Annotated in this window: 54 protein-coding genes (1 of these 54 cut by a window edge); 25 read left to right on the forward strand and 29 right to left on the reverse strand. The window is 73.0% G+C overall.

Annotated elements, in window-relative coordinates; all coding sequences use genetic code 11:
• Positions 1-349: 349 nt before the first annotated feature.
• The 4 genes from ACFWGN_RS17085 (at position 350) to ACFWGN_RS17100 (ending at position 3,193) form a co-directional block, all read left to right on the forward strand.
• A complete protein-coding gene (locus ACFWGN_RS17085; RefSeq protein WP_377618496.1) occupies positions 350-1,684 on the forward strand; it encodes a carbohydrate-binding protein in 1,335 nt (444 codons plus the stop codon).
• Between the two features lie 80 nt (positions 1,685-1,764).
• Positions 1,765-1,995 carry a hypothetical protein gene (locus tag ACFWGN_RS17090; RefSeq protein ID WP_377618498.1) on the forward strand — a complete coding sequence of 77 codons (231 nt, stop codon included), beginning with the start codon at positions 1,765-1,767 and terminating at the stop codon, positions 1,993-1,995.
• The gene (locus ACFWGN_RS17095; protein WP_377618500.1) at positions 1,992-2,408 is read left to right on the forward strand and encodes a type II toxin-antitoxin system VapC family toxin; all 417 of its coding nucleotides are present in this window, start codon (positions 1,992-1,994) and stop codon (positions 2,406-2,408) included. Before ACFWGN_RS17090 ends, ACFWGN_RS17095 begins: the two co-directional genes overlap by 4 nt.
• A 113-nt stretch (positions 2,409-2,521) precedes the next feature.
• Positions 2,522-3,193, forward strand: a complete 672-nt coding sequence (locus ACFWGN_RS17100) for a hypothetical protein (RefSeq protein ID WP_377618501.1) — start codon at positions 2,522-2,524, stop codon at positions 3,191-3,193.
• Here the strand turns inward: ACFWGN_RS17100 and ACFWGN_RS17105 are convergent.
• Positions 3,177-4,526, reverse strand: a complete 1,350-nt coding sequence (locus ACFWGN_RS17105) for an exonuclease domain-containing protein (protein ID WP_377618503.1) — start codon at positions 4,524-4,526, stop codon at positions 3,177-3,179. The genes ACFWGN_RS17100 and ACFWGN_RS17105 overlap by 17 nt on opposite strands.
• A 135-nt stretch (positions 4,527-4,661) precedes the next feature.
• Between ACFWGN_RS17105 and ACFWGN_RS17110 the strand changes: the two genes are divergently transcribed.
• Positions 4,662-4,952, forward strand: coding sequence for a hypothetical protein (locus tag ACFWGN_RS17110; protein WP_377618505.1), 291 nt, complete (start codon positions 4,662-4,664; stop codon positions 4,950-4,952).
• A gap of 127 nt (positions 4,953-5,079) precedes the next feature.
• On the opposite strand, the gene ACFWGN_RS17115 is transcribed toward ACFWGN_RS17110, so the two are convergent.
• From ACFWGN_RS17115 to ACFWGN_RS17130, 4 genes are all read right to left on the reverse strand, one after another.
• Positions 5,080-5,901: a cohesin domain-containing protein gene (locus tag ACFWGN_RS17115; protein WP_377618506.1), complete on the reverse strand. Its 822-nt coding sequence runs from the start codon at positions 5,899-5,901 to the stop codon at positions 5,080-5,082.
• A 48-nt stretch (positions 5,902-5,949) separates the two neighbouring features.
• The gene (locus ACFWGN_RS17120; RefSeq protein ID WP_377618508.1) at positions 5,950-7,758 is read right to left on the reverse strand and encodes an amidase family protein; all 1,809 of its coding nucleotides are present in this window, start codon (positions 7,756-7,758) and stop codon (positions 5,950-5,952) included.
• Positions 7,759-7,956: 198 nt separating this feature from the next.
• Positions 7,957-9,096: a Fic family protein gene (locus ACFWGN_RS17125; protein WP_377618509.1), complete on the reverse strand. Its 1,140-nt coding sequence runs from the start codon at positions 9,094-9,096 to the stop codon at positions 7,957-7,959.
• Positions 9,097-9,184: 88 nt separating this feature from the next.
• The gene (locus tag ACFWGN_RS17130; RefSeq protein WP_377618511.1) at positions 9,185-10,171 is read right to left on the reverse strand and encodes a hypothetical protein; all 987 of its coding nucleotides are present in this window, start codon (positions 10,169-10,171) and stop codon (positions 9,185-9,187) included.
• A 191-nt stretch (positions 10,172-10,362) separates the two neighbouring features.
• Here ACFWGN_RS17130 and ACFWGN_RS17135 point away from each other — a divergent pair, with 191 nt between their 5' ends.
• Entirely contained in the window at positions 10,363-11,298 is a 936-nt protein-coding gene (locus ACFWGN_RS17135; protein ID WP_377618512.1) for a hypothetical protein, read from the forward strand.
• Positions 11,299-11,493: 195 nt separating this feature from the next.
• Complete coding sequence (locus ACFWGN_RS17140) at positions 11,494-12,339, forward strand: SDR family NAD(P)-dependent oxidoreductase (RefSeq protein ID WP_377618514.1); 846 nt, start codon at positions 11,494-11,496, stop codon at positions 12,337-12,339.
• A gap of 295 nt (positions 12,340-12,634) precedes the next feature.
• On the opposite strand, the gene ACFWGN_RS17145 is transcribed toward ACFWGN_RS17140, so the two are convergent.
• From ACFWGN_RS17145 to ACFWGN_RS17170, 6 genes are all read right to left on the reverse strand, one after another.
• Positions 12,635-13,054 carry an Hsp20/alpha crystallin family protein gene (locus tag ACFWGN_RS17145; RefSeq protein WP_191804262.1) on the reverse strand — a complete coding sequence of 140 codons (420 nt, stop codon included), beginning with the start codon at positions 13,052-13,054 and terminating at the stop codon, positions 12,635-12,637.
• Between the two features lie 57 nt (positions 13,055-13,111).
• A complete protein-coding gene (locus ACFWGN_RS17150) occupies positions 13,112-13,330 on the reverse strand; it encodes an excalibur calcium-binding domain-containing protein (RefSeq protein ID WP_377618516.1) in 219 nt (72 codons plus the stop codon).
• Positions 13,261-13,836 (reverse strand): class I SAM-dependent methyltransferase, encoded by a 576-nt coding sequence (locus ACFWGN_RS17155; protein ID WP_377618702.1) that lies wholly within the window; start codon positions 13,834-13,836, stop codon positions 13,261-13,263. Before ACFWGN_RS17155 ends, ACFWGN_RS17150 begins: the two co-directional genes overlap by 70 nt.
• Positions 13,837-14,285: 449 nt before the next feature.
• The gene (locus ACFWGN_RS17160) at positions 14,286-16,334 is read right to left on the reverse strand and encodes a hypothetical protein (RefSeq protein WP_377618517.1); all 2,049 of its coding nucleotides are present in this window, start codon (positions 16,332-16,334) and stop codon (positions 14,286-14,288) included.
• A 126-nt stretch (positions 16,335-16,460) separates the two neighbouring features.
• Positions 16,461-17,099 (reverse strand): SDR family oxidoreductase, encoded by a 639-nt coding sequence (locus ACFWGN_RS17165; RefSeq protein ID WP_191804258.1) that lies wholly within the window; start codon positions 17,097-17,099, stop codon positions 16,461-16,463.
• Positions 17,100-17,180: 81 nt separating this feature from the next.
• On the reverse strand, positions 17,181-17,603 hold the full coding sequence (locus ACFWGN_RS17170; RefSeq protein WP_377618519.1) for an organic hydroperoxide resistance protein: 423 nt from the start codon (positions 17,601-17,603) through the stop codon (positions 17,181-17,183).
• Positions 17,604-17,780: 177 nt separating this feature from the next.
• On the opposite strand from ACFWGN_RS17170, the gene ACFWGN_RS17175 reads away from it, so the two are divergent.
• Positions 17,781-19,265, forward strand: coding sequence for an amino acid permease (locus ACFWGN_RS17175; RefSeq protein WP_377618521.1), 1,485 nt, complete (start codon positions 17,781-17,783; stop codon positions 19,263-19,265).
• Positions 19,266-19,397: 132 nt separating this feature from the next.
• Here ACFWGN_RS17175 and ACFWGN_RS17180 read toward each other — a convergent pair whose 3' ends face one another.
• From ACFWGN_RS17180 to ACFWGN_RS17190, 3 genes are read right to left on the reverse strand one after another with little or no spacing between them, the layout of a single operon-like run.
• Complete coding sequence (locus ACFWGN_RS17180) at positions 19,398-19,709, reverse strand: hypothetical protein (RefSeq protein ID WP_377618523.1); 312 nt, start codon at positions 19,707-19,709, stop codon at positions 19,398-19,400.
• Positions 19,706-19,891 carry a hypothetical protein gene (locus tag ACFWGN_RS17185; RefSeq protein WP_377618525.1) on the reverse strand — a complete coding sequence of 62 codons (186 nt, stop codon included), beginning with the start codon at positions 19,889-19,891 and terminating at the stop codon, positions 19,706-19,708. Before ACFWGN_RS17185 ends, ACFWGN_RS17180 begins: the two co-directional genes overlap by 4 nt.
• Positions 19,892-19,915: 24 nt before the next feature.
• Positions 19,916-22,480: a hypothetical protein gene (locus ACFWGN_RS17190; protein ID WP_377618527.1), complete on the reverse strand. Its 2,565-nt coding sequence runs from the start codon at positions 22,478-22,480 to the stop codon at positions 19,916-19,918.
• A 266-nt stretch (positions 22,481-22,746) separates the two neighbouring features.
• Between ACFWGN_RS17190 and ACFWGN_RS17195 the strand changes: the two genes are divergently transcribed.
• Both ACFWGN_RS17195 and ACFWGN_RS17200 read left to right on the forward strand, forming a co-directional pair.
• Positions 22,747-24,870 (forward strand): MMPL family transporter, encoded by a 2,124-nt coding sequence (locus tag ACFWGN_RS17195; protein ID WP_377618528.1) that lies wholly within the window; start codon positions 22,747-22,749, stop codon positions 24,868-24,870.
• A 127-nt stretch (positions 24,871-24,997) separates the two neighbouring features.
• On the forward strand, positions 24,998-26,221 hold the full coding sequence (locus ACFWGN_RS17200) for a Fic family protein (protein ID WP_377618530.1): 1,224 nt from the start codon (positions 24,998-25,000) through the stop codon (positions 26,219-26,221).
• Positions 26,222-26,294: 73 nt separating this feature from the next.
• On the opposite strand, the gene ACFWGN_RS17205 is transcribed toward ACFWGN_RS17200, so the two are convergent.
• Together ACFWGN_RS17205 and ACFWGN_RS17210 are read right to left on the reverse strand one after the other, a co-directional pair.
• Positions 26,295-27,377, reverse strand: a complete 1,083-nt coding sequence (locus ACFWGN_RS17205; protein ID WP_377618532.1) for a YbhN family protein — start codon at positions 27,375-27,377, stop codon at positions 26,295-26,297.
• Between the two features lie 5 nt (positions 27,378-27,382).
• Positions 27,383-28,735 carry an NAD(P)/FAD-dependent oxidoreductase gene (locus ACFWGN_RS17210; RefSeq protein WP_377618533.1) on the reverse strand — a complete coding sequence of 451 codons (1,353 nt, stop codon included), beginning with the start codon at positions 28,733-28,735 and terminating at the stop codon, positions 27,383-27,385.
• A gap of 300 nt (positions 28,736-29,035) precedes the next feature.
• Between ACFWGN_RS17210 and ACFWGN_RS17215 the strand changes: the two genes are divergently transcribed.
• The 4 genes from ACFWGN_RS17215 to ACFWGN_RS17230 all read left to right on the forward strand — a co-directional run bounded on the left by ACFWGN_RS17215 (position 29,036) and on the right by ACFWGN_RS17230 (position 34,008).
• Positions 29,036-29,989, forward strand: coding sequence for an ATP-binding cassette domain-containing protein (locus ACFWGN_RS17215; RefSeq protein ID WP_377618535.1), 954 nt, complete (start codon positions 29,036-29,038; stop codon positions 29,987-29,989).
• Positions 29,990-30,078: 89 nt separating this feature from the next.
• Positions 30,079-32,409 (forward strand): YhgE/Pip family protein, encoded by a 2,331-nt coding sequence (locus tag ACFWGN_RS17220; RefSeq protein ID WP_377618537.1) that lies wholly within the window; start codon positions 30,079-30,081, stop codon positions 32,407-32,409.
• A gap of 22 nt (positions 32,410-32,431) precedes the next feature.
• Positions 32,432-33,100 carry a TetR/AcrR family transcriptional regulator gene (locus ACFWGN_RS17225; RefSeq protein WP_377618538.1) on the forward strand — a complete coding sequence of 223 codons (669 nt, stop codon included), beginning with the start codon at positions 32,432-32,434 and terminating at the stop codon, positions 33,098-33,100.
• Between the two features lie 536 nt (positions 33,101-33,636).
• Positions 33,637-34,008, forward strand: coding sequence for a hypothetical protein (locus ACFWGN_RS17230; protein WP_377618540.1), 372 nt, complete (start codon positions 33,637-33,639; stop codon positions 34,006-34,008).
• 53 nt (positions 34,009-34,061) lie between these two features.
• On the opposite strand, the gene ACFWGN_RS17235 is transcribed toward ACFWGN_RS17230, so the two are convergent.
• Complete coding sequence (locus ACFWGN_RS17235) at positions 34,062-34,799, reverse strand: MIP/aquaporin family protein (RefSeq protein WP_377618542.1); 738 nt, start codon at positions 34,797-34,799, stop codon at positions 34,062-34,064.
• Between the two features lie 262 nt (positions 34,800-35,061).
• On the opposite strand from ACFWGN_RS17235, the gene ACFWGN_RS17240 reads away from it, so the two are divergent.
• The gene (locus ACFWGN_RS17240) at positions 35,062-36,795 is read left to right on the forward strand and encodes a M20/M25/M40 family metallo-hydrolase (RefSeq protein WP_377618543.1); all 1,734 of its coding nucleotides are present in this window, start codon (positions 35,062-35,064) and stop codon (positions 36,793-36,795) included.
• Positions 36,796-36,870: 75 nt separating this feature from the next.
• Here ACFWGN_RS17240 and ACFWGN_RS17245 read toward each other — a convergent pair whose 3' ends face one another.
• Positions 36,871-38,424 carry an APC family permease gene (locus ACFWGN_RS17245; protein WP_377618545.1) on the reverse strand — a complete coding sequence of 518 codons (1,554 nt, stop codon included), beginning with the start codon at positions 38,422-38,424 and terminating at the stop codon, positions 36,871-36,873.
• A gap of 96 nt (positions 38,425-38,520) precedes the next feature.
• Here ACFWGN_RS17245 and ACFWGN_RS17250 point away from each other — a divergent pair, with 96 nt between their 5' ends.
• Complete coding sequence (locus tag ACFWGN_RS17250; RefSeq protein ID WP_191804233.1) at positions 38,521-39,216, forward strand: MOSC domain-containing protein; 696 nt, start codon at positions 38,521-38,523, stop codon at positions 39,214-39,216.
• Positions 39,217-39,299: 83 nt separating this feature from the next.
• On the opposite strand, the gene ACFWGN_RS17255 is transcribed toward ACFWGN_RS17250, so the two are convergent.
• On the reverse strand, positions 39,300-39,830 hold the full coding sequence (locus ACFWGN_RS17255; protein ID WP_377618547.1) for a PH domain-containing protein: 531 nt from the start codon (positions 39,828-39,830) through the stop codon (positions 39,300-39,302).
• Positions 39,831-39,848: 18 nt separating this feature from the next.
• Positions 39,849-40,469, reverse strand: coding sequence for a histidine phosphatase family protein (locus tag ACFWGN_RS17260; protein WP_377618549.1), 621 nt, complete (start codon positions 40,467-40,469; stop codon positions 39,849-39,851).
• Positions 40,470-40,635: 166 nt separating this feature from the next.
• Between ACFWGN_RS17260 and ACFWGN_RS17265 the strand changes: the two genes are divergently transcribed.
• Positions 40,636-40,830 (forward strand): hypothetical protein, encoded by a 195-nt coding sequence (locus ACFWGN_RS17265; RefSeq protein WP_056652938.1) that lies wholly within the window; start codon positions 40,636-40,638, stop codon positions 40,828-40,830.
• Between the two features lie 279 nt (positions 40,831-41,109).
• Here the strand turns inward: ACFWGN_RS17265 and ACFWGN_RS17270 are convergent, their stop codons facing one another.
• A complete protein-coding gene (locus ACFWGN_RS17270; protein WP_377618551.1) occupies positions 41,110-42,966 on the reverse strand; it encodes an FAD-dependent oxidoreductase in 1,857 nt (618 codons plus the stop codon).
• A 74-nt stretch (positions 42,967-43,040) separates the two neighbouring features.
• On the opposite strand from ACFWGN_RS17270, the gene ACFWGN_RS17275 reads away from it, so the two are divergent.
• The 3 genes from ACFWGN_RS17275 to ACFWGN_RS17285 are packed head-to-tail and all read left to right on the forward strand — an operon-like array spanning position 43,041 to position 43,962.
• Positions 43,041-43,226, forward strand: a complete 186-nt coding sequence (locus ACFWGN_RS17275) for a hypothetical protein (protein WP_191804225.1) — start codon at positions 43,041-43,043, stop codon at positions 43,224-43,226.
• Positions 43,223-43,690, forward strand: a complete 468-nt coding sequence (locus ACFWGN_RS17280) for a hypothetical protein (protein ID WP_191804223.1) — start codon at positions 43,223-43,225, stop codon at positions 43,688-43,690. Before ACFWGN_RS17275 ends, ACFWGN_RS17280 begins: the two co-directional genes overlap by 4 nt.
• Before the next feature lie 11 nt (positions 43,691-43,701).
• Positions 43,702-43,962, forward strand: a complete 261-nt coding sequence (locus tag ACFWGN_RS17285) for a metal-sensitive transcriptional regulator (RefSeq protein WP_056652920.1) — start codon at positions 43,702-43,704, stop codon at positions 43,960-43,962.
• On the opposite strand, the gene ACFWGN_RS17290 is transcribed toward ACFWGN_RS17285, so the two are convergent.
• Both ACFWGN_RS17290 and bla read right to left on the reverse strand, forming a co-directional pair.
• Complete coding sequence (locus ACFWGN_RS17290) at positions 43,959-44,537, reverse strand: DUF6993 domain-containing protein (RefSeq protein ID WP_377618553.1); 579 nt, start codon at positions 44,535-44,537, stop codon at positions 43,959-43,961. The two genes, ACFWGN_RS17285 and ACFWGN_RS17290, sit on opposite strands and share 4 nt — an antisense overlap.
• Complete coding sequence (bla, locus tag ACFWGN_RS17295) at positions 44,534-45,466, reverse strand: class A beta-lactamase (protein WP_377618554.1); 933 nt, start codon at positions 45,464-45,466, stop codon at positions 44,534-44,536. Before bla ends, ACFWGN_RS17290 begins: the two co-directional genes overlap by 4 nt.
• 72 nt (positions 45,467-45,538) lie before the next feature.
• Between bla and ACFWGN_RS17300 the strand changes: the two genes are divergently transcribed.
• From ACFWGN_RS17300 to ACFWGN_RS17320, 5 genes are all read left to right on the forward strand, one after another.
• On the forward strand, positions 45,539-46,474 hold the full coding sequence (locus tag ACFWGN_RS17300; RefSeq protein ID WP_377618556.1) for a LysR family transcriptional regulator: 936 nt from the start codon (positions 45,539-45,541) through the stop codon (positions 46,472-46,474).
• Positions 46,467-47,369 (forward strand): serine hydrolase, encoded by a 903-nt coding sequence (locus ACFWGN_RS17305; RefSeq protein WP_377618559.1) that lies wholly within the window; start codon positions 46,467-46,469, stop codon positions 47,367-47,369. The genes ACFWGN_RS17300 and ACFWGN_RS17305 overlap by 8 nt, the downstream gene beginning before the upstream one ends.
• 122 nt (positions 47,370-47,491) lie before the next feature.
• Positions 47,492-48,100, forward strand: a complete 609-nt coding sequence (locus ACFWGN_RS17310) for a DinB family protein (RefSeq protein ID WP_225220413.1) — start codon at positions 47,492-47,494, stop codon at positions 48,098-48,100.
• A gap of 139 nt (positions 48,101-48,239) precedes the next feature.
• Positions 48,240-48,911: a DsbA family protein gene (locus tag ACFWGN_RS17315; protein ID WP_377618561.1), complete on the forward strand. Its 672-nt coding sequence runs from the start codon at positions 48,240-48,242 to the stop codon at positions 48,909-48,911.
• 215 nt (positions 48,912-49,126) lie between these two features.
• On the forward strand, positions 49,127-49,288 hold the full coding sequence (locus ACFWGN_RS17320) for a hypothetical protein (protein WP_377618563.1): 162 nt from the start codon (positions 49,127-49,129) through the stop codon (positions 49,286-49,288).
• 134 nt (positions 49,289-49,422) lie between these two features.
• Here ACFWGN_RS17320 and ACFWGN_RS17325 read toward each other — a convergent pair whose 3' ends face one another.
• The 6 genes from ACFWGN_RS17325 to ACFWGN_RS17350 all read right to left on the reverse strand — a co-directional run.
• Positions 49,423-50,298 (reverse strand): ABC transporter ATP-binding protein, encoded by an 876-nt coding sequence (locus ACFWGN_RS17325; RefSeq protein ID WP_377618565.1) that lies wholly within the window; start codon positions 50,296-50,298, stop codon positions 49,423-49,425.
• Positions 50,299-50,300: 2 nt separating this feature from the next.
• Positions 50,301-51,380 carry a FecCD family ABC transporter permease gene (locus ACFWGN_RS17330; RefSeq protein WP_377618567.1) on the reverse strand — a complete coding sequence of 360 codons (1,080 nt, stop codon included), beginning with the start codon at positions 51,378-51,380 and terminating at the stop codon, positions 50,301-50,303.
• Positions 51,377-52,435, reverse strand: a complete 1,059-nt coding sequence (locus tag ACFWGN_RS17335) for a FecCD family ABC transporter permease (protein ID WP_377618569.1) — start codon at positions 52,433-52,435, stop codon at positions 51,377-51,379. The genes ACFWGN_RS17330 and ACFWGN_RS17335 overlap by 4 nt, the downstream gene beginning before the upstream one ends.
• Before the next feature lie 13 nt (positions 52,436-52,448).
• Positions 52,449-53,507, reverse strand: coding sequence for an iron-siderophore ABC transporter substrate-binding protein (locus ACFWGN_RS17340; RefSeq protein WP_377618570.1), 1,059 nt, complete (start codon positions 53,505-53,507; stop codon positions 52,449-52,451).
• Between the two features lie 271 nt (positions 53,508-53,778).
• A complete protein-coding gene (locus ACFWGN_RS17345; protein ID WP_377618572.1) occupies positions 53,779-54,759 on the reverse strand; it encodes a DNA-3-methyladenine glycosylase family protein in 981 nt (326 codons plus the stop codon).
• Between the two features lie 178 nt (positions 54,760-54,937).
• A protein-coding gene (locus ACFWGN_RS17350; RefSeq protein WP_377618573.1) for a ribonuclease H crosses the window boundary here: on the reverse strand, positions 54,938-55,177 show its end. It continues 351 nt past the right edge of the window; 240 of the gene's 591 nt are visible here — the last part of the coding sequence; its start codon lies beyond the right edge, outside the window; it ends in the stop codon at positions 54,938-54,940.

Raw genomic sequence — 55,177 nt, forward strand, 5'->3', positions numbered from 1 at the left:
TGGGCGGTGTCAGAACTCCCATCATCGGAAGACCTCGACCTCTATCCCCGGATCGACGCGCCGACCCGCTCTACACCCTCAACTGCGAAGAGCCCGTTAGTTCCCATGCCTTTGCCTCTAGGAATGCACATGTGACGTTGCGTTCGATAGCAACTCGAAGAGACCTTGTGCAAGAGCGAGGGCCTCGGGGTCGCGAGCAGGGGGTCGTCTAGGTTCCCGACCCGCGGAGATGTCGACGGGCAGACCGACGCGTTCTTGGACTGAGCGAGTGACCGTGCTTGTACGTAGTTCCCACACTCTTCGCTGCAACCCGTTGACCACCCGCACCCAGTGCGAGCATCCTCCACGCATGACGACACCGACCGCGTGGCAACGGCGCCGCGCTCCGCTCGCGGCCCGCCGCGCCACGCTCACGACCCGCCGTGCCCCGCTCACCGCGCCCACCACCCACACGGCCGCCCAGCGTAGGCGCCTCCTCGCCGCAGCTACCACCGCAGCGACCCTCGCCCTCCTCGCGGTCGCCACCACCTCACCCGAACCGGCGGCCGCCGCCGAAACCGTCTCCGTCTCGACCGCGGCCCAGCTCAAGTCGGCCCTCGCGGCGGCCGCCCCGGGCCAGACCATCCACCTCGCCGATGGCGTCTACACGGGCAACTTCAAGGTCGCGGGCCGCCCGGCCACGGCGTCGGCCCCGATCACCCTCGAAGGGTCCGCGAACGCCGTCCTGCGCACCTCGAGCGGCGGTGGCAACGTCCTCCAGCTCACCGACGCCGATCACTGGACGGTCCGCGGCATCACGGTCCAGAACGCCCAGAAGGGCATCATGGTCGACTCGTCCGACCACGTCACGATCGACGGCGTCACGGTCCACGACCTCACCATGGAGGGCGTGCACTTCCGCACGTCGAGCAGCTACGGCGTCCTGCGGAACTCGCGCATCTTCGACACCGGGCAGGACGGGCGCGGCATGGGCGAGGGCGTCTACGTCGGGTCCGCCAACACCTACAGCGACACGTCCGACCACGTCCAGATCCTCGACAACGTCATCGGCCCGCTGGTGCGCGGCGAGAACGTCGACATCAAGGAGGGCACGCGGGGCGGTCGCATCGCAGGCAACACGTTCTACGGCGACGGGCTGACGGGCGCCAACTACGACGACTCGTGGGTCGACATCAAGGGCAACGACTACGTCGTCGAGGACAACGTCGGCGTCGGGACCACCAAGTCAGGCTTCCAGACGCACCAGCAGTCGCCCGGCTGGGGCTGCGGCACGACGTTTCGGAACAACTCCTCGGACCTGAGCCGCGCCGTCGGGCCCGGGCGGTACGCGATCGAGGTGACCGTCTACGACGCGGCGACCTGTCCGGTGACGGTCACGAGCGACAACACGGTCGTCGGGGGAGACGGCCTGGTCAACCCGGGCATCCCCGTCTCGCCGGTGGGCGGCGGGCCGAGCCCAGAACCCAGCCCGACGCCGGAGCCCACCCCGAGCCCGACGCCCTCACCGTCGCCGAGCCCCACCACGCCCGCGTGCACCGCTCCGGCCTGGAGCGCGGGCGCCGTCTACACGGGCGGAGCCACGGTCTCGCACGCCGGCAGCACCTACACGGCCAGGTGGTGGACCCAGGGCGAGACGCCCGGGACGTCGCAGTGGGGAGCGTGGGCGGTCGTCGGGACCTGCTGATCGGCTTCCAGCATCCGGTGTGTCTCACCCGGACGTCCCGCGTGCTGCGAGATCAGCAGCATCAGCAGTAGAGTGCAGGCATGGTCTCGATCACGATCCGCGACGTCCCGCAGGAGGTGCGCGACGAGCTCGCCTCGCGTGCGGCCGCCTCAGGGCGATCGCTGCAGGAGTACCTCGCCCAGGCCCTCGACGACCTGGCGGCCAAGCCGTCGCTCGAGGGCGTCCTCGTCGACATCCGTCGCAACGCCCGGGGCTTCCCTGCGCTCGAGATGGACTCGTTGACCACGGACCTCGCCGCCGACCGCCGGTGAGTCAGCACCGTCAGGGCGGTCTCGTCGTGCCGGATGCGTCGGCGGTCGTCGTGCTGCTCATCGACCCGTCGACGCGGGGCGATACGGTTGCCCAGCTGCTCCGTGGCGCCACGTTGTTCGCTCCGTCGCTCCTTCCGTACGAGGTCGCGAACGTGCTGCGCCGTCGTCGCGCAGCAGGACTGCTGTCGGACGGTGAGGCGCGCATCGCGTTCGACGCTCTGCGTCGCCTGCCCGTCGAGCTCTGGCCCTTCGAGGTGCTGGCCGCCCGAGCCTGGGAGCTCGGCCCCGACCTGAGCACGTACGACGCCGCCGACGTCGCGCTCGCGGAACATCTCGACGCCACCCTCGTCACGACGGATGCGCGGCTCGCGCGCGCGCCCGGCCCCCGCTGCACGATCGAACTCGTCGCGTAGGACGGGCCATCGGCCCCTGTGGACAACCCTGGCGCCACCCCTCGACGCCGCCACGATGGTCCCGTCGATGCAGCGCGCACTCGGCGCGGTGCGATCGAGCAGGGGGAGCCAGCATGGGCAAGGGCGTCACATGGGTGTGGGGCGTCGCGAGCGCGGTCCTCACGGGACTGGTCGTCGCAGGCGCCTGCACGGTCCTGGTGTCGTGGATCGTGGGTGTGGGGCGCGGTGACGAGGACCTCGCGTATCACGGGGCGGTCAACGCGATGGCGCTCGCGGTCTACCTGCCGTGGTTCTTCACGCACTACTGGGTGCGACCGACCCTCACCGGACTGTTGCTGCCGTTCGTCGGTGTGCTGCTCGCTCCATACCTCCTCGTGCTCCTGTTGTTGTTCACGATGGAGACGCCCGGGATCACGGAGCGCCTGCGGACGATCACTTTCGGCACCATGGTCGCCGCCACGATCGCCGGGCCGGTGTGGTTCGTGGCACGGTGCCGCCGCCGGTGGGCACGCATGGTCGCGCTGGCCGCGACGGTCCAGGGTGGCCGGGTCGTCGAGGTCGTCGAGTCCGTCCACCACGGGCAGTGGAGCGCGGCCCGCCTCGTCGACGTACAGACCGGTGAGCGGGAGCAGACACCGCTGTGGGGGCACTACAGCCGACGTGACGTGTGCGTGGTCGACGGCTCGCTCGCCGTCCTGGACCATGCCGCCGCGATCGTCCGGGGGTTCGGCGCGCCACGCGTCCAGATCCGCCCGACGACGCACGACGTCATCGCACCCCCGTGACCTCGACCCGCCCCAGCAGCTCCTCGAGCACGCTCTCGCTCACGACGGGGATCCCGTACCGCCGCGCGGTCCGGGCCTTCCCGGACAGCGAGTCCGGGTCGGCCGCGATCACGACGCGTGTGCGCTTGGTGACGTTCGGCCAGGGTGACAGTCCGGCCGCCCGCGCCTCGCGCTCCCAGTCCTCGCGGGGCCGCGTCATGGCCCCGGTCAGCACGATCTCGTCGCCCCGAGCCAGCGCGAACCGAGGCCGCGCGGCCACGGTCGCGACGGCCCCACCCGGCACACCGGCGCCGTCAACACCGTCGTCCCCACCCGTCCCGACGGCGTCGCTCGCCTCCGAGCGCGGGTGCGCTCCGCCGTCGGGCAGGGTGGCGAGCACCGGACCGGACGCCGCGCGCTCGACCGCCGCCGCGACGTCGTCCGCGTCCATCCCGAGCTGGCCGGCGACCTCGTGGAGGTCTGCGACCTCGGCGTCCGAGAGCACGCCGTCCTCGAGCGCGACCCGCGCGAGCGCGTCGAGATACCCGCGGTGCAGCGACTCGACCTGCGCACGGCCGAGCCCCGCCTCCTCGGCCGCGGCGAGCAGGGCGCCGCGCTCGGTGAAGGACACGTACCGGTCCAGCAGGGCGAGGTCGAGAAGCGCGAGGTAGTCGTCGGCCTCGACGGGGAAGGGCACGCGGTCGAGGCGGTCGGACAGGCCCGAGAGCCAGTGGCCCGTGGGCCGGCTCGCGCCGCGCAGCACGGGGGAGAAGGCGCCCGAGGCTGCAAGGCCGGGCCACGAGTGCGTGGCAGACGCCTCGTGGGCCTGGGCCCAGAGCGGGTCGGCGTCGTCGAGCCCCAGGTAGTGCTCGAGGAGCCCTGCGGTGGCGCGGGCGTCGCCGAGAGCCGAGTGCGCGCCGTCGTGCACCACGCCCGCGAGCTCGCAGCAGATCGCGAGACCGCGCGGCGCGGACGGCAGGAACGTCCCGGCCAGGCGCATGGTGCACAGGCACGCGAGCGGGTCGATCCCCACGGGCAGGCCCACGCGCCCGAACTCGGCGCGCAGGAAGCGCGTGTCGAAGCTCGCGTTGTGCGCGACGATCACGCGCCCCTCGAGGAGCCGCGCGAGGTGCGGCGCGACGACCGCGAACGTTGGCGCGAGGCTCACGTCGGCCGCGCTGATGCCGTGCACGTGCTGCGGGCCCAGGTCACGCTCGGGGTTCACGAGCGTGCACCACTCGTCCTGGACGCGGCCGGCGGCGTCGGTGAGGACGACGGCGACCTCGGCGATGCGGTCGTGCTGGCGTGGCGAGAACCCAGTGGTCTCGAGGTCGATCACGGCGAATCCGGGCACGGAGACCAGGGTGCCAGGTGGGGCGCGCGACGACGAAGTCGTCCACAAGGTTCGCGGGTGCACAGGCCTTCGACGCGCGAGTCCGTCGAATCGTTTCTAACCTGGACAGGCATACCAACTCAGGGGAGATCTGCTGTGCGTACTGCTGCCATCACGGCCAGCGTCCTGGTGTCCGTCGGACTGCTCGCGGGGTGCAAGGGAGGCGCGGGCTCGGGTCCCGCGTCACCCTCGCCGACCGCGACCGACCCGTCACCGACCGACCCGTCCACCGAGCCCACGAGCCCGCCGCCGGTCGATCCGACCGACGGGCCGTCGCCCGAACCGACCGACACGGCCACGACGGCACCGTCCGAGTCTCCGGACCCCGGCGACGTCTCGATCGAGGTGTACATACCGGAGCGCACGGCCCCGCCGTCGAGCGACTGAGCCCCGGAGCAGCACGACGCACGACGGGCCGGACCTCGTCTCCGAGGCCCGGCCCGTCGCTCCGTCGAGCACGCCCCCCACGGGCGCGCTCCGCGCTCCCGCCCCTGTGCCGGGGGCAGGAGCGGCGCTACTCCGCGCCGCCCTCCGCCTGGCGGGCGCGGTGGCGTCGGGCTGCGACGACGAGCCCGACGCCGACCAGCAGAGCGAGGAACGCCGCGCCGGCCGCGAGGCCGACGGTCGCACCGGTCGAGGCGAGCGAGCCCGAGCCCGTGCCTCCGGTCGACCAGGGGTCCGACCCGCCGTCGGAGTCGACGAGCGTCGCGTCGTCGGTGGGCTCGTCGGTGCCAGGACCGCCCGTCCCCGGCTCGTCGGTGGGCGGGTCGGTCGGTTCGACCGCCACGGCCGTCACGGTGATCGGCGCGGTCCCGAGACCCGTGACCTCGGTCGCCTGGGTCGCGGCGTCGACGAGCGTGGCCCGCTCTGCGGTCACGTCGCCGTCCCCCGCGCCCACGGCCACGAAGTCGAGGGTCGCGAGGGTCAGGTCTCCCTCGGCGGTCGGCGAGGTGCCGAGCTTGGTCTGCGTGAGCACGACCGAGGACCCGTCGGGACCGAGCGCCGCCTCGTGGAACCCGGAGATGTCGGTGGTCCCGCTGCCGTCGACGTACTCGAGCACCTCGGGGTCGAAGCCCACCGTGAGCTCGTACGCGAACAGGTCGGTGACCCCGGAGGCGGCCACGGTCACCGAGACGGTATCGCCGACCTCGACCGCGGGGGTCGAGGCCGTGACCGTGTACGAGCCGACGGTCGTCGCGGCGCTCGCCGCTCCGGCGCCGCCGAGGAGCGTCGCCCCCGCGAGCGTCAGCGTCGCCGCACCGGCGACGACCCGCCGGGCGGCCAGCCGTCCTGCGGCGCCCCGCTGCGGTGCCCGTGATCCAACGGCTCGGTCCATGGTGGTCGTCCTCTCGAACAGTGAAGCAGGTGTCGTCGTCCGCACGGCTCAGCCCTCCAGCTCGGGGAACAGCGCGGGTGCGTGGCGGTTGAGCGAGCCCTGTTCGTACCCGTAGGCCAGGCCGAGCAGCGTCCCCTCGTCGTAGGCGCGGCCGATGAACTCGAGGCCGATCGGTGCGCCGTCGCTCGTCGAGCCGTCGAGCTCGGCGGACGCGAAGCCCATGGGCACGGTCACGGCGGGCAGGGCCGAGAACGGGCTGAGGCGGTTGTTGGAGCCGCTCGAGTAGCCGGTCGGTCCCGAGGTCGAGGGGTAGATGATCGCGTCGACGTCGTTCGCGTCCATGGTTCCCTCGATGGCCCGGCGGCCGAACGCGATCTCGCCGTCGTGCTGGGTCCTCCACGCGTCGTACGTCTCCTGGGTCACGAGCGAGCGGGTGCGCAGGGTGCCCGCCAGTGCAGGGAGGTAGTCGCCGCCCGACGCCACGATGTCCTGGAGGGACCGGTACGGCACGGCCGGGGCGGCGAACTTCGTCAGGTACGCGTTGAGGTCGTGGCCGAACTCGTTGGTGCTGCCCGACGACCACGTCTGGATGGTCGCCATGTCCGTGATGGCCAGCGGCACGACCTCGGTCCCGCGGGCCTCGAGGTCCGCGACGGCGTCAGCGAACAGGCGCTTGGCGGTCGCGTTGGTGCCGATCGTCGTCGGGTCGTAGCCGATGCGGGCTCCGTCGAGGCTGTCGGCGTCGAGGAACGAGGTGTAGGAGGCGGGTCGCCGGGAGTCGGTGAGCGCGGTCGCGGCGTCCTCGGGGTCGGAGCCCGCGACGGCGTCGAGCGCGATGGCCGCGTCGGTCACGGTGCGTGTCATGGGTCCGCCCGTGTCCTGGGACAGCGCGAGCGGGACGATCCCGTCACGGCTCGTGAGCCCGACGGTCGAACGCACGCCCACGAGCGCGTTCCACGACGAGGGGATGCGGATCGAGCCGCCCGTGTCGGTGCCGAGCCCGATCACCGCGAAGTTGGCGGCGATCGACGCCCCGGACCCGCCGCTCGACCCGCCCGACGTCTTGCCGGGCGCGTAGGGGTTGGTCGTGGTGCCGCCCAGCGAGCTGTCGGTCGTGGTGCTGACCGCGAACTCGTAGAGGTTGGCCTTGGCGAGGATGACGGCGCCGTCGGCCCGCAGGTTCTCGATCATCTGGGCGTCCGACGACGTCTGGTTCGCCCGGAGGCACGTGCACCCGGCTGTGGTCGGCATGTCGACGGTGTTGTAGTTGTCCTTCGCGATCACGGGGATGCCGTGCAGCATGCTGCGCGGGCCGCCCGCGGCGCGCTCCTTGTCGAGCTCGGCCGCGATCTCGAGGGCGTGCGGGTTGACCGTGATGATCGAGTTGATCTGGTCGTCGTACGCCTCGATCCGGTCGAGGTACATCTGCGTGAGCTCGACCGCGGTCAGCTCGCCCGAGGCCATGGCCTTCTGGATGTCCACGGTGCTCGCCTCGAGCAGCGTGAAGGCGCCGTCGTCGTAGAGCATGCGCTGGGACAGGGCGGCGACGTCGGTCACGTCGATCACGCCGCTGCCGTCGAGGTCGGCGGCCGCGACGTCGGCCCAGCCGGCGTCGGTGCTCGTGGTCCCGACCGCCGCGACGAGCAGCGACAGGTCGTCGGTGTCGACCGTGCCGTCGCCCGTCAGGTCGGCCTCGGTGTAGAAGGGCGCCCCGAACGCGAGCCCGGCCGAGGCCTGGTCGGCGGGAGCGCCGACGGCCGTGGTCGCGGTCAGACCCAGGGCGATCGGCGCGGCGATCGCGGCGAGGGCGACCGGAGCGGCGGCGAGGAGGCGCCGTCGTCGTACGTGTGTGGTCACGGAGATGTCCCTTCCGAGTGCGCCGAGGGCAGGGCGAAGCACGCCGACGGCGGCGGTTGATCTGGGGAGGGCGCGCACCCCCGTGCGCCCACAGCGAGGCTGCCACCCGCGTGTTTCGGCGCGGTGTCGCGGCAGTTTCGACCGCTACGCGGTCACTCGGAACCGTGTCTCGTCTGCTGCTCGACCGTGGACGGCGTCCTACGAGTAGAGGCTCGCGCGGAATCCGGGGTAGGGATCCACGGTCTCGGCAGCAGACCTGCGGACGGCGACCACGGCGTCGAGTGCCGGCCCGGCGACGTAGTGCCGCCCCTTGGTGCTACCGACGGCGCGCAGCAGTGCGACGTCGGTCAGCAGCTTGAGGTCACGGCTCGCCGTGCGCTCGTCGATCTGGGCTTCACGCACGTACGGCCCTCTCCGGACCCGCATGCCGAGCGCGGCCGAGTAGAGGACGTCGAGCGATCGATCGGGGAGCCGCTTGCTCGCCCCGAGATCGTCGAGCATGCTCCAGACCCTCGAGGCGCGCGATACGCGGTCGAGGACGGCCTGTGCCTGGAGATGGTGCGCGCGCAACGAGAACGTCACCCAGGTGGAGGCATCGTGGCCCGGGCTCCAGGTGCCGTCACTGGATCGCGCCAGGACACGGTAGTAGTCCTCGGTGTTTGCCCCGAGCCATTCCTCGATGCTCGACAGCTCGGGAGCGCTCAGGCCTGCTCGGGTCAGTACCAGCGTCTGCAGAGCGCGAGCCATGCGGCCGTTGCCGTCGCGGAAGGGATGGATCATGACCAGGTTGAGATGCGCCATCGCACCGCTGACAAACGGATCGAGGTCCGGATGGTCGGAGGTCCACCGCATGAGCTCGTCGACGAGTTCTGCAACGAGGCCGGCGTCAGGCCCGGCGTAGAGGTGACGGCCGGTCGCCTCGTCCGAGACAAAGATCTCCCCGCGGCGGTACTGACCGGGGCTCTTGTCGAGAGCGTGGGACAGGAGCATGTAGTGCATGGAACGGAGGATCGACGCGTCGAGCGTGAAGTTCTCGTCGCCGGCGGTCGCCAGGATGAACCCGAGCGCCTGGCGATAGCCCGCGATCTCACGGAACGTCTGGACGTCAGCGCTGATCGGTTCGTCGCCCTCGATCGCGGCGTCGGCGTCGTCGAGGGCGACGTTGTACCCCTCGATGCTGTTCGACCCTTGGATCGCCCGTGCGACGGCCGTCTTACGAAGCCTCCCTACCCACCGTCGGGGCGTGCGGATCTGATCGGCGAGTGCACTACGCATCGTCGAGAGCTCACCGAGGACGCGCTCGTCGTCGGCAGTCAGCACGGGGAGGGTGTAGAGCATGACCCAATGTCCTTAATCTAGAGACACACAGTCTCACGCAACATGGCGTGTCGCAAGAATCGAGACATCAGGACAGGGGACAACCAGCTCAGCCCTTCGCGCGCGCCGCCCGACGGCGTCGCCTCGCCTCCTCGGCGCGACCCTCCGCGGCCGCGAGCTCGGCGTCCACGCCGGCCAGCTCCTCCTCGGCCGCGGCGAGCGCCGCACGGGCCTCGTCGAGCGCGCGGTGCGCGTCGTCGCGCTCGGCGGTCAGCCGGGCGATCTCCTCGTCGAGCGCGGCCAGGCGTGCGTCCAACGGCCCGACGGCGTCGCTCGCCTCGCGCACGGCGTCGGCGGCCTGGTCGCGGCGACCCTCGAGCCGGTCGATGTCCGCGGCCGCCTCCGCGACCTCGCGCTCGGCGGACTCGAGGGCGGTATCCGATCCAGAGTGTTCGGCCGCGACCGGCTCGTCGGCGGGCGCCTCGACGTGAGGCTCCCCAGCGCGTCCCGACGGCTCCGCAGCCGCAGCGCGCCGCGCACCAGCACCTCGCCGGGCCTCGCGCTCGGCGCTCAACGACACGACGTCGGCCGTCTCACCGCTCTCGTCGACGATCCCGAACCCGACGTACTGGAGCGCCTGCGTGAGCCGCCCTGCTCGGACGAGCGCCCCGGCGTCGCGGTCCATGACCGCCGCGGTGAGGGTCTCACCCAGCCGCCGCAGCGCCTCGCCCGACACCGCCCTGCCGCCCACGCCCGCCGACGACACCTCGGCGACCAGGGCGTCGACCTGCCGTCGGCGCTCGCGGTCGAGCTCGGTGAGCCGCGCGCGGTCGCGGGCCTCTGTCGCAGCCCGGAGCTCGTCGCCGAGAGCCACGAGGTCGTCGATCGCGTGCCCGTGCGTGCGGGCGACCTGGTTGACGACCCACCCGGCGACCGTCGGCTTGACCAGCGCGCGCAGCCGGGCTGCGCCCACGGCGTCGCCCGCTGCTTTCGCCTGCTTGACCGCAACGTTCCGGGCCGCGACGAACTCGTCGAGCGGCAGGGCGAACAGGCCGTCGACCGCCTGGCCGCCGCCCGCGCCGGGATCCTCGCTCATCGCCCCAGCGTCGCACCGTTCACCCTGCGGTGCCGAGCATGCGGTCGTCGTCGAGAATCGGGCCGGACCGGACGACGGCCGCATGCTCGTGGAACGACAACCACATGCTCGGCACCTCCGATAGTCTCCGGAGTCGACCGCACCGGGCGCACGGCCCGGGAGCGCGGACCGCCGCCGACCCAGGGGAGCCCGTGGACAAGGACCTATCGCTCGGCTCGACCGCGGCCCCGGCACCGGACGTCGCAGCCGACCCGGCCCCCACCGACACCGACGTCACGCCCGACCCAGCCACCACCCCCGCCGCACCCGCCGACCCGACCGGAGCGCCGCCGTCGGGCCTCGCGGACACCCCCGCGAAGCCCGGGCTCGACGACCTCGTCGCAGGCTGGGTGGGCCGGGCCCTGGACGTCTACCCGCGCCCCGACCTGCCGCTCACCACGCACTGGGACGCCTCGGCCGCAGGCCTCGTGCGCCAGGTCCCGTACGTGCCGCGCTTCGCGACCAAGCCGCTCGAGCTGCTCGACCGGTTCGGGGCCGTGCACGTCGGCCCGCAGGAGATCGGGTTCGACGGCGACGCGGTCGACTGGGACCGCGTGATCGAGCTGCGCACGCACCCCGCGTGGTCGAGCCTGTCGGCCGACGCGCTCGAGGCGAACTTCGCGCAGTACCTGCGCGTGATCCCGCGCCTGCCCGGCCGCGGCTGGGTCCTGGGCAAGGTCTCGGAGCTGCTCGTGTCGCTGTACCTGGCGGTCGTGCCCCTGCCCGACGACGTCGCTCGCCTCCTCGAGGTCGGCGGCACCGCAGGCGACGACGCGCCCGACGAGGGGCCCGAGGCGGTCGCGGAGCGCGACCTGTTCACCCGGCGGACCGTGACCGAGATCGTCTACAAGCGCCGCTTCGGCGAGGGCGAGCGGCAGGCGTGCACGACGTCGGTCCTGCTGCAGCTCGCGTTCCCCGAGTCGACCGACGCCATGCTGGCGCTCGCGGCCGAGCGGGGGGTGCGCGTCGTGCACGTGCCGGTCGACGAGGGCGAGATGGGCGCGACGATCAAGAGGGCCGCGTCGTGGCGGTCGGCAGCGCTGGGCCTGCGGGAACGCTTCGCACGCGCAGAGGGCCCGACGGCGTAGCCCGCCCGGGCGGTCGTCGTCGTCCGTGCGGTGGTCCGGGGGAGCGGCGGCGTGTGCCGCCCAGGGGCCGGTCGTGCGGCTGCCCCCGTGCTCGGTCTACGCTCCGAGGGGACCGGGTGGCGGGCGAGGGGCCGGCCGCACGGCGAGGGCGCGCCGGGACGAGCGCCGGCGGCACGACACGAGGTAAGGCGGCACATGGCACGCAGGACCATCGTCATCACCGGGGCGAGCGACGGGATCGGCGCCGCCGCGGCCCGGCAGCTCGCGGCGGACGGGCACCGGGTCGTGGTCGTCGGGCGCTCGCCCGAGAAGACCGCCGCGGTGGCCGGGGAGGTCGGGGCCGACTTCTTCGTGGCCGACTTCGCGCGCCTGGCCGAGGTGCGGGCGCTCGCAGCCGACCTGCTCGACCGCTACGAGCGGATCGACGTCCTCGCGAACAACGCGGGCGGCATCATGGCCGACCGTCAGGTCTCCGAGGACGGCCACGAGCTGACGTTCCAGGTGAACTACCTGGCGCCGTTCCTCCTGACCACGCTGCTGCTCGACCGCTTGGAGGAGAGCCACGCGAGCGTCGTCAGCACGAGCAGCGCCGCGCACCGGCTGTTCAGCGACTTCCACCTCGACGACCTCGAGGCCGAGCGGTCGTACGCGCCCAACGCGGCGTACGGGAACGCGAAGCTCGCGGTCAACCTGTTCACGCGTGAGCTCGACCGCCGGTATCGCGCGTCGGGGATCTCGGCCGCGTCCTTCCACCCGGGCGTCGTCGCGACGAACTTCGCGGCGACGTCGACGAGCAGCATGCGCGTCATGTACCAGACGGTGCTGAGCCGCTTCCTCACGTCGTCGGCCAAGGGGGCCGACACCCTGGTCTGGCTCGCGACCACGACGCCCGGCGTCGACTGGGAGCCGGGGAACTACTACATCAAGCGGAAGATCGCGACGACCCACCCGCTCGTGAGCGACGCGCGGCTCGCGGCCGAGCTGTGGGACCGGAGCGTCGCGATGGTGAGCGCGGCCGACGAGCCGGGGACTGCCGCCTGACGGCTGCTCGGCGTCTGGGCCCTGGGGCACATGGGGGTTCGGTGGTTCGGGGTCTCGGGTGGTGGCCTCGCCAACTCGGGTCTTGCCCCTTCGGTGCCGACCATGCGGTTGTCGTCGGTTTCGTCCTCGAGACGAACGCCAACCGCATGCTCGGGCGACGCCAACCGCATGCTCGTGAGTGCCGCGCGTCCCCGGACAGCACGACGGGCCCGGTGCTCTCGCAACCGGGCCCGTCGATCTCACCACGCCGCAGGCCGAAGGGGGGTGACCTGCGACGGGGAGGCTGGGAAGACCGTCAGGACGCGGAGGTCGTGACCTCGATGCGCTGCGGCGTCGTCCCGGCGTAGACGCCGGAGACGGTGACGGTCAGGACACCTGCGTCGTAGCGGGCGCTGATCGCGCTCGCGTCAGCGGCCTTGGGGAGCGTCACGACGCGGTGGAACGCGCCGTAGCGGACCTCACGGACGCGGCGGCCGTCGGTCTCCTCGGCCCGCTCGTCCTTGCGCTCGCCGCGCACGACGAGCTTGCGGCCCTCGACCTCGACCGTGACGTCCTGCGCGGGGTCGATGCCCGGCAGGTCGAAGCGGGCGACGAGGTCGTCGCCGTCCTGGAAGACGTCGGCGTGAGCCGGGACGCCTGCTACGGGACGAGCAGTGAGGAGGTCGCGCAGAGCGCGGTCGAAAGCGGGAGCGGGGGTGGTCAGGGTGGTCGTCATGGTGACTCCTTCAGTCGTGATGGAACCTCTGACGGGTACAACTTGAGTCACCCACGCTCAATTCCAGATCTGCGTTCGCCCTGGACGAACGACCGCGTCCGTGGGGCGGGACCTGGCCTCCTCGCAGCCCACCCCGTCACCGTCGCGGTCCAGCTTCTTGCTGTAGCCGGGCTCGCCGACGCGGATCGGTGCCTCGCCCGCCGGGCTCAGGCCTCGGGCGCTCCCAGGACCGCGACCAGGAAGTCGCCGCCCTCGGTGAACGGTCGCAGGTCCCACGTCGACAGCTTGAGCTGGACCTCGAGCCCGGCCTCGGCGGCGTCGGCGAAGAAGGCGTCGAACGCGTAGCCGCGCCCTGCGCCGAACCCGACGACGGCCCGCCCGCCTGGTGCCAGGTGGGCCCGGAAGCGGCGCAGCACCTCGACCTCGGTGCCGGGCGCGAGGAACGTCACGACGTTCCCGGCGCACACGATCAGGTCGAACAGTTCGGCGACCCCCATGGCGGGCAGGTCGAGCTCGGCGATGTCCGCGACGAGCCACGTCGAGCCGGGGTGGTCGGTCTCGGCGGCCTCGATGAGGACGGGATCGACGTCGACCCCCACGACGGTGTGCCCGCGCGCCGCGAGCTCGGCACCCACGCGCCCCGGGCCGCAGCCGGCGTCGAGGATCCGCGCCCCGCGCGGGAGCATGGCGTCGACGAGCCGCGCCTCGCCCGCGAGGTCCGCGCCCTGAGCCGCCATCGCGCGGAAGCGCTCGACGTACCAGGTCGAGTGCGCGGGGTTCATGGCGGTCTTCTGCTCCCAGCGCGTGGGGTTGGCCTTGCTCACCGGTGCTCCTCGGGGTCGGTCGGGGTGTGATGGGTCGGACGGGCCGTGCGGGTGGAGAGGTCGGGCGGGTCTGGCGGTTCGGTCGGGTCGGCGGGCGTGTCCACGGCCGGCGGGACGGTCCGATGGACCGGCGGACCGGCTGGCTGACTGACCGGCTGACTAACTGGCTGGCCGACCTGGCGCGAGCCTCGACCGTACCTCTGCCGCAACCTCTGCCGATCGCCGTCCAGGTCCGGGGCGAGGGGGTCTCAGCGGCCGGGACCCGGGGCCCGCCGACCACGAGGTTCCGTGCGGTCGACCACGAGGTTGAGAGCGGAATCCGCACCATAACGACCGCAACCTCGTGCTCGGCACACTCCAGGGGGCGCCCGCACCACCGCGCCCCGGCGCCACCAGTTGATCGACCCCTACGGCTCCACGTCGTCGTGCAGCACCACGCGCGACAGCTCGATGTGCTCCCCGCGCTTCCAGTAGTGCAGCCGCCGCGCCGACGCACGCTTGCTCTGGAGCGACGCCCGCCAGCACGTCGCGCCGTCCTCACGCACGAGCGCGGGACTGCTGCCGCCCTCGTTGACGCGCAGCGGGTGCAGCTCGCGGCCCGCGATGTGCTCGGCGTCCCCGGTCAGCACCTCGACCACGACGTCGACGACCTTGGCCCGCGAGACGCCCTCGATCGCCGTGAGCGACGGCAGGAACCTGTCCCCGAGCGTGTACGGCGCGAGCGGCTTGCTCGCCTTCTCGGCGGCCGGGACGCGTCGGACCCACGCCAGCCGGACCTCGAACCGGAACTGCTCGACGGGGTCGAGGAACACGGCACCGTCGTCGGGTGCGGCGCCCGCGTGGCTCGCGGCCTTCTCGGCCTTCTTGAGCTGCTGCCGGCTGAGGTCGGCCTTGCGGTACCGGGTGCGGAAGTTCTCGGCCCGGGTCAGGGCCTCGGCCAGGTCCCGGTCGAGCTCGGCCGCCCGGAGCCGCAGCCCGCCGAGCTCGACCGCGGTCGCCTGCGCGGCTGCGCGCAGCAGCCCGACCTCGGCGGTCGCCGCGGCGAGGTACGCCTCGAGCGTGCGGGCGCGCGTGCGGCTCGCCTCGAGCGCGAGGCTCATGTCGCGCAGCGCCCCGCGGGTGGGCGCAGCGGGGGTGTCGCGTCGCGGCGCGTTGGCGATCAGGTCCAGCGGGGTCCGACGGCGCAGCCCGCCCTCGGCGCTCGAGCCAGGCTCGGCGAGGCCCGGCTCAGGTGCGGACGTCTCGCCGGTGAGCACCTCGGCGGGCGCCTCCGCGAGCCTCTCCGTGGGAGCCTCCTCGGCCGGTCCCGCGTCGGGGGACAGCCCGGGCAGGCGCAGCGACGGCAGCACGGGCAGCGACCTGGGCGGGGTCGGCCGGCTGAGGTCGGGGAGCACGAGCCACGGCGGTCCGCCGTCGAGCAGGCTCGGTGCGGGGACCGGGGCGTCGTCGCCGTCGGAGTCGTCGACGTCGTCGAGCCGCAGCCGCCACGGCGCGGTCGCCACGACACGGGCGAGCACGACCTCCCCGACGGTGAAGAGGTCGGTCAGCTCGTCGGCGGGGTTCCCGGTCACGTCGTCGCGCGGCACGGCGACCTCGAGCCCGGGGACGAGCCGCAGGTGCACGGTCGCGGGGGCGACCGCGGTCACGTCGGCGAGCACCACCTGCCCGACGGCGTACCCGCCCAGGTGCGTGTCCTCGCCCGGGCGCGTGGCGCCGTCGGGCACGAGGAGCGCACCGCGCACGTCCAGCCGGCGGCTCTCCCGGTCCAGCGTCCCTGCGACCCGTTGTCCGACGACCAGCAGCCGTGCGAGGCAGACCCCTGGGACGGTGAGCTCCTCGGCGATGCTCGCGAGCGAGTCGTCGTCGAGGGTCACGAACGCGCGCGGTCCGAGGATGGACCGGACGGTGCCCTCGACGCGAGGAGCGTCGGGGTCGTGCGACGTCCCGAGCAGGCCCGCGCTCAGGGCTGCGGTCAGGGTGTCGTGCGTGAGGTGGTCGTGCAGGCGGCGCGCGTCGGCGTCCGAGTAGGCGAACCGCAGCTTGCTGCGCCGCGGCAGGCCGACCCACTCGTGGTCGACCGGGTAGACGCGCGCGGCCCCGCCGTAGACCTGCGTCGACGGGGGCATCACGGCCGAGAACGCCCACGAGGCGTCGCCCGTGGGCAGGACGACGACCTCGGCCAGGCCCGAGACCTCCTCGAGCAGCCCGTCGAGGTCCACGTAGGGCGCGTCGTGCCCTGCGGCGACCGAGATCGCGACCACGGGCCAGGGTCTGCCCGGGGTCAGGAGGTGCGCGGCGAGGACCCGGGCGCCCTCGACGTCGGTGACCCAGCGGACGCCGGAGGGCGGCCTGCGGAGAGCCCCGGAACGTGGGCCCGCGGGGCCGTCCGGAGCGTCGACGGGCGCCGGTGACGAGCCCGACCTGGCCCGTTCCTTCGTCCTGTTGCGTCTGACCACGTGCTCACCTCCTCGTATGCCGTGGGGCACACCGTAACGGCTGTCGCCCACCTCGGGGCGCAGGTGCTGTGGTGTGGGGGCGACGGGAGCGGGCGAGGCGTGAGGGACCGCGCGGCCGGCCGACTGCTAGCGGCCGAACACCTCCAGGACGGGTGTGTCGCCGTCGACGAACCGGACGAACTGTCCCACGGTCGAGGGCGAGCGCAACGACTCCGCGACGACCAGGGCGACGTTGCCGCGCGACGTGTCGCCCTTCTCGGCCTCGACGTCGATCGTGCCGGTCGCCGCGTGGTTCGTCAGGGTGCCGGGACCCAGGATCGTCCAGTCGAGGTCGGTGCCGCGCAGGTGGTCGTCGGCCGCGAGCTTGGCGTCGGCGTACGGGAAGAAGCTGTTGTCCTCCGGGATCCCGTGGTCGGGCACCGAGCCGATCCACGACACCATGACGTAGCGCGGGACGCCCGCGGCGACGGCCGCGTCCATCGAGCGGATCGCGGCGTCTCGGTCGACCGCGTAGGTCCGTTCCGGGTCCCCGCCACCGGCGCCCGCGGACCACACCACGGCGTCGTGCCCGCGCAGGGCCTCGGTGATCTCCTCGGTCGAGGCGTGCTCGACGTCGAGCAGGACCGGCGTCCCGCCCAGCTCCTCGACGAGCGGGAGCTGGGACTCGTGACGCACGATCCCGCTCACGGTGTTGTGGTGGTCCTTGAGGATCGGGACGAGCAGGCGGCCCACCTTGCCGTGGGCTCCGATCAGGGCGACGTTCATGGTTCTCCTCGGTGTCGGGTGCGGTGCTCCCTCCACCGTGCACCGAGGAGGGGCGGACCGCCTGCTGGGGGATCTGGCGGGCTACTCCTCGACGACCGCGACCGTCACGTCGATGTTGCCGCGCGTCGCGTTCGAGTAGGGGCAGACCTGGTGCGCTGCCTCGACGAGCTCCTGGGCGACGGCGCGCTCGACGCCCGGCAGGCTCGCCTCGAGGTGCACCGCGAGCGTGTAGCCGCCCGCTTCGAGCGGGCCGATCGAGACGCTCGCACCGATGGCCGAGTCCGCGACCGCGATCTTGCGCTGGCGCGCGACGCCCAGGAGGGCCGAGTGGAAGCACGCCGCGTAGCCCGCGGCGAAGAGCTGCTCGGGGTTGGACCCGTCGCCGCTGCCGCCCATCTCCTTGGGCACGGCGACGTCGAGGTCGACGCGCCCGTCGGTCGACCGGACGTGGCCGTTGCGGCCCTCTCCGGTGGCGAGTGCTTCCGCGGTGTAGAGAACCTTCATCGTGCTACCTCCAGGGTTGGTCGACGGACGAACCCCTCGAACGTATGTCGCTCCGGGCAACTGTGCGCGGTCGGTTCGCCCAGGGCGCAGCGGCGTCCGACCGGAGGCCCGTCCCCAGGTACCGTGGAACGTCGCCGCCTCGGCGTCCTTCCTCGACCACGGAACGACCGCACCCCCATGACCAACGCACCTTCGCCGTCGGGCACGCCTGACGGTTCGTCCTCCTCCCTGCCCGACGGCGCCACGCACCCGCCCGCGCCCCTCGCCCCCGAGGGCGAGCAGCTCGCGCACGGCCTGCGCACCCGGCACCTGACGATGATGGGCCTCGGCTCGGCGATCGGGGCGGGGCTGTTCCTCGGCAGCGGGGTCGGGATCGCGACGGCCGGACCAGCCGTCCTGGTCTCGTACGCGGTCGCCGGGCTGCTCGTGATCCTCGTCATGCGGATGCTCGCGGAGATGGCCGCGGCTGTGCCGTCGAGCGGGTCGTTCTCCGTCTACGCCGAGACCGCGCTGGGACGCTGGGCGGGCTTCACGCTGGGCTGGCTGTACTGGTTCACGCTCATCATGGTGCTCGGTGCGGAGATCACGGGGGCCTCGCAGATCGTCTCCGGGTGGGTCCCGGGCGCGCCGCAGTGGGTCGTCGCGCTCGTGTTCGTCGCGGTGTTCGCGGTCGTGAACCTGTGGGGCGTCAAGCACTTCGGCGAGTTCGAGTTCTGGTTCGCGTTCATCAAGGTCGCGGCGATCGTCGCGTTCCTGGTGATCGGGGTCCTGCTCGTGCTGGGCTGGCTCCCCGGCACCGACCCGGTGGGCACGACCAACATCTTCGGTGACCCCGCCTCGCTCGCGGGCTTCGCGCCGAACGGGCTGCCGGGCATCGCGGCCGGGCTGCTGGTCGTCGTCTTCGCGTTCGGCGGGATCGAGATCGTGACGATCGCCGCGGCCGAGGCGCGCGACCCGCAGAAGGCGATCGTCACCGCGACGCGCTCGATCGTGTGGCGCATCCTCTTCTTCTACGTCGGTGCGGTCGCGATCATGGCGCTCGTGCTGCCGTGGGACGCCCCCGAGCTGCTGAGCGGCCCGTTCGTCGCGGTGCTCGACCTCGCGGGGCTGCCGAGCGCGGCGCGGCTCATGGAGGCCGTGGTCGTCGTGGCCCTGCTGTCGGCGTTCAACGCCAACGTCTACGGCACGTCGCGCATGGCGTTCTCGCTCGCGGGCCGCGGAGACGGCCACCCCGCGCTGACCAAGGTCTCGCCGACCGGCGTCCCGTGGGTCGCGGTGCTGCTCTCGGTGTTCTTCGGCCTCGTGTCCGTGGGGCTCAACTGGCTGCTGCCGGGCGAGGTCCTGGGCATCCTGCTCAACGCGGTGGGCTCGGCGCTGCTCGTCGTCTGGGTCTTCATCGCGGTGTCCCAGCTCCGGCTGCGCCGTCGCCTCGAGGCCGCAGCGGGCGGCGCGGACCGGATGACGCTGCGCATGTGGGCGTACCCGTGGCTCACCTGGGCGACGCTGGCGGGGTTGGCGGGGCTCGTGGTGCTCATGCTGTTCGACGACGCCGCGCGCGTCCAGCTCGTCTCGACCGTGGTGCTCGTGGGCGTGATCGTCGCGGTGTACGGGGTGCGGTCGTGGCTGCGGAGTCGCACGGAGCGAGCCGGCGCCCCGTCCTGACCCGGCGCGGGCCCCGCAGGCACGGGGCCCCCGCCGGCCCGGGGCAACGCCACATCGACCCACCCGTTGAAGATCGATCATGTGGCGGTGATTCGCGCCCGATCGCTCGCGGAGGCCCGTCGACGACCTCCCCTACCTTCCACCGTTCCGGTGATACAGGAAGTCGATGCGCTCGGCGAGGCGCAGCACGGCCCGCACCACGAGGACCAGCCCGACGATCGAGATCGCCGCGCCGATGAAGATCAACGGTCCTGACCCGGTGTCTGTGGAGTACGGGCTGAGCGCGGCGTTGAGCTGTGACTGTTGACCGGCCGCGTAGAGGACCTGTCCGAGGACCAGGGCGACGACGCCCCAGAGGATCAGGCCGCCCGACGCCTTGCCGGCCGGGACGGCGGCAGGAACTTTCTTCGGGATCGGCGGGACGGCGGGCTTCGGAGTAGTCATGAGGGGCAGTGTAGGTGCACCGGGCTCGGCGCTTGGCTGACTGTCTCGCGACGGGCCTCGAGGCCGGTGATCGGGCCCGCCGGGTCCTCCTCGTCGAGCCCACTGTCGAGCTCGGTGAGGAGAGCCGTGAAGCCATCGGCGTCGAGGCGATCGGCACGGCGGCTGCCGTCGGCGACGGCCACGACCCAGGCGGGAGCATGCCGACGTCACCAGTCCCAGATGCCTTCGCCGATCTCGAGCCGTCCGTCCCTGCCGATCACGTAGGTCGTCGAGTAGCGCAGGTCTCGTTCGAAGGAGTGGGGCTTCGGCTCGGTCTCGGCGAACCAACCGTCCCCGGGCGGCATGGTGCCCGTGCGGGCAACCTTCCCGTCCCGGACGTCCACGGTGATGGACGGCCCGTCGTCGGTCGCCGTGAACGTCGGTTCGGCCGTCACGGCCCACGTGGCGCCCGTGACCTCCTCGGCCCGGTAGGAGTAGTCGGCGAACTCGCATCCCTCGGGCTCTGCCTCGGGTGAGGCGAGGCACGCGTCGAGGGCTTCCCGTGCGGCCTGTTCGGCGGCCTCGAGCGCTGCTGGTGTGAACGTGTAGGCGAGCATCTGGTCGCCGTTTCCCTGCGGGGACACGTCGGCCGGCCCCCCTGCGACCGTGAACGTCAGCGTGGGTGCGCTCTGGAGCTCGCCGACGTCCGGCAGCGTGACCTCCCAGCGGCCCGGCAGGGCGCGGAAGCTCGGCGACGACGCGTCGACCGCGACCTCGTGCCCGTTGACGACGACAGTGGTCAGAGGCTGGTTCACCATCGTGGAGAGGTCCACGACGGGCACCTCCGGTGCGACGAGCTCCCAGCGGTCGAACACGAGCAGCTGCGATCCCGTGCGGCGGACCGTGAACGTCTGGGTCGACTTCCGGCCTTCCTGGTCGTACGTCGCAGTGACGAGGGCTGAGTCCTCGAAGCGCTCGATGTCGGTGACCTTCGCACCGGCCGGGCGTTCTGTGACGTCGCGGTACACCTCGTCCGTCAGCAGCGTGCGCTCGCTGTTGGGTACGTCGGGGTCGGCGAGCGCGAGCGCGGCCTGGGCGTCGCCGCGCTCGAGGGCGTCGAGGTAGGCCTCGACGGGCAGGGCAGGGGAGTAGACGGTGCTCGCGACGACGTTCCGCGCGACGACCGCACCGCCCACCACGACGATCGCTGCGCCGACGGCTCCGAGGACGATCAGCGCCTTCTTGCGGTCGACGGTCGGGAGGGCGGGCGGACCCGCCTCGATCGTGGTGGGGTTGCCCGACGGCGCGACGCCCGCGGGCACGCCGTCCGCCCCGGGGAGCGGGGCGGCACCGGTCGGCGTGCCCTGGACGGCAGGCGAGGCAGGGACGGGACCGTCACCTGCGGTGCCGCTGCCACGCTCGACCGGGCGGCCGGTGGTGGCGCGGGTGGTCGACAGGACCTGAACCAGGCGGGGCGGCAGCACCGCGACCACCCACGGGGCGAGCCGGCGGGCCACGACCTCGACGACCAGACCCCATGCCGCGGCCACGAGGACGGTCCAGACGGTCAGGTGCAACGCTGCTTCGCCCGCTGCGGAGCCGAGGAGTCCTGCGGACGCGCTCCCGACGGCGCGCGCTCCCGACAACAGCGTGGCGAGCAGCGTGACCGCGGCGAGGACCACGGGGGTCGCCCAGGCCTCGGACCAGGGAAGGGGGGCGCGTGCGACGAGGCGCAGCCGTGCGCCGGCGACCAGGGCGGCCACGACGGGGATCACGACGGCGAGCGCGGCCCACTCGGGAGCGCCGTCGCTGAACAGCGTGACGGCCTGTCCGAAGGTGGCGCCCCCTCCGGACGCGCTCGCCTGGATGCCGCCGAGGGAGGCGATGCCCAGGGCGAGGGCCAGGACGTTGGGCAGGACGGTCAGGAGCCCGGTGATGGTGCCGACCAGGCCGAGGCGTGCGATCCCGACGACGAGCAGGACGGCGAGCGTGAGCGCCGCCGCTGGAGCCGCGCCCACCAGGAGCGCGTCGGCCGACCGTCGCAGGACCGCGGGGACGGTGAGGCCGAGGGCAGTGAGACCGGGCCGTGGTGACCGGATCCCGAGCCCGAGCGCGGCAGCGACCGTCCCGACCACGATGCCGCCCGCGAAGACCCCGGCCGCGTTGGTGCTGACCGTGTACGCGTACTGGAACATCCCGTCCCCCGTGCTCTGGGAGTAGCGGAAGATGGCGGCGAGGAGCGCGCCGCCGAGGCCCAGGACGACGCCCGACACCAGCGACTCGAGCCACAGCGAGCGCGGGGTCGTGGTGTCGGCCGGCACGCGGGGGCGTGGCCGCACGACCGTCCACAGCAGGATCGCGGCCATGACGGCCACCGTGATCGACAGCGGTGCGAGGAAGACGCTGACCGACCCCTGGCCGACCAGCGAGGCGTTGAGCGGTCCGAGCAGTGCCATGCTGACGATCAGGAACGGCAGGGTGAGGGTCGCGCCGAGCCCGTCCACCGAGACGCCGCTGCTCCCCGCCCAGGACGAGCCGTCGGACGTCGAGAGGCTGATCCCGAGAAGCACGACGGTCCCCAGCGCGACGACGAGTCCTCCCGCGTAGCCGATGCCTGCGCGTGCCGCAGCGTTCGCGAGCTGGGTACGGCTCAGGGGGAACGGTCGTGGGGCGTGCCCGGAGGGCGTGGACGAGGGGTGCTGCGCAGGGTCCGGCACCGCCGGCCCCGTGGGACCGACGGGCGGGCCGGTCAGTGATGCGGTCTGATGAGCGGCTTCGTCGGGCAGCGGCATGGTTTCCCCCTGGGGCGCCCGTCGGTGGTCGGCAACGACCGCCCCAGAGCAGCCCCCTGATTCTCTGGTGAAGATTGGCGGTCCATTCCTAGCAGGCGTGCGCTGTGCCGGGGCGCGTGTCCACAGGATGTTCGGTCGAGCCCTCTCCGGGCGGCGAACGCGCCGCCCGCACCACCCACCGTCGCCCGAACCGTTGACACCCACCCCCTCGCGGGTGTCCGCTGGAATCTCGCGCCGAAGTGCACCGGGAGTCTCGGGGAGAACCCATGTCTCGCATCGCCGGCTGGATCACGCACCGTTACGCCAAGTGGGTCGTCATCGCGTTCTGGGCGGTCGTCCTGGCACTGACCGCGCCGCTGGCCGGCAAGCTCACGGGAGCGCAGGACAACGACGCCAAGTCCTGGCTCCCGGCCGACGCCGAGTCGACCCAGGTGCTCGACGTCGCGAGCAGCTTCACCTCGCCCAACACGATCCCGGCGGTCCTGGTCTACGTGCGCGAGTCGGGCCTCACGCCCGAGGACCTCGCGGCGGTCTCCCAGGACGTCGCGACGTTCGGTGAGCTCGACACGCTGGACGGGGACGTCGTCGGGCCGATCCCGTCCGAGGACGGGCAGGCCGCCCAGGTGATCGTCCCGCTCGACCTGGGCAGCGAGGGCTGGAACCTCGCGGCCGACGCGGTCGCGGACCTGCGCGCGACCGCCGAGGACGGCGCGAACGGCATGGACGTCTACGTGACCGGTCCGGCCGGCTCGGCCGCGGACTCGTCCGCCGCGTTCGAGGGCATCGACTCGACGCTGCTCTACGCGGCCGCGGGCGTCGTGATCGTCATCCTGCTGCTGACGTACCGCAGCCCGACGCTGTGGCTGCTGCCCGTGGTCTCGGCGGGGGTCGCGCTGACCGTGTCGCAGGCCGTGATCTACGTGCTGGCGGACACCACCGGCCTGACCGTGAACGCGCAGAGCGCGGGCATCCTCACGGTCCTGGTCTTCGGGGCGGGGACGGACTATGCCCTGCTGCTGGTCGCGCGCTACCGGGAAGAGCTCCGTCGTCACGAGGACCGGCACGAGGCCATGGCGCTCGCGCTGCACCGCGCGGGCCCGGCGATCGTCGCGAGCGGTGCGACGGTCGCGATCGGCATGCTGTGCCTGCTGTTCGCGCAGATGAGCTCGACGGCCGGGCTGGGTCCCGTCGCGGCGGTCGGGATCGTGGTGGCGCTGCTGGTCATGCTGACGCTGCTGCCCGCGCTGCTCGTCGCGACGGGCCGGTGGGTCTTCTGGCCGCGCGTCCCGCACCTGGGCGACGACGAGCCCACCGAGCACGGCGTCTGGGCGCGGCTCGGGGCACGCATCTCCCGCCGGCCGCGGCGCGTGTGGGTCGTGACGTCGATCGTCCTGGCCGTGCTGGGCCTGGGCATCACGCAGCTCGACGCCAACGGGCTGTCGAGCGCCGAGTCGTTCCGGGGCGAGCAGCCCTCGATCGTGGGCGAGCAGGTCCTGAGCGAACATTTCCCGGCCGGCTCGGGGTCTCCCGTGGTCGTCGTCGCCGACGCCTCGTCACCCCCCGCGGTGGCAGCCGTGCACGACGCGTTCGCGAGCACCGAGGGCATCGATGCCTCGACCGTGACCGAGCCCGTGTCCGCGGGGGGCTACGCGTACATGGAGGGCACGCTCACGTCCGAGCCGGACTCGCAGGCGGCCTACGACACGGTCGACCGGGTCCGGGACGCGGTCCACGCGGTCCCGGACGCCGACGCCATGGTGGGCGGGGCGAGCGCGATCACGCTCGACGTCCAGCGCGCCTCGTCCGCGGACAACCAGCTCATCATCCCGATCATCCTGCTGACGGTCCTGGTGATCCTCGCGCTGCTCCTGCGCGCGATCACGGCCCCGCTGATCCTGGTGGCGACCGTGGTGCTGTCGTTCACCGCGGCGCTGGGCGTGAGCGCGCTCGTGTTCACGTACGTGTTCGGGTTCGAGGGCGCCGACACCTCGTTGCCGCTCTTCGTGTTCGTGTTCCTCGTCGCGCTCGGGATCGACTACAACATCTTCCTCATGACCCGCGTGCGCGAGGAGTCGCTGCGTGTCGGGACGCGGCGGGGTGCACTCATCGGGCTGGCTGCGACGGGAGCGGTCATCACGTCGGCCGGGCTGGTCCTCGCGGGGACGTTCGCGGTGCTGGGCACGCTGCCCGTGGTCGCGTTCGCGGAGATCGGGTTCGCGGTCGCGTTCGGCGTCCTGCTCGACACGCTCGTGGTCCGCTCGGTGCTCGTCACGGCCCTGAACCTCGACGTGGGCCGGCACATGTGGTGGCCGAGCGCCCTGGGCCGCAAGGAGGACGTGCCGGCCGAGGAGGCGCCCGCGGTCCCGTCGGGCGCACCGGTCCGCGAGTAGCGGCCCGCCCGGAAGGCCCACGCCCGACGGCCGAGCGCACCTCCCGGGGTCGGCGCCGTCGGTCGAACTGTGATCAACCCAGCTCGCCTACTTACAGTTTTATTCAAACTGTTAGTACTGTGGACGTGTGACGACAGATCGGACGCCCCTCGTTCTCGCCCCGGTCGGCCACGAGGAACACGACTGGGTGGCGGAGGACGACGGGCTGTCCACCCGGGCCCAGGTCACGGCCAGGTCCGGGCCGTACACGTCGACGGTCCCCGCGGAGATCGCCGACCTGGCTCCCGACGTCCCGAGCGACCTTGCCGCCGACGTCGACGTGGCGACCGCCGAGCTCACGCGCTTCGACGTGTACGCACGCACCGTGCTCGGCGTCGACAGCCCCGCACTCGGGCCCATGGCGTCGGTGCTGCTGCGCACCGAGTCGGCGTCGTCCTCGCAGATCGAGAACCTCACTGTGGGGGCCCGGCAGCTCGCACTCGCCGAGATCGACCAGTCGACCAGCGCGAACGCGCAGACCGTCGTCGCCAACGTGCGTGCGATGGAGGCAGCGCTCGCGCTGGCCGACAGGCTGGACGAGTCCGCGATCCTCACCATGCAGCACGAGCTCCTCTCGGGCCAGCGTGGCTGGGAGCAGCACGCAGGTCGATACCGCGACGGGCTGGTCTGGGTGGGGACGAGCAGCATCAGCCCGCGAGGAGCCTCGCACGTCGCCCCTCAGCCCGAGCTGGTCGCACCTGCGATGCGTGACCTGGTGGACTTCATGCACCGGGACGATCTCCCCGTCCTGGTCCAGGCTGCTGTCGCTCATGCGCAGTTCGAGACGATCCACCCGTTCGCCGACGGGAACGGACGCACGGGTCGCGCTCTCGTCCACGCCCTGCTCCGCTCCAAGGGGACGGTCCGACACACCACGGCCCCCGTCTCGGCGGGACTCCTGGTGGACACCGAGGCCTACTTCGACGCGCTCACGGCCTATCGCGGGGGCGACGCCCGGCCGATCGTCGAGCAGTTCGCCCGGGCCGGTCGCTATGCCGCACGTTCCGGTGCGCGGCTCGTCGACGACCTGGGGGCGCAGATCTCGCAGGCGAAGGAGCAGCTGGGGAACCTGCGTCCGCAAGCTGCGGCCTGGAAGGTCGTGCCTCACCTGGTCGCCCACCCCGTCGTCAACGCGGCGTTCCTGACCGGCAGGTTGGGGATGAACGCTGTGACCGCGCAGCGCGCGTTGGTCCAGCTCTCCGACGCCGGTGTGCTCCAGGAGCGCACCGGTCGGCAGCGCAACCGCATCTGGCAGCACGACGGCATCCTGGCCGTGCTGGACGTGTTCGCGCAGGGCATCCGTCGGCGCTGATCGTCGCCAGGAGGGCCCGCGCCCGACGGCGGAGCGCACCTCCCGGGGGAGCGGCGCCGTCGGGCGGGTCGCGTCAGACCACGTCCTCCCGCTGCAGCAGGCGCAGCGTGATCCAGCCGAGCAGGACGGGGATCCAGCACGAGATCAGGCGGTAGAGCAGGACCGCGGGCAGGGCGATCGCGGACGCGATCCCGAAGCTCACGAGCCCGCCCGTGAGCGCGGCCTCGACGACGCCCACGCCGCCCGGGGTCGGTGCCGCCGACGCGAGGGTCTGCCCGACCATGGTCGAGAACGCCGCGGCGATCGGGTCGTTGCCGCCGCCGAGCGCGAGGAGGCAGGCCCACAGGGTCGCGGCCGAGGACAGCGTGGTGCCCATCGCGCCCAGGATCGAGAGGCCGAGCCGGCGCGGGTCCTTCGCGAGCCCGCCGAGCTGGCGGAACGCGGGCAGCACGTCGTCGCGCGCGTACGTGCGGACCGCGTGCCGGAACCGCGGCACCACGAGCACCGTGACGACCGTGACGACGACCGCCACGACCGCCGCGAGCAGCGCCCACCGGGCCCAGCCCGGCATGTGGTGGTCGATGCTGCGCCCCGCGACGAGCGCCAGGATGCTCAGGAGCACCAGGTGGGTCAGGACCTGCACGATGCTCTGGAGAGCGACCGTGCCCGTCGCGAGCGCGGTGCTCATGCCCGACTTCGACAGGTAGCGGACGTTGAGCGCGAGCGATCCGACGCTCGCGGGGGTCGCGGTGCCCGCGAACGCGTTCGCGAGCTGGACCCGGGTGGTCCGCAGGAACGGCAGGTGCATCGGGGAGCAGGCCGCGAGCGAGGCCGCGGCCGCGAAGAACCCCGTCGCGGCGAAGAGCACGGCCAGGATCGCCCAGGCGGGCTGCGCGTCGCGCAAGGCCTTGCCCATGCGGGGGATCTCGCTGATCTCCGGGATGACCACGTAGGTGAGCCCGCCGATGAGCACGAACCACACGAGCACGCGCAGGGCGTGGCTCCGGGGCGACCGGACCACCTTGGGGGCCTGGTCCGGGGCCGTCTCTGGCGGGCCCGGAGCCGCAGCCTGGGGTTCGGGGGTCGAGTCGTGCGAGATGGAGAGCTCCTTGCCGGGACGGGGACTGGTCGGCGACCTTGTCGGCGGACGGGTCACGCGGTTCAGTCGTTCGGCGTGACCTCGGGCAGCGGCGACGGGCCGTCCGCGGGCACCCACCCCTTGGGCGGACGGATCGTGGGGACGTCACCCACGATCGGCACCGGGCGACGGTGGAACGGGAAGCCGTAGCGCGTCACGAGGCCCGCGAGCGTCGTGAGGCGGTTGCGGGGCCCGATCAGGCTCATGATGTGCACGAACAGCCACGCGAGCCACGCGCTGCCGCGGGTCAGCCGCAGCTTCCCGGCGATGTCCGCGACGGCCGCGCGGCGTCCGATGACGGCCATGGTGCCCTTGTCGAGGTACCTGAGCGACGTCGTCGGGCGTCCCTGGACGAGCGCGCGGATGTTGCGCCCCGCGACCTTGCCCGACTGGATCGCGGGCTGGGCGAGCTGGGGCAGGCCCGCGGGCGAGATCGCGATGTCGCCGGCCGCGAAGTGGTCGGGCCAGCCCTCGACCTGCAGGTCGTCGCCCACGCGGATGCGGCCGCCGTCGCCCAGCGGGAGGTTCCAGCGCGAGACCTCCTCGTGCGGGGCCACGCCCGCGGCCCAGACCGTGAGGTCCGAGCGGATGAAGGTGCCGTCGGTGAGCTCGACGCCGTCGGGCAGGACCTTCGCGACGCCCGCACCCAGGTGCAGGTCGACGCCACGACGCTGGAGCTCGCGCGCCGCGTAGGTGCGGAGCTTGGCGGGGAACGGCTTGATGAGCTCGGTGCCGCGCTGGACGATCTTGACGCTGAACGCGTCGCCGTGGATCTCCGGGTACGCGGGGGCGAGCCCCTGCGTGCGGAGCTCGGCGAGCGCCCCGGCGACCTCGACCCCCGTCGACCCGCCGCCCACGACGACCACGCGGAGCCCGTCGTCGGTCTCCGGGGTGGCTGCGGACTTCTCGAGCCGCACGAACAGGGTGTCGCGGATCTTCAGCGCCTGCGAGCGCGAGTACATCGCGAACGCGTGCTCCTTGGCGCCGGGCGTGCCGAAGAAGTTGGTCGTGACGCCGTTGGCGAGGACGAGGTAGTCGTACCGGATCTCCTCGTCGTTGAGGAGCCGGAGGGTCTTGTGCTGCGGGTCGAGGCCCACGAGGTGCTCGTGCACCACGCGCACGTTGGGCTGCTTGAGGCGCAGCGCGCGCAGGAAGTACGTGACGTCGCCCGGGTTCAGGCCGCCCGTGGCCACCTGGTAGAGCAGCGGCTGGAACGTGTTGTACACGCGGCGGTCGATCAGCGTGATGCGCACCGGGACTCCGGCGAGCGCCTTGACGGTCGCGAGGCCGGCGAACCCGCCGCCCACGACGACGACGTGGGGGAGCGCGTCGTGCGCCCCGGTGGGCGCGGGCTGCGCGGCGGTGCCGTCGTTCACTGTGTGTGCCTCTCGATACGTCTCGTGGTGCGACACGACGATGTGCCGGGTGGTCCGGGGCACGAGCGTATGCCGGGCGGGGGCCCGCTGCCACGGTGCCGCGCGCTGTGCGGGGCCCCGCGGAGGGGTCGGCTGGGGTGCCGCCAGCGGCCGGGCCGCGGGTCCGGGCGGCTCCCGTGATGCGGATCACGGGCCGTTCTATCCGACGTCGTGTGGACAACCGGGCCCCTCGGCGCGTAACTTCGAACTGACCGGTCAGTCTAAAAGAGTGGCCGGACTGGAACTTTCGGAGGAACCCCCATGAACCAGCCCGTCGCCCGACACGGCAGCGACGAGGCCACGTACCTCGTGCAGGCCACCGTGACCACGCCCGCCGGCGCCCCCGGCACCACGAACCACCAGGTGCCCGACGCCGTCGCGCACCTCCCGCAGGGCGGCCTCGCCGCCGCGGACATCGCCGACGACATGACGCTGCGCGGCCCGCACGGCGGCGAGATCGCCGAGACCTTCGAGCCCGCAGACGGCGCGCCGCTCCCCGCCGCGAGCCCGCACGCGATCAGCGCCTACGACCTCCAGCTCCACGGCCCGCGCGGCCTGGTCTACGGACCCGTCGACCTCGAGGTCCCCGCCGGTGAGGTCGTCGTCCTCCAGGGCCCGCAGGGCGCAGGGCGCTCGAGCCTGCTCCTGACCCTCGCGGGCCGCATGGCCCCCGACCACACCCCGGACGGCTGGCTCGTCGTGCTCGGCGAGAGCCTCACGGGCCGTCGTGCGCGCCGCACCGCGGTCCAGCGTCGCGCGGCGATCGCGGGCTTCCACGGGATCGACGAGCTCGACGACGCCGTCACGGTCGGCGACTCGGTGCGCGAACGCCTCACCTGGCTCGCGCCCTGGTACCGCCGGACGCCCAAGGTCACCCAGGAGGTCTACGAGCGCGTTGCCCGTCCCGTTTTCGGCCCCCGCGAGCTGCCCGCGCTCGACTCGATGGTCTGGGACCTCGACGAGGTCGACGCGATGCTCCTGCGCATCGCGATCGCCATGGCCCAGGGCCCCGAGCTGCTCGTGGTCGACGACCTCGACCAGGTCCACGACTCGGCCCGCCGCCAGATCGTCTGGGAGCGCCTCGAGGCGATCGCGGCCACGGGCGTGACCGTCGTCGGCTCGGTCGCGTCGGCCGGCGAGGTCGACGCGATGCGCTGGGGCCGTGCCCCGCACGTCGTGCGCCTCACGACCGGCCCGCAGCTCGTCGCCGCCTGACCCACCACCCGGGTGACGGTCGTCGCCCCGCCCACGCTCCGGCGTCGGGCCCCCTCCTTCGCACGTACAGAACGGAAACACCTCTCGTGATGTCTTGGACCTCCACCGGTACGGAGCTGCGGCGGTTCCGCCGCGGCCTCCTGCCCAAGCTCGCCGTGGGCGCGATGATCTTCGTGCCCCTGCTCTACGGGGCGATGTACCTGTGGGCCTTCTGGGACCCGACCGGCAACCTCGACAAGCTGCCCGTCGCGATCGTCAACGCCGACACGGGCACCACGATCGCGTCCGAGGACGGCGACGAGACGCTGAACGCGGGCGAGGACGTCACGACCAAGCTCGTCGACTCGGGCGACCTCGAGTGGGCCCAGGTCGACGCCACGACGGCCGAGAAGGGCGTCAAGGACGGCACCTACTACTTCGCGCTGACCATCCCCGAGGGCTTCTCCGAGGGCATCGCGAGCGCCGCGGGCGACGACCCGCAGGCCGCGCAGCTCATGGTCACGTACAACGACGCGAACTCGTTCCTCGCGACGACCCTGGGACGCAGCGCCATGACGCAGGTCCAGGGCGCGGTGCGCGAGGAGATCGGTGCGCAGGCCGTCGACAAGGTCCTCGTGGGCCTCGGCAGCGCGCGTGACGGGTTCGCGCAGGCCTCCGACGGGTCGCTCACGCTCACCACGGCGAGCGGCCAGCTGACCGACGGTGCGACGCAGGTCGCCGACGGTGCCACGACCGCAGCCGACGGCGCGGGCACGCTCGCGTCCGGGATCGACCAGCTCGCCGACGGTGCGGGCAGCGCCGTGACCGGTGCGGGCAAGCTCGCGAACGGCGCCGGCGCCCTGTCGCAGGGTGCGTCCTCCGCGAGCGCCGGAGCCTCGAAGCTCGCCGCGGGCGCTTCGTCCGCGGCCGACGGTGCGTCGGCCCTCGCCGACGGTGCGGCCACGACGCAGTCGGGCATGGCCCAGCTCGCCGACGGCGCGCACCAGCTCGCCACGGGCTTCACGGCCCCGACGGGCCTCGTGGCCGGGGCGGACAAGGCCGCCGCGGGCGCCCAGCAGGTGGCCGACGGCGTCACGCAGGTCCAGGGACAGGTCACCTCGCTCGCGGGGAGCGTCCCGACGCTCCGGGCGCTGCTCCAGCAGAACGCCGCGGCGCTCGGCGCCTCGACCGACCCCCAGGCCCAGGCGCTCGCGGCCGCGAACAAGCAGGCTCTCGGCCAGCTGCCCTCGGACGCCGAGCTCGCGCAGAGCGCGGCCGGGCTCCAGGCCCTGGCGGACGGTTCGCAGCAGGTCGCCGCAGGGCTGCCCGCACTCTCCACGGGCATCAAGGCGGCCTCGGCCGGCGCTGCGCAGATCGACGCGCAGCTCCACCCGGGCTCGGGCACGCAGACCGTCCGGGACGGCGTCGACGGCGTGGCCGCCGGTGCCGCGAACCTGAGCAGCGGGCTCTCGACCCTGCGCGGCGGTGCCTCCGACCTCGCGGCGGGGAACGCGTCGCTCGCGTCCGGTGCGGGCACGCTCGCGGCCGGCACCTCGTCCCTGTACTCGGGCGCCCAGCAGCTCGCGACCGGTGCGCAGTCCGCCGCGACCGGGGCAGGCGCGCTCGCCGAGGGCACCCGCACCCTGGCCGACGGCGCCACGCAGGTCGCCGACGGCGGCGCCCAGCTCACCGAGGGGGCACAGACCCTGACCGACAAGCTCGCCGAGGGCTCCGAGGCCATCCCCGACGACGGCACGGCCCTGCGCGAGCAGCGCGCCGAGGTCATCGCGGCCCCCGTGACCGTCGCGGACACCGACCTGGCCGAGGCCGAGGGCTTCGGCGAGGGCTTCGCGCCGTTCTTCATCCCGCTCGCCCTGTTCGTGGGCGCGCTCATCACGTGGCTGCTCATGCGTCCGCTGCCCTCGCGGGCCCTCGCGACGCCGGCCTCGGGCCTGCGCGCCACCCTCGCCGGGTTCCTGCCCGCGCTGTGCATCGGGTTCGCCCAGGTCGCCGTGATGCTCGCGGTCATCCACTGGGGCGTGGGGCTCGACATGACCCACGCGCTCGGGACGCTCGCGTTCACGACCCTCGTCGCCGCGACGTTCCTCGCGCTCCAGCAGGCCCTCATGGCTCTGCTCGGCCCGGCTGCGGGCAAGGTCGCGATCCTGGCGCTGCTCATGCTCCAGCTCGCGTCCTCGGGCGGCACCTACCCGGTGCAGACCACGCCCGCGTTCTTCCAGGCCATCCACCCGCTGCTGCCCATGAGCTACGCCGTGGACGGGCTGCGCCAGACGATCACGGGCGGGGTCGACGGACGGCTCTGGTTCGCGGTGGTCTACCTCGGCGTGCTGCTGCTAGCGTCGCTGGCGATCAGCGCCTGGCGGGCGGGGCGCATGCGCACCTGGACCCTCGACCGCCTGCACCCGGCGCTCGAGATCTGACGACGAAGAGGCTGGACGAACGATGACGACGACCGAGGCGGACCCGACGGCGGACGGACGCGACGCCGTCGGGCCCCTTGAGCCGGGCGCCACCGCGGATCCCGGCGCCCCGACGGGGACCCGGCGCGAGCAGGCCTTCGCGGCCCGTCGCGCCGGGACCCGGCAGCAGATCATCGACGCGGCCGTGAGCCTCATCGCCGACCAGGGCTTCACGGCCACGTCCGTCGAGGACATCGCGTCCGCGGCGGGCGTGGCCAAGGGCAGCGTCTACTACAACTTCGGGTCCAAGTCCGACGTGTTCGAGGCGGCGCTCGCGGGCGGCCTCGAACGACTGACCCTCACGCTCGAGTCGGCCCGCGCCGACCTGCACGGCAAGGCCGCGCTCGCGGCGCTCATCGCGTCGCTGCTCGAGCAGATCTGCGCCCACCCGGACTTCGCGAAGCTCCTCGCGGCCGAGGTCTTCCGGGTCGGGCGCGAGTGGCAGGAGACCGTGGGGCACATCCGCGCACGCGTCATCGAGTTCTACGCGGCAGCGCTGCGCGAGGAGCGGCCCGGTGCGGACGTGTCGCTGCTCGCGGCCTCGGTGTTCGGGGCGACGCTCGTCGCAGGGCTCGAGTGGCTCGTGTTCCAGCCCGAGCGCGAGTTCGACGAGGTCCTGGCCGCGGTGCTGGAGCTGATCGCGGGGCTGTGACGGGTGCCGGCTGGCCCACCGGAGCCGCGGTGCTGGCCGCACTCGCCGACTGCGGGTGCCCGGCCGCGCGACACGGTGCTTGCCTTGCGACGCCGGCAGCGCACCGCGTAGACGGGATGTGGTGTCACCAGGGGGAGACGTGTTTCAGCGCAGCCACCACAATGGTGGTGGCTGCGCAGAAAACACAGCTGCCCAGGCGGCCCCCGGCCTCCAGCCCCTGGCGCGGGCCCTCAACCCCGGCCCGCGATCCGGAGCTCAGAGCCCCGGTCCCGGCTCGGCACAGATCGACGGCGCATCGCGCGTCCCGCTGTCGCCGGCCGTCCGGCCACGGTGCCCTGACCAGCCCGGCACGCGCTAGATTCTCGGTGCGCCACCGTCGGCGCCCTGCGGAGAAGCGAGCGCACATGGCCAGGAAGTTCAATCGACCCCCCAACTGGCCCGTGCCCCCCAAGGGGTGGAAGCCCCCGCGGGGATGGGAGCCGGACCCTGCCTGGGGCCCGCCGCCCTCCGGATGGGTCCTGTACACACGCGCCCCGATGCCTGCCTGGGGGTGGTGGCTGATCGCCCTGGGCGTCGTGCTCCTCCTTGTCCTGTGGTCCGCGGTCGAGAAGGCGTTGGGCCTCGCGCCGCTCACGTGCGAGTCGGCGATCGACGAGGTCGTCGCCATGACTGCCGGCGAGCCGGCGTCTGGGCAGGTCCTTGACATCAGCGACGCGTCGTTCCTCGAGGACCGCCAGGACGAGCTCGACGACGGCGCGTTCACGGTTGCCGCCGGCCGGGAGACCGACGAGGTCCTGGTCTGCCGCGGGGCCGGCGAGTGGGGCGACGGGTCCTACGGAGCGATCGAGTTCGGCTACACGGCCGACGCCGCCGGCAACCTCTTCACGTACGTCGCGCCCGTGGGGTGACCCGACACGCCCGACGGCAGGGCGCTCGCTCCGCCGTCGGGCAGCGGCACTGCTCAGCCGAGCAGCAGCTTCCAGCAGCCCACCCCGATGAGCCCCGCGATCAGCGGCGCGACGACGGGCACCCACGAGTAGCCCCAGTCCGAGGGCCCCTTGTGCTTGAGGGGCAGGAGCGCGTGCACGATGCGCGGCCCGAGGTCACGGGCCGGGTTGAGCGCGGGCCCCGTGGGGCCGCCGAGCCCCGCGACGAGCCCCCACACCAGGAAGCCGAGCGCGAGGTGCGCCAGACCGGGCTCGGTCGTCGTCAGGGGCGAGTTGATGATCGCCAGCGCGCACGAGAACAGGATGACCGAGCCGAGCAGCTCGTTCGCGAACCCGTTCACGCGGCTGTGCGCGGCGTTGACGGTCGAGAAGGTCGCGAGCACGTCGGCGGAGCTCTCGGTGCGGTCGTAGTACGGCTTGTGGGTCGCGACGATCGCGAGCTGCCCCGCCATGGCCCCGAGCATCTGAGCGACCACGTACGGAGCCACGTCGGCCCACGGGAACATGCCCCACGTCGCGAGCCCGATCGTGAACGCCGGGTTGACGTGGTTCCCGCTGATCCCGCCGAACATCAGGGCCGGGATCATCACGCCGAACCCGTAGCCCATCGCGATGAGGCTCCAGCCGCCGCGGTACCCCTTGGACCCCTTGAGGTGCACGTTCGCGACCGTGCCGTTGCCGATGATGATGAGAATCGCCGTGCCGATGAACTCGCACGCGGCGCGCACCGCCAGGGAGTAGTCCGGATCCATGCGCACACCCTGTCAGGGGCGAGCGCCAGGAGGGCGGCGCGACACCCCGCGAGACGGGGCCCGGCGCGAGCCGGGGGGCTCGGGATCCCTGCGGCCCCGGAAGTCACCTGAAAAGGGACGATGCGGTAAGTATCGTGTTAAGTCCCTGCTTTCCTCTGTCGTGTTCTGCCCGCTGCCCTTACGCTCGCGACAACCGAACTCCCCGCAACGTCGCGCCGAGTGTGCGGTCGCCTGCGTGGGGGACCAGTGGAGGAGAACGAGTGTGAGAACACGTCCGATCGTCCCGTCCGTCGCCGCGCTGAGCCTGGGGCTCGCCGCGGTGTTCGTCCCACCGGCAGCGGCAGCGCCGCCTGCCCCGCCCGCCCCGCTCGAGGACCACGTCTCGGGCGCGGCCGTCATGCAGCACCTCGAGCAGTTCCAGGCCATCGCGGACGCCAACGGAGGCAACCGCGCCATCGAGACCCCCGGCTACGAGGCCAGCGCCGCGTACGTCGAGCAGGTCCTGACCGACGCCGGGTACACGCCCGAGCGCCAGTACTTCTCGTTCGACGACCTGAACGTCGACGAGCTCTCGCTCACGGCCGCCGGGGTCGCCGTCACCGCCGACGTCTACCCCGCCGAGTTCGCCCCCGACACCCCCGCGGGCGGAGTGACGGGCCCGCTCGTCCAGCCGGTCGACGCGCTCAAGCACGGCTGCACGGCCGACGCGTGGGCCGGTGTCCAGGCCACGGGCGGGGTCGCCCTCATCAGCCGCGGCACGTGCGCGTTCGGCCTCAAGGTCCAGCTCGCCGCCGAGGCCGGCGCCTCGGCCGTCATCATCTACAACAACACGGTCGGCGCCATCAACCCGACGCTCGGCGCTCCGAGCGACGACTGGGTGCCCGCGGTCGGGATCCCGCAGGCCGCGGGCCAGGCCATCGTCGCGGCGCTCGCGGGCGGCCCCGCCGACGCGACGTACGTGCTCCAGACCTCGACCGTCACGCACACGACCTTCAACATCCTCGCCGAGACGAGCACGGGCCGGGCAGACAACGTCGTCATGCTCGGTGCGCACCTCGACGGCGTGCCCGAGGGGCCGGGCATCAACGACAACGGCTCGGGGTCCGCCGCGATCCTCGAGACCGCGGTCCAGCTCGCCGAGCACGGCGGCCCGCTCGACAACCAGGTGCGCTTCGCCTGGTGGGGGGCCGAGGAGGTGGGCCTGGTCGGGTCGACGCACTACGTCGACGACCTGGTCGCGAACGACCCGACGACGCTCGACCAGATCGCGACCTACCTGAACTTCGACATGGTCGGCTCGCCGAACTACGTGATCGGGGTCTACGACGCCGACGAGTCCACGTACCCGGCACCGGTCGAGGTCCCGCCGGGCTCGCCCGAGACCGAGGACGTGTTCACGGACTACTTCGACTCGATCGGGCAGGCGTGGGTCGACTCGGAGTTCTCGGGCCGCTCCGACTACCAGGCGTTCATCGCGAACGGCGTCCCGGCGTCGGGGCTGTTCACGGGGGCCGACGACATCAAGACCGAGGCCGAGGTCGCGCTGTTCGGCGGCACCGCGGGGATCTGGCAGGACCCCAACTACCACTCGGCGAACGACGACATCGAGAACATCGACCCGGTCGCGCTCGACATCAACGTCAAGGCGATCGCGCACGCCACGGCGTCGCTCGCGGCCGACACGTCGGCGATCAACGGGGTGGTCTCGCCCGTCGACCCCGAGCTGACGGGGCTCACGGCGACCGCGCGCTGCACGGGCAAGGTCGCCACGCTCTCGGTCGTCGCTGCCAACGGTGAGGACCGGCCCCTCGACGTGCTCTTCACGACGCCGTTCGGCTCCAAGACGTTCAACCACGTCAACCCGGACAAGAACGTGCACCAGTCGTTCAGCGCCCGGTCCGGCTCGCTCCCGGCGGGGAGCGTGACCGTCAGGGCGTGGGACGACGCGGGCTCGCAGGAGACCTACACGGTCGACTACGCGGCGCTCACCTGCTGATCTGGTCGTGAGACGGCGCCCCCTCCTCCGGCGAGACTCTCGCCCGAGGAGGGGGCGCCGTCGTGCACGGGACGGTCAGGCGGGCGGAGCAGGGTCGCCCGGCGCCCCCGGTCCTCCCGGCCCCCCCGCAGCGGCGGCCTCCTCGGCCTCGCGCGTCGCGACGTTGCGCTTGGACAGGAGCGAGTTCCGGTACCCGAACGACGCGTAGATCACGAGCCCGATCACGACCCACACGAGGAACCGCAGCCACGTGAGCGTCGTCAGGTTCGTCATGAGCCACAGGCACGCGACGCCCGAGAAGATGGGCAGCACGGGCGACCACGGGACGCGGAAGCCGCGCGCGATGTCGGGGCGCGAGCGGCGCAGGATCGGGATGCCGAAGCTCACGAGCACGAACGCCGACAACGTCCCGATGTTGATCATCTCCTCGAGCAGCTCGACCTGCGCGAGCCCCGCGATGAGCGCGACCACGATGCCCGCCCCGACCTGGAGCCGGACCGGGGTGTGGAAGCGGTGGGAGGTCTTGGAGACGCCGCGCGGCAGCAGGCCGTCGCGGCTCATCGAGAACATGACGCGCGTGAGTCCCAGCAGCAGGACCATGATCACCGTCGTCAGGCCGATGAGGATGCCCACCGAGATGACGCGCCCCGCCCAGTCCGCGCCCACCAGGATGAAGGCCGTGGTCAGCGAGGGGTCGTCCGAGGCCGCGAGGTCCGTGTACGGGACCATGCCCGTGACCACGAGCGTCACCAGGATGTACAGCACCGTGACGACCGCGAGTCCGCTGAGGATGCCCTTGGGGATGGTCTTCTGCGGGTTCTTGGCCTCCTCGGCCGTGGTCGCGACGACGTCGAACCCGATGAACGCGAAGAACACGAGGGCGGCGCCCGCGAGCAGGCCCATGACGCCGTAGGTCGTGGGCTCGAGGCCCGTGAGGAACCCGAACAGGGGCTGCTCGAGCGCCGTCTTCTCGGGTGCGGGCTGCGACGGCGGGATGAACGGCGTGTAGTTCTCGGCCTTGACGTAGAAGAAGCCGACGACGATCACGAACAGCGTGATCGCGACCTTGATGACCGTGAACACGCTGTTGATGCGGCTGCTGAGCTTGGTGCCGATCGCGAGGAGCGTCGTGAAGACCCCGACGATGAACACGGGCCCCCACTCGAGGTCGACCGGGCCGATCGGGATGCTCAGCGGCAGGTCCACGCCGAACAGCGAGAACGCGTCGGAGAGGTAGATGCCCCAGAACTTCGCGATCACGGCCGCCGCGAGCAGCATCTCCAGGATGAGGTCCCAGCCGATGATCCACGCGACGAGCTCGCCCATGGTCGCGTAGGAGAACGTGTAGGCCGAGCCCGCGATGGGCAGCGCCGAGGCGAACTCGGCGTAGCACATGACGGCCAGCGCGCACACGATCGAGGCGATGACGAACGAGATGATGACGGAGGGCCCGGCGAAGTTCGCCGCCGCAGTGGCGCCCACCGAGAAGATGCCCGCCCCGACCGCGACCGCGACGCCCATGACCGCAAGGTCCCAGGCGTTGAGGTCCCGCTTGAGCGAGCGTTCCGGGTCGTCGAGCGACGCGAGGGACTCCTCGACGGACTTGAGTCGCAGAACACCTTTGGCCATCGCTCCAGTCTGTCGGCCGGGTGGGCATCACGCGCGGTGGGGCCCGACGGCGGCGCGAGCTGTCCACGCGGCGGGCGGACCTGGGAGAATCCTCCGATGACCACCGCCACCCCGGACCCCACCCGTCCCGGCGCGCCGCTCGGCGCGACCGGCGAGCTCCTCGCCGTGTGCCGCGTGCACGTGCTGCTGCCCGACGCGGGCGCGGTCGGTGTGACCGCGATCGACAAGCGACCCGTCGAGGGGCCCGTCAAGGTCCGTCCCCTGGGGCTGTACGCCGACGTCCAGGCCGACCGTGCGCACCACGGCGGCGAGGAGCAGGCCGTGTACGCGTACTCGCAGGAGGACGCGGACCACTGGTCGGCCGAGCTCGGCTACGAGGTCGCTCCCGGGCTGTTCGGCGAGAACTTCCGCACGCGCGGCGTCGCGGCGAGCGGGGCGCTGATCGGCGAGCGCTGGCAGGTCGGGACCGCGGTGCTCGAGGTCACGCAGCCGCGGACCCCGTGCTCGACGTTCGCGCGGCGCCTGGGCGAGGACCGCTGGGTCAAGCGGTTCACGGACGCCAACCGGACGGGCGCGTACCTGCGCGTCGTGACGACGGGGGAGGTGCGGGCCGGTGACGCGGTCGAGGTCGTGTTCCGGCCCTCGCACGGCGTGACGATCGCCGACTGGTTCGGGTCGCGCGTCGCCGGGACGACGGTCGAGGTCGCGCGGCGGCTCCTGGCGTCCGAGGCAGAGGGCGAGATCCGGCTGTCGGCCGAGATGCGGGAGCGGACCGAGCGCGCCGTCCGCTGACCCGTCGCCGAGTGCATGATTCGGCTGCGACACGCCGGGTGTGTCGCAGCCGAATCATGCACTCGGCGGGAGCGCGGGGTGGCTCAGCGCGTCGGGCGCGTCGGCTCGCTCGGGGGCCACTCGCCGTCGTCCGAGCCGTCGTCGGCTGCGAACAGCAGCTCGTGGAGCCGGACCTGGACCTCCTCGACGCGCGGGACGTCGGGCAGCGTCATGCCCGGCTTGGCGGTCGCGTCCGAGATGATGAGCGTCCCGCAGCCGAACATGCGGTCGACCAGGTCCTTCTCGTACGTGACGTCGTTGATGCGGTAGAGCGGGATGTCGCGGCCCGTGCGCGTGATGATGCCCGAGCGGGTCGAGAGGCGCTTGGTCGTCACGGTGTAGTTCGTGGTCAGCCACCGCAGGTGCGGCACCACGACCCAGACCACCGCCGCGACCGCGGCGACGCCGAGCGTGCCCCAGAGGACCACGGGGTGCTCGGGCGAGAACCAGAGGATGGCCGTCGCGGCGGCCACGATCAGGATCAGGACGAGGATCGGCAGGAACAGGGCCTTGGGGTGGGTCCGCAGCTCCATGACGACGGTCTCGCCCTCGGCGAGGTTCTTGTTGACGCTCATGGGGAGCATCGTGCCACTTCACGCCGTCGGCAGGTTCCAGCCCTCCATGGTGTGCAGGCCGTGCCCGTGGCCCAGCAGGCTCACGCTCGCCGTCCCGAGCTCGAACCGCGCCGCGGTCGCGGGGCCCAGCTCGAGCCACACGGCCGCGAGCACGCGCAGCAGGTGCCCGTGCGCGACGAGCAGCACGTCGCCGCCGTCGCGCAGCACCGGTTCGGCGCGCCGGACGACGGCCCGCGCACGCTCGGCGACGTCGTCGAGCGTCTCGCCGGGCCGTGCGCCCACCGTTCCCTGCCCGCCCGGGACGACGTGCACCCCGTCCCGGAAGATGAGCCAGTCGCGCCCGAGCTCGCGGCTCACGTCGTCGGCCGTGCGTCCCTCGACGGGGCCGTAGTCCCACTCGGCGAGGTTCGGGTCGGCGACCGCGTCGGGGAACCCGGCGAGCTCGGCCGTCCGCCGGGCGCGCAGGAGGGGGCTGCGCAGGGCGAGCGCGAACGTGCGCCCCGCGAGGAACGCCCCGGCGCCGCGGGCCTGATCTTCGCCGTGCGGGGTGAGGGGGATGTCGCTCGTCCCGGTGTGCTGCCCCGTCAGGCTCCACTCTGTCTCGCCGTGCCGCAGGAGCACGAGCTGGGGGTCGGGCATGAGGGCCTCCGGGCGGTCGGGACGTGGTCCTCAGAGCATCTCTCAGGCCCGACGGCGCAGCACCCGCAAGGCGGTCGCCGCGCCTCGGGCACGGTGCGGGGTGGGCGGGGGTGTGACGGAGTCGGGGGTCGTCGGATACCGGTCGGTACCTCTAGGCTCGACCGTCATGACTACCTACTCGATCCTGACGGTCACCGCTGCGCTGCGAGGCGAACCGTTCGAGGCCGAGAGCGACGAGGCGGCGCTCGACGTCGTCCGGTCACGCAAGCGCAGCGGGAACCTGCCGCTGACGTCCTTCACGCTCCAGACGTCCGACCAGCGCACCGTGGCGTCCTGGTCCGGGGCGCACGAGGTCGTCTGACCGGTCCGACCGACCGCCGCCGTCGGGCGGGAGCCGCGACACCGACCGGCTCAGGCGACGCCGTCGAGGCCCACGATCGACAGGAAGACCACGAGCGAGGCGAGCAGGACGACGGCGACGCCCACCGAGACGAGCAGGACGGTGCGGGGACGGACGGGCATGGTGCTCCTGCCGGGGTTGCTGGCGCACGGGCCGCGAGTGCCGCGCCGTGCGGCGCGGCCGGCAGCGGGTGCGGGGACCCGACCATCGTAGGCAGCCCCGGCACCGCCGCCGGCCGGGTCAGGCCCGGGCGCCCGCGAGCTCCTCGGCCTCGGCTGCGTCGCTCACCCGGCGTGCGAGCGTGCCGTCGCGCCACGTGAGGTACCCGCCGTCGAGGTTGCGCACGTCGTAGCCGAGCTGGCTCAGCAGGCGCGCGGCGGTGTGCCCGCGCTGCCCCACCTGGCAGTGCACGACGACGGGTGCCCCGGTCGGGATCTCGGCCGCGGCCCGTGCGCGCAGCTCGTCGAGCGGCACGTTGAGGGCAGGCAGCGTGCCCGTACCGGCACGGTCGTCACCGGGCTCGTCATCGCCTGCGCGGCCCGCGACCTCGACGGTCCCGCGCGCGTGCTCGCCCGGCGTGCGGACGTCGACCAGGGTCGCCCCCTGCGCGACGAGGTCGTCGAGCTCGTGCCACTGGACGCTGCGGGTCTCGCCCGCGCGCAGGTTGTCGGCGACGTAGCCGAGCATGTTGACGGGGTCCTTGGCCGAGCCGTACGCCGGGGCGTAGGCGAGCTCGAGGTCGGCCAGGTCGGAGGCGGTGAGGCCGCCCGCGATGGCCGTGGCGAGGACGTCGATGCGCTTGTCGACGCCGTCGCGCCCGACGCCCTGGGCGCCCAGGATCAGGTCGGTCTCGGGGTCGACCAGCAGCTTGAGGGCCATCTGGCTCGCCCCCGGGTAGTAGCCGGCGTGCTGGGCGGGGTGCGTGTGGATTGCGCGGTAGGGGCGGCCCTCGGCGCGCAGGCGCTTCTCGTTGCGTCCCACGGCCGCTGCCGTGAGGCCGAACACCCCGACGACGGCCGTGCCCACCGAGGCGCGCATGCCGGTGCGGCGACCGAGGATCACGTCGGCGACGTGGCGGCCGTGCCGGTTGGCGAGGTTCGCGAGCGGGACGAGCGTGGGCTCGTCGGTCTCGGCGAGCGCGTCGCGCTTGGTCGCTGCGTCACCCACCGCGAACACGTCGGGGACCGAGGTGCGCAGGTCCTCGTCGACCAGGATGCCTCCGCGGGGACCGACCCGCGCGCCCGCGAGGACCGCGAGCTCGATGTCGGGACGGACACCGATCGCGGCGACCACGAGGTCGGCAGGAACCTCGCCACGAGGCGCGCCGTCCGCGGACGCGAGCTCGGCCGTGTCGGGGCCGAGCGTGCTGACCTGGGTCGACGTGCGGACGTCGACGCCGTGGGCCTCGAGCTCCTGCCGGACACGGATCGCCATCTCGGGGTCGAGCGGGGCCAGGACCTGGTCGGAGAGCTCGACGAGCGTCACGGCCAGGCCGCGGTGGACGAGGTTCTCGGCGACCTCGACCCCGACGAACCCGCCGCCGATCACGACGGCCGAGCGAGCCGGGGCGCGGTGGGGCTCGGTCGGGGGCGCGGAGTCGCCGGACGGTTCGGCTGCGCCGGACAGCTCGTCGCCGGCTCCGAGGGCGCCGTCGCTCGAGCGGCCCTCGATCGCGGCGACGATCCGGTCGACGTCGGACACGTCGCGCAGCACGAGAGCGCGCTCCATGCCGGGCGCGGGCGGGACGATCGGGCGCGCGCCGGGGCTCAGGACGAGGCGGTCGTAGGTCTCGACGTGGTCCAGGCCCGTGGTCAGGTCGCGGACCGAGACGGTGCGGGCGGCGGCGTCGACCCCGGTCACGCGGTGGCGGACGCGGACGTCGATCCGGAAGCGGGCCGCGAGCGACTCGGGGGTCTGGAGGAGGAGCGCGTCGCGCTCCTCGATGACTCCGCCCGCGTAGTACGGCAGACCGCAGTTGGCGAACGAGACGTGCTCGCCGGCCTCGAGGACGACGATCTGGGCGTCCTCCGAGAGACGGCGCAGACGGGTGGCCGCGGACATGCCCGCCGCGACTCCTCCGACGATGACGATCTTCATGCTTTCCTCCTGGGGTTCGGGACGACTATACCCCGGGGGGTATATTAATCATCAACCCGATCAGGAGGATCACCATGTGCAGAGCTGTGACCTGCAAGAAGTGCGGCAAGACGACGTGGGCCGGCTGCGGCCAGCACGTCGACGACGTCATGCGGGGCGTCCCGCGCAAGGACCGGTGCGAGGGGCACGCGGCCGAGCCGTCCCAGGGCGCGCCCCAGGGCTCGTTCCTCGCGAGGCTGTTCGGGTCGAACAGGTCGTGACCGAGCCCCTCGTCGATGCGGCGACGGCACCCGGACGGCACCTGCCCGGCGTGAGCGCCGACGCGACCGCAGGGCCGGTCGCGGTGCAGGTCCGGCGGCAGGTGTGGGGGAGGCGCCGGCTCGTGGTCGGCGCCGCCCTCGCGCCCGGCCTGCTCTGGCTGCTCGTGCAGGCGGGCGGCGGATGGACGCCCGCGGCCATGCCCGGGTGGGTCGCCCTGCTCGCGGTGGTCGCCGTCGTCGGTGGCCTCACGCTCGCGAGCTACGTCCCGGCCCGGGGCGAGTCATGGCGGGATACCCTCGGGTGCTCGCCGTGCGCGGCCGTCTCGGGAGGCACCGTCCTCGCGGCGGCGTTCCTGGTGGGCCAGGCGCCGCACCAGGTCGGGATGGCGCTGCCCGCGCTGGCTGTTGTCCTGTTCGGGCTGGTGCAGCGCACGAGCAGCACGCGCGACGCGTGCGTGCGATGAGAGGAAGAGTCATGGAGCTCGACAAGGACGAGATGAAGAAGGTCTCGAACCGGCTCAAGCGCGCCCAGGGGCAGCTCGCCGCGGTCGTGCGGATGGTCGACGAGGGCGGCGACTGCGCCGACCTCGTGATGCAGCTCTCCGCGGTGTCCAAGGCGCTCGACCGCGCAGGGTTCGCGATCATCGCGTCGGGCATGAAGCAGTGCCTCACGGACGACGAGAACGGCCCGGCCGACGTCCAGAAGCTCGAGAAGCTCTTCCTGTCGCTGACCTAGTGCGAGGGCATCTCGAGGCAGCCGCCGTCGGCGATCGGGCCGCCTGACTCCAGTGCGAGCACGCCCGGCCGGACGTCTCCGAACACGCACCCGCCCGGGACGCTCACGCCGATCCCGAAAGCCGTCGTGCCGTCTCCCCAGACGTCCGTGTCGCCCGTGGTCTGGACCGTGGTGAAGCCCGCAGCGGTCAGGGCGTCGACGACGTCCTGCGAGCGGAACGTCCCACCGGACCCGGTGAGCGCGGCCAGCGCCGCCTCGACCGCCGGGACCGAGCGTGCCGCGAGAGCCGCGTCCTCCGGGGTGGAGCTCCGCTGCCGGTACGCGTCGTTCGAGCGCATGAGCGCTTCGGGGTCGTACGGCAGGCAGCCGGCCGGCGTGTCGTCGTCGGTCGCCGGGCAGGCCCCGGTCGGTGACGGCGAGACGGTCGGGTGGGCCGCTCCCGCGGGCTGGTTCGCCGAGCGATCGGCCCAGGTGTCGAGCTGCAGCGCGACCGCGCCCAGCACGAGGACGGCCCCGAGCATGCCGACCGCCAGGATCGTGACCAGGCTCCCGAGCACCCAGCGTCCTGCGCTCACGAGGCCACGACGAGGCGGGTGATCGCGGCGACCGCCTCGTCGTCCCAGGTCGCCCCCGGAGAGTCCGTGCGGGTCATGACGACGAGTGTCGTCGGCTCGACACCGGGCCGCCACAGGACGCCCGCGTCGTTGACGACGCCGTAGCCTCCCGCGCCGGTCTTGTCCGCGAGCTCGTAGGTGCCGTCGAGGCCGGCGCGGAACCGCTTGCCGGACGTGGTGCTCCGCAGCATCCAGTCCCCGAGCCGTGCCGCGGTCAGGGCGCCGGCCCCGCGCTCGAGCAGGAGCGCGCCGTAGATGCGCGCGACGTCGTCCGGCGTTGAGGTGTCGCGGTCGTCTCCCGGCGTCGCCTCGTTGAGCTCCGGCTCGATCCGGTCGAGGCGAGTCGCGCGCGCGCCGAGCGAGGCGGCGAGGCTCGTGACGGCCGTCGGGCCGCCGATCTCCCGCAGCACGAGGTTGCCCGCGGTGTTGTCGCTGAAGCGGAGCGCGGCGTCGGCGAGCTGCGCGGGGGTCATGCGCCACGTCGTCGTCGCGGACGTCACGGGGGAGTTCTCGACGAGGTCCTCCGGGCCGAAAGCGATCTCGTGCGACCAGTACGCGTCGTCGTAGGCCCTGTCCGCGAGCAGCGCCCCCACGGCGATCGGCTTGAACAGCGAGCACATCGGGAAGCGCTCGGCCGCGCGGTAGCCGTAGTCCGCCCGGCCGCCGCCACGCACGCTCACCCCGACCGTGAGCGACCGCGACCGTTCGAGGTCGCGCAGGGCCTCGTCGAGCCCGGGTCGTCCGGCGGTCGACGGTGATCCGGAGGTCGGGGAGGCGACCGCCGGGTCCGCGCCGTGCGGAGAGCAGGCGGCCGTGAGCCCCGCAGCGGCGAGCAGGGTGAGGACGGATCGGCGGGAGACCGGTGGGGCGGTCGTGTCTCGAGGAGTCATGCCACGAGTCTCGGAGCGGCGATCGATGCAGACAAAGCACGAAATGCCCCCATCGATGCAAGAGTGGCATCCATGGGTCGATCACTCGATGTCCTGGCAGCGTGCGAGGCGTTCGTCGCCGTCGCCGACCGGGAGAGCTTCACGGCCGGCGCCCTGGCCGCGGGCATCAGCCAGTCCGTGGCGAGCCGACGCATCGGTGCCCTCGAGGCCCATCTGGGCGGGCTGCTGTTCGACCGGACGTCGCGGCGGGTCGCACTCACCGCGCTCGGCCGCGGGGTCCTGCCCAGCGCCGCCCGCCTCGTCGGTGCGTCCGCCGACCTGGTCGACGACGCCAGACGCTCTCGTGCGCGCCCGCTGAGCGTGGGCGTCCCTCCCTCGGTACCAGCGCTCGTGCTGGCAGAGCTGTGCGCGGCCGGTGCTGCCGGGCGGCTCCCGCTGGCCCCCGTCGCGGGGAACCCGGCCGAACGCGCCGAGGCTTTCCGTTCCGGGCGTACCTCGCTCTTCCTCGAGAACGTCCCCTCGGACCGGGCGCGCTGGACCGCACGGCTCGGGGTCGGCTCCCACCCGGACGACGACGCGACGGGGACGTTCCACCTGTCCGAGCTGCGCCCCTCGCGCCGACGGCCGACCGGAGCGCTGCGCCGGCTCTGGCTCCAGCCCGAGGACGACGTGCCCCACGTCCGCGACCGGATGGAGCGGGTCCGGGACGAGGCGGGGCTCGCTCCCGTCCAGGTCCGCGTCGCGGAGTCGACCGTGCGAGCGCTGTCCGAGATCCTCGTGTCCGACGACCTGGTCCTCTGCACACGGCCCGAGGCCTCGACCTACGAGCTGCGGTGGCGTCCCCTCGGCGACCAGCAGCTCGTGCGGGCGTACGCCGTCGGCGCGGCCGACGAGAGCCTCGCGGCGCGGTTCGTCGCACTCTGCTCGTCTGCCGTCGTGACCGTGCTCGGGGCCGACGACGCGAGCGACAGTGCGACGCAGACCGGGCTGGAGCGCGTCCGTGGGTGACGGGTCGGTGGTCGGGGAGGCCGTCCGGGTGCTCGACGCAGCGGGCCTCCGGGCCTCGGTCCTCGTGCAGGATCTCGGGACGGGCAGGGAGCTCGCAATCGAGCCGGACGTGCCCTACCCGCTCGCCTCGGTCGTCAAGCTCCCCCTCCTGGTCGCGGTCCTCGAGCGGGCAGCGGCGGGGACGGTCGACCTGTCGGCGGTGGTCACGCTCGGCAGCTCCGAGCGGACGCCGGGGCCGACCGGGCTCTCGCAGTTCGCCCATCCCGCGAGCGTTGCCGTCGAGGACCTGCTGTACCTCGCGACCTGCCTGAGCGACGACACCGCGGCCGATGCTCTGTTCGCGCTGTGCCCACCGGGCGAGGTCAACGCCACGCTGCGCGCGCTCGGGATCACGGACGTGACGCTGCGGCACCCCATCCACGAGCTCCACCGCACCCTCGCGAGCCGCCTCGGCCCGGACGAGCTGCATCTCGCGCTCTCCCTGGCCATCCGTTCGACGACCGAGGGACGGGGGCACCTCGTCCCGCAGCTCGACGTCACGCAGGCGAACGCGGGCACGGCCCGGGGGCTCGTCCGGCTGCTGCGGGAGGTGTGGACCGGACAGCGGCTCGACCGGGCGACGGTCGAGAGGACCCGTGCGCTCCTGGCCAGGAACGTCTTGCGGAACCGGCTCGCACCGGACCTGGAGAGCGATGCGTCGACCTGGTCGTCGAAGACCGGGACGTTCCTGCACCTGCGGCACGAGGTCGGGGTCGTCGAGCACCACGACGGCTCGACGTTCGCGATCGCCGTGCTGAGCGAGTCCACCGTGCCCGCACGGATCCAGCCGGCGGCCGAGCAGGCCCTCGGGTTCGCCGCCCGCGCGCTCCACGACGAGCTGCGATCGCGACGCTGAGCGGCCCCCCGCAGGCGGACCACCCGGGCCCCGGGGGATGATCGCGGAGGAGAGCAGGACGCCCGGGGCGCGCGGCGCCGTCGGGCACGAGCGAACCCCGACCCCGCACCCAGGAGCCACGCATGAGCGACGACGCGACCTACGGCAGCCCCGCCTTCGACTGGTCCGTGCTGACCGTCCCGACCCCGCTCGCCATGGTGCGCGGCCAGCTCGGCTTCTCGTGGCTCGAGGTCCTGGGACGGCTCGTGACCCTCGAGCAGGAGGAGTTCGAGTGGGAGCCCGGGCCCGACGCGCTGCGCGTCGTGCGGCGCGGCGACGAGCGCACGCCCCGCACTCTCGGGGTCGGTGAGTGGGTCATGGAGTGGCCCGAGGGCTCCGACTCGCCCCAGCCGCGGACCATCGCCTGGCTCGTCGCGCACCTCACCGAGGCGTTCTTCGAGCGGTGGGAGTGGACGTTCGGTGACCGGATCGCCCGGCGGGACGCCGTCGCATTCTCGGGCGAGGTGGATCCCGCGATCACGGGCCTGACGCGCTGGGTGGACCTGTGGCGCGACGGCGTCGACTCGCTCCCCGAGGACCAGGTCTTCACGGTCGGGCTCGGCCAGGCGACCGAGATCGACGCGCAGGCGCCGTTCGGCCACCTCGTGCTCCACATGAACCGCGAGCTCATCCACCACGGCGCCGAGATCATGGTGCTGCAGGACCTCTACCGGGCGCGGCACGCGGGCTGAGCCGGTCGGCTTGCTGCCCGGCTGCCCGGCTGCCCGGGCACCGCCGACGCCGACCGGCTCGGACTGCGCCGAGGCGTCCGTCGGCAGGATCACACCGTCCCAGGGAATCCCCAGGACGTCCCGGTCGTTGAAACCGGTCATGAGCGAAAAGGTGAAGGTCGACATCTGGTCCGACGTGGCGTGCCCCTGGTGCTACGTCGGCAAGCGCCGCTTCGAGACGGCGCTGGCCGGGTTCTCGGGCCGCGACGACGCCCCCGAGGTGGAGATCGAGTACCACTCGTTCGAGCTCGCACCGGACACCCCGGTCGACTTCGAGGGCACCGAGGTCGACTTCCTGGCCAAGCACAAGGGCATGCCCGCGGGCCAGGTCGAGCAGATGCTCGGGCAGATGACGGCCGTCGCTGCGGCGGAGGGCCTCGCGTACGACTTCGACGCTCTCCAGCACACCAAGACCCTCAAGGCGCACGAGCTGCTGCACTTCGCGAAGTCCCGCGGCAAGCAGGTCGAGATGAAGGAGCGCCTCCTCAAGGCGTACTTCGAGCAGGGTCGCCACGTCGGTCGTGTCGACGACCTGGCGGAGCTCGCCGCAGAGGTCGGCCTGGACGCCGACGAGGTCCGCGCGGCTCTCGAGAACGGTGACTTCGAGGACGCCGTCGAGCAGGACATCGCGCAGGCTCGCGCCTACGGCATCAGCGGCGTCCCGTTCTTCGTGTTCAACGGAAAGTACGGGGTCTCGGGCGCGCAGGACCCGGCCGTCTTCACGCAGGTCCTCGACCAGGTCGTCGCGGACGCCGCGGAGTCCGTGGCCTGATCGTCCGCTCCGTCCTCCTCGGGACGCACCCACCTACCACGTGGAATGCGACCGAGATCACAGGAGGAGCGGTAGCAAATGCGACCGAGTATCAGCCAGACTGTCGGGAAACCCGCAGCGTCGCTGGTCCTCGGTGGCAGTGCATCCGTCCTCCCCTCGAGACGATGCCCGCCCACCCGCCACGAGCATCGCAGCACGTGACTTCAGGAGATCCCATGACTGACACCATCCAGGACAGCCCTTTCCACTCGATCGCGAACCCGCGTCGCACGACCCTCATGACGGTCTCGGCCGCCGAGGCCGCCGCGCCGTTCACGATGATCGGCAACGACGACGCCGCGGTGTGCGTCGACGGGGTGTGCGCTCTCCCGGAGTGACCCCCGCCCGCCGAGCACGAGGTTCCGTGCGCTCGAGAACGGGGTTGTGGTCGTCCTGAGGCTCAGATCGACCGCAACCCCGTTCTCGGCAGGGCCGTCGACGTTCTCGGCACGGCCGTCGACGGGACGCAGGTTCAGCCCCGGTGGTGGCGCCCCATCGGCACGAGGGTCGGCGTCCCCGTGATCGGGTCGGGCACGACGAGCGAGTCCAGGCCGAACACCTCGCGCACCATCCGGGCGTCGACGACGTCGCCCGGCGCGCCCTCGGCGTGGACGCGGCCGTCGCGCATCGCGACCAGGCGGTCGGAGTAGCGGCACGCCATGTCGAGGTCGTGCAGCACCATGACCACAGTGGTCCCACGCGACTCGTTGAGGTCCACGAGCAGGTCCAGCACATCGATCTGGTGCGCGATGTCGAGGAACGTCGTCGGCTCGTCGAGCAGCAGCAGGTCGGTGCGCTGCGCGAGCGCCATCGCGATCCACACGCGCTGCCGCTGCCCGCCCGAGAGCTCGTCGACGGACCGCTCGGCCAGGTCGAGCGTGCCGGTCGAGGCGAGCGCGTCGGCCACGGCCTCGTCGTCGCCCGCGGTCCAGCGCCGGAACCAGCCCTGGTGGGGGTAGCGGCCGCGGCCCACGAGGTCGGCGACCGTGATGCCGTCGGGGGCCACGGGGCTCTGCGGCAGCAGGCCCAGCGTGGTCGCGACCTGCTTGGTGGGCAGCGTGCGGATGTCCTCGCCGTCGAGCAGGACGGCCCCGCCCACAGGCTTGAGCAGGCGTGCGAGGCCGCGGAGCAGCGTCGACTTGCCGCACCCGTTGGAGCCGACGATCGACGTGATCTTCCCGGCTGCGACCGTGAGGCTCAGGTCCTCGACGACGCGTCGCTCGTCGTACGCGAGCGACACGTGGTCGGCTGCGAGCGTGTGCGTCCCGGCGGTCCGCGCGTCGGCACGGTGCCCGACGGCGTCGCTCGCCCCGGGCGCGCCCCCGGTGGTCTCGGGGTGGTCGGTCATTCTCAGCCTCCGCGTCCGGAACGGTTGGTGCGCACGAGCAGCCACAGCAGGTAGGGGGCGCCGACGATCCCCGTGACGACGCCCACGGGCAGCGTCACGTCGGGGATCGCGAACTGTGCGACGAGGTCGGAGCCCAGCACCAGCAGGGCCCCCACGAGCGCCGCGGGCACGAGCGCGAGCCGGCCGTCGCCCAGGGTGCGGCGGGCGATGGGGGCCGCGACGAGCGCGACGAACGCGACGGGGCCCACGACCGCGACGGCCGAGCCCGCGAGCCCCACGGCCACGAGGATCAGCAGGAGCCGGGAGCGCTCGACCCGGATCCCGAGCGCCGCCGCGGCGTCGTCGCCCAGCTCGAGCGAGCGCAGCCGCGGGGCCAGGATGGCCGTGAGCGGCACGAGCACCGCGAAGCAGATCAGCAGGGGGTTGAGCGTCGACCAGTCGGAGCGCGCGAGCGAGCCCGTGATCCACACGAGCGCGGCCTGCGCGTCGCGCACGTCGCTCGTCGTGAGGACCCACGAGACCACGCTCATGCACAGGGCCGCGACGCCGATCCCGATCAGGACGAGCCGGTACCCGGCCACGCCGCCGCGCCACGCAAGCAGGTAGATCGCGACGGCCGCGACGAGCGACCCGGCGAGCACGAGCCCCGTGAGCGCGAGCCCGCTGATCCCCAGGACCACGACGCCCAGGACGCCCGCAGCGCTCGCGCTCTGCGTGATCCCGATGATGTCAGGGCTCGCGAGCGGGTTGCGCACGATCGACTGGAACAGCGCGCCCGACAGCCCGAGCGCGGCCCCCACGACCAGCGCCGTGAGGAGGCGGGGCAGACGCAGCTCGACGACCACGAACTGCGTGAGGACGTCGGCACGGCCCAGGACCGTGTCGAGGATGCCGGACAGCGGGACGGCCGCGTCACCCAGCGTCAGCCCGACCGCCGCGAGCGCCACGAGCGCGACCGACAGGCCGGTGACCAGGCGCGTCTCGCGCACCCGCCCGCGGTGACGCGAGGCCCGGGCGACGTCGACGCCCTGGTGATCGGCGCCGTCGGGCACGCCGTGCGGCACGGTGACCGGGGCGCTCACAGCGACACCGTCTTCCCGCGCCGGACCAGCGCGATGAACAGGGGAGCCCCCACGACGGCCGTGACCACACCGACCTGGAGCTCGCCCGGCCGGGCCACGACGCGGCCGATCACGTCGCACCCGATGAGCAGCACGGGCGCCGCGACGGCCGCGTAGGGCAGCACCCACCGGTAGTCCAGGCCGACGACGTAGCGCGCCACGTGCGGGACGACGAGCCCCACGAACGCCACGGGGCCGACGGCCGCGGTCGCGGCCCCGCACAGCAGGACGATCGCGATGCCCGCGACCACGCGCGTGCGGTTCACGTCCTGGCCGAGACCGCGCGCGACGTCGTCGCCCAGGGCCAGGCCGTTGAGCGATCGCCCGAGCGCGAGGGCCATGACGAGGCCCACGACGACGAACGGCAGCACCTGCCACACGACGGTCGAGCCGCGGGCCGCGAGCGAGCCGACCTGCCAGAAGCGCATGAGGTCGAGCGCCGCGCGGTCGACCAGGAGGACCGCGGTCACGACCGACGTCAGCGCCGCCGTCACGGCCGCTCCGGCGAGCGCGAGCTTGACGGGTGTCGCACCCTCGCGCCCGACGCTCGCGACGCCGTAGACCACGGCCGCCGCGACCGCCGCGCCGGCGAACGCGAACCACACGTAGCCGCCGACCTGCGAGACGCCGAAGAACGAGATCGCGCCGACCACGAAGAGCGAGGCCCCCGCGCTGATGCCGAGCAGGCCCGGGTCGGCGAGCGGGTTGCGCGTCAGGCCCTGCATCAGGGTGCCCGCGGCGCCGAGCGCAGCCCCCGCGACCAGGCCCACGAGCGTGCGGGGCACGCGCTTCTCGACCACCACGAGGTGGTCGGGGTTGGTCGGGTCGTAGCTCGTGAGGGCGTCCACGACGACGCTCAGGGGCAGCGCGTTGGCCCCGACCGCGAGGCTCAGCGCGCACACCGCGACCAGCGCGACGAGCAAGGTGGCGAGTCCGATGACGAGACGCCGACGACGGGCCGGGCGACGAGAGGTCGCCCGGCCCGTGCCGGCGTCTGTGCTGTGGGTCGTGCTCATGGGTGGTGCGAGACTACGACACCTTCTCGGCGGCGGCCGCGAGCTGCGGCACGTACTGGTCGAGCATCCACGGGATCGAGAGCGCGGTGGGGGCGCTCGACGCCATGACGAACGACTCGCCGACGATCGGGGCGAAGCGGCCCTCGGCCACGGTGGGCATCGCGGCGATGACCGGGTCGGCCACGAACGTGTCGACGTCGGCCTGCGTCGCGAAGTACATGATGAGGACGTCGGCGTCGATCTTGGAGACGTTCTCGTAGCTCAGCGGGTACCAGAAGGTGCCGGCGGTCGGGTCGGCGTCGAGCTCCTCGACGCTCGGGGAGAGCGTCATGCCCAGGTCCTCGACGACCTGCACGCGCGGGTCCTCGGCGCGGTAGACGTTGAGCTGGTCGGCCGTGTTGGCCGCCGCGTACAGGAACGACTTGCCCTCGATGACCGGGAACTCGGCGGCCTGGGCCGCGATGCCGGCGTTCGTCTCCTCGATCAGCGCGTCGGCCTCGTCGGACAGGCCCAGGGCGTCACCGACGATGTCGAGCTGGTCCTGCCAGGACAGCGCCCACGGCTGGTCCGGGTAGGCGACGACGGGCGCGATCTTGGAGAGCTTGTCGAACTCCTCCTGCGTGATGCCCGAGTAGGGGGCCAGGATGACGTCGGGCTCGGCCGCGACGACCTCCTCGAACGGCACCTCGCTCGTGTCGCCGCCCGAGAGCAGGGTCGGCGTCTCGGCGCCCATCTCGTCGAGCTTCTCGGCGACCCAGGGGAGCACGCCGTCCTCGTTGCCGCCGTACTTGTAGGCGGGCATGGCGACGGGCACGACGCCCAGTGCCAGGACGGCGTCCTGCGTCGACCAGCCCCACGTCACGACGCGCTCGGGCTTGGACTCGATGACGGCCTCGCCGAGCGCGCTGTCGATCGTGACGGGGAAGGCACCCTCGGACGCGGCGGCGTCGGTGGCGGGCGTCGAGGCGGCGTCGGTCGACCCGCCCGAGCAGGCGCCGAGCGCGAAGGCGGTGGCGACGGTCGCGGCGACCAGTGCCGCGGGCCGGAGCCGTCGAGAGATGGTGCGAGACATGATGCTCCTCGGTCGATGCTGCGCGGGGAAAGATGGTGCTAGAGGTAAGGCTAACCTCATCGGCTGGGAGCGTCGGGTGGTGGGGCGCAGCGAAAGCCGTGGGATCGTTCACAACACTGTGTCATCTCCCGGCCGGGAGGTGTCGGGGAGCGGCCGGACTGGGGGCGGGTGCCGGTGCCGCTGCCGAGGAGAGGTGCCGAGCACGAGGTTGCGGTCGCAATGACGGCCATAGCGACCGCAACCTCGTGCTCGACCGCACGGAACCTCGTGCTCAGTTCCCCCGGTGGTCCTGGATCGACAGCCTCGGCCCTCGCCGCGGCGCGTGCCCCAGCCCCGACACCTCGAGCAGCCGCACGACGCGGTACCGGTGCGGTGCGAAGGGGGCGAGCAGCCGCAGCATCCCGGCGTCGTCGGTCCGTTCGCCGGTCAGCGCCCACCCGACGGCCTTGGCCAGGTGGAAGTCCCCGACCGACACCGCGTCCGCGTCGCCGAGCGCCCGCTGCGCGACCTCGGCGGCCGTCCACACCCCGACCCCGGGCACGAGCTGCAACCGCGCCTGCGCGGCAGCGGGCTCCATCGCGGCGCACTCCTCGAGCCGGCGCGCGACGCGCGCGCACTCGACCACGGTCCGTGCCCGCCGCGGGTCGACGCCGGCCTGGTGCCACTCCCACGTGGGGATCGTGGCCCAGGTCCGGGGGTCGGGGACCACACGCATCCCGTCGGGGGCGGGCCCTGGCGCGGGCGTCCCGAACCGCGTGACCAGCCGGCGCCACGCGTGGTGCGCGGTCACGGTCTGCACCTTCTGCTCGAGGACCGCGGGCACCAGGGCCTCGAGCACCCGCCCGGTGCGGGGGACGCGCAGCCCGGGGTGCCGGCGGTGCGCGTCCGCGAGGCGGGCGGGAGGCGCGAAGGAGGCTGCGTCGTCGGGCTCCCCGAGGAGCGACGGGAGCGACGCCGCGAGCTCACCGGAACCGGGCCCCCACACCTGCCCGACGACGTCACGCACCCCCGCCTGCACCAGGCGGTAGGTCACGGGTCCGGTCGGGAAGAGGCTCGTGCGCCAGAGACCGGCCTGCGGGCCGCTCGGCACCAGGCGGAACGTGGGGTCGTAGGGGCCGCGGGAGAGCTTCGCGAGGGTCGACCGCAGGTCGAGCGGGCGCTCGGAGTGCAGGGCGAGGGGGAGCGGGTCGGGGGAGCCGTCGACCGCCCGTGCCCCGGGGAGCGCCGGTGCGGAGAGCGGAGACGCGGTCATCGTCCCAGTGTCGCAGGACGGGCTGCCGAGCACGAGGTTGCGGTCGCGGACGACCCCAGAACGAACGCAACCTCGTGCTCGGCACCCGACGTCAGCCGACGAGCTGTGCCGTCAGGCCTGCCCTGTCGATCTGCATCCAGTACTCGACGATCAGCCCGTTCCTCGGCAGCTCGCGAGGTCAGTCGAAGAGCGTCGACTCGGTCCAGGCCTCTGCGGCGGCCCGGCTCGCGGCCGTGGCCCCGACCTTGGCGGCCGGACGGCCCGCAGCGGCGGGCCGCTTGGCGGGTGCGACCGCGAGGTCGTCCGTGCCGGCGAGCGTGGCCCGCTCCTCGCCGCGCCCGGCGGCCCAGTCCTGCGCCGCGAGACCCGCGAGCTGGTCGGCCCGCTCGTTGAAGTGGTTGCCGACGTGCCCGCGCAC

The organism is Oerskovia sp. NPDC060338 (assembly GCF_042726295.1).
GTDB lineage: Bacteria > Actinomycetota > Actinomycetes > Actinomycetales > Cellulomonadaceae > Oerskovia > Oerskovia merdavium.

Excerpts from the sequence above, each read along its gene's own strand:
- ACFWGN_RS17085 (WP_377618496.1), top strand. The coding sequence starts at position 350 with ATGACGACACCGACCGCGTGGCAACGGCGCCGCGCTCCGCTCGCGGCC.
- ACFWGN_RS17090 (WP_377618498.1), top strand. The coding sequence starts at position 1,765 with ATGGTCTCGATCACGATCCGCGACGTCCCGCAGGAGGTGCGCGACGAG.
- ACFWGN_RS17100 (WP_377618501.1), top strand. The coding sequence starts at position 2,522 with ATGGGCAAGGGCGTCACATGGGTGTGGGGCGTCGCGAGCGCGGTCCTC.
- ACFWGN_RS17115 (WP_377618506.1), bottom strand. The coding sequence starts at position 5,901 with ATGGACCGAGCCGTTGGATCACGGGCACCGCAGCGGGGCGCCGCAGGA.
- ACFWGN_RS17125 (WP_377618509.1), bottom strand. The coding sequence starts at position 9,096 with ATGCTCTACACCCTCCCCGTGCTGACTGCCGACGACGAGCGCGTCCTC.
- ACFWGN_RS17130 (WP_377618511.1), bottom strand. The coding sequence starts at position 10,171 with ATGAGCGAGGATCCCGGCGCGGGCGGCGGCCAGGCGGTCGACGGCCTG.
- ACFWGN_RS17140 (WP_377618514.1), top strand. The coding sequence starts at position 11,494 with ATGGCACGCAGGACCATCGTCATCACCGGGGCGAGCGACGGGATCGGC.
- ACFWGN_RS17145 (WP_191804262.1), bottom strand. The coding sequence starts at position 13,054 with ATGACGACCACCCTGACCACCCCCGCTCCCGCTTTCGACCGCGCTCTG.
- ACFWGN_RS17155 (WP_377618702.1), bottom strand. The coding sequence starts at position 13,836 with ATGAACCCCGCGCACTCGACCTGGTACGTCGAGCGCTTCCGCGCGATG.
- ACFWGN_RS17165 (WP_191804258.1), bottom strand. The coding sequence starts at position 17,099 with ATGAACGTCGCCCTGATCGGAGCCCACGGCAAGGTGGGCCGCCTGCTC.
- ACFWGN_RS17170 (WP_377618519.1), bottom strand. The coding sequence starts at position 17,603 with ATGAAGGTTCTCTACACCGCGGAAGCACTCGCCACCGGAGAGGGCCGC.
- ACFWGN_RS17175 (WP_377618521.1), top strand. The coding sequence starts at position 17,781 with ATGACCAACGCACCTTCGCCGTCGGGCACGCCTGACGGTTCGTCCTCC.
- ACFWGN_RS17180 (WP_377618523.1), bottom strand. The coding sequence starts at position 19,709 with ATGACTACTCCGAAGCCCGCCGTCCCGCCGATCCCGAAGAAAGTTCCT.
- ACFWGN_RS17190 (WP_377618527.1), bottom strand. The coding sequence starts at position 22,480 with ATGCCGCTGCCCGACGAAGCCGCTCATCAGACCGCATCACTGACCGGC.
- ACFWGN_RS17195 (WP_377618528.1), top strand. The coding sequence starts at position 22,747 with ATGTCTCGCATCGCCGGCTGGATCACGCACCGTTACGCCAAGTGGGTC.
- ACFWGN_RS17215 (WP_377618535.1), top strand. The coding sequence starts at position 29,036 with ATGAACCAGCCCGTCGCCCGACACGGCAGCGACGAGGCCACGTACCTC.
- ACFWGN_RS17220 (WP_377618537.1), top strand. The coding sequence starts at position 30,079 with ATGTCTTGGACCTCCACCGGTACGGAGCTGCGGCGGTTCCGCCGCGGC.
- ACFWGN_RS17225 (WP_377618538.1), top strand. The coding sequence starts at position 32,432 with ATGACGACGACCGAGGCGGACCCGACGGCGGACGGACGCGACGCCGTC.
- ACFWGN_RS17230 (WP_377618540.1), top strand. The coding sequence starts at position 33,637 with ATGCCTGCCTGGGGGTGGTGGCTGATCGCCCTGGGCGTCGTGCTCCTC.
- ACFWGN_RS17235 (WP_377618542.1), bottom strand. The coding sequence starts at position 34,799 with ATGGATCCGGACTACTCCCTGGCGGTGCGCGCCGCGTGCGAGTTCATC.
- ACFWGN_RS17245 (WP_377618545.1), bottom strand. The coding sequence starts at position 38,424 with ATGGCCAAAGGTGTTCTGCGACTCAAGTCCGTCGAGGAGTCCCTCGCG.
- ACFWGN_RS17250 (WP_191804233.1), top strand. The coding sequence starts at position 38,521 with ATGACCACCGCCACCCCGGACCCCACCCGTCCCGGCGCGCCGCTCGGC.
- ACFWGN_RS17255 (WP_377618547.1), bottom strand. The coding sequence starts at position 39,830 with ATGAGCGTCAACAAGAACCTCGCCGAGGGCGAGACCGTCGTCATGGAG.
- ACFWGN_RS17260 (WP_377618549.1), bottom strand. The coding sequence starts at position 40,469 with ATGCCCGACCCCCAGCTCGTGCTCCTGCGGCACGGCGAGACAGAGTGG.
- ACFWGN_RS17265 (WP_056652938.1), top strand. The coding sequence starts at position 40,636 with ATGACTACCTACTCGATCCTGACGGTCACCGCTGCGCTGCGAGGCGAA.
- ACFWGN_RS17270 (WP_377618551.1), bottom strand. The coding sequence starts at position 42,966 with ATGAAGATCGTCATCGTCGGAGGAGTCGCGGCGGGCATGTCCGCGGCC.
- ACFWGN_RS17275 (WP_191804225.1), top strand. The coding sequence starts at position 43,041 with ATGTGCAGAGCTGTGACCTGCAAGAAGTGCGGCAAGACGACGTGGGCC.
- ACFWGN_RS17285 (WP_056652920.1), top strand. The coding sequence starts at position 43,702 with ATGGAGCTCGACAAGGACGAGATGAAGAAGGTCTCGAACCGGCTCAAG.
- bla (WP_377618554.1), bottom strand. The coding sequence starts at position 45,466 with ATGACTCCTCGAGACACGACCGCCCCACCGGTCTCCCGCCGATCCGTC.
- ACFWGN_RS17300 (WP_377618556.1), top strand. The coding sequence starts at position 45,539 with ATGGGTCGATCACTCGATGTCCTGGCAGCGTGCGAGGCGTTCGTCGCC.
- ACFWGN_RS17310 (WP_225220413.1), top strand. The coding sequence starts at position 47,492 with ATGAGCGACGACGCGACCTACGGCAGCCCCGCCTTCGACTGGTCCGTG.
- ACFWGN_RS17315 (WP_377618561.1), top strand. The coding sequence starts at position 48,240 with ATGAGCGAAAAGGTGAAGGTCGACATCTGGTCCGACGTGGCGTGCCCC.
- ACFWGN_RS17320 (WP_377618563.1), top strand. The coding sequence starts at position 49,127 with ATGACTGACACCATCCAGGACAGCCCTTTCCACTCGATCGCGAACCCG.
- ACFWGN_RS17325 (WP_377618565.1), bottom strand. The coding sequence starts at position 50,298 with ATGACCGACCACCCCGAGACCACCGGGGGCGCGCCCGGGGCGAGCGAC.
- ACFWGN_RS17335 (WP_377618569.1), bottom strand. The coding sequence starts at position 52,435 with ATGAGCACGACCCACAGCACAGACGCCGGCACGGGCCGGGCGACCTCT.
- ACFWGN_RS17340 (WP_377618570.1), bottom strand. The coding sequence starts at position 53,507 with ATGTCTCGCACCATCTCTCGACGGCTCCGGCCCGCGGCACTGGTCGCC.
- ACFWGN_RS17345 (WP_377618572.1), bottom strand. The coding sequence starts at position 54,759 with ATGACCGCGTCTCCGCTCTCCGCACCGGCGCTCCCCGGGGCACGGGCG.